The sequence below is a fragment of the Izhakiella capsodis genome (assembly GCF_900115045.1).
GTDB lineage: Bacteria > Pseudomonadota > Gammaproteobacteria > Enterobacterales > Enterobacteriaceae > Izhakiella > Izhakiella capsodis.
On the sequence record NZ_FOVC01000009.1, the window covers coordinates 57,672 to 115,342 of the forward strand.

General features: G+C 53.2%; 51 protein-coding genes (2 of these 51 cut by a window edge). 32 read left to right on the forward strand and 19 right to left on the reverse strand.

The features are described from left to right. The 9 genes from wzxE to trxA all read right to left on the reverse strand — a co-directional run. On the reverse strand, positions 1–1,149 hold the 5' portion of the coding sequence (wzxE, locus tag BM191_RS12620) for a lipid III flippase WzxE (RefSeq protein WP_092878715.1). The gene continues 102 nt to the left of window position 1, outside the view; only the first 1,149 of its 1,251 coding nucleotides appear in the window; the start codon lies at positions 1,147–1,149; its stop codon lies beyond the left edge, outside the window. After that, positions 1,149–2,279: a dTDP-4-amino-4,6-dideoxygalactose transaminase gene (rffA, locus tag BM191_RS12625; protein WP_092878717.1), complete on the reverse strand. Its 1,131-nt coding sequence runs from the start codon at positions 2,277–2,279 to the stop codon at positions 1,149–1,151. The genes wzxE and rffA overlap by 1 nt, the downstream gene beginning before the upstream one ends. Positions 2,280–2,283: 4 nt before the next feature. Beyond that, on the reverse strand, positions 2,284–2,970 hold the full coding sequence (rffC, locus tag BM191_RS12630) for a dTDP-4-amino-4,6-dideoxy-D-galactose acyltransferase (RefSeq protein ID WP_092878719.1): 687 nt from the start codon (positions 2,968–2,970) through the stop codon (positions 2,284–2,286). 18 nt (positions 2,971–2,988) lie between these two features. Beyond that, entirely contained in the window at positions 2,989–4,251 is a 1,263-nt protein-coding gene (gene wecC, locus BM191_RS12635; RefSeq protein WP_092878721.1) for a UDP-N-acetyl-D-mannosamine dehydrogenase, read from the reverse strand. Further along, on the reverse strand, positions 4,248–5,378 hold the full coding sequence (gene wecB, locus BM191_RS12640) for a non-hydrolyzing UDP-N-acetylglucosamine 2-epimerase (RefSeq protein WP_092878723.1): 1,131 nt from the start codon (positions 5,376–5,378) through the stop codon (positions 4,248–4,250). The genes wecC and wecB overlap by 4 nt, the downstream gene beginning before the upstream one ends. 14 nt (positions 5,379–5,392) lie before the next feature. Further along, the gene (gene wzzE, locus BM191_RS12645; protein WP_092878725.1) at positions 5,393–6,430 is read right to left on the reverse strand and encodes an ECA polysaccharide chain length modulation protein; all 1,038 of its coding nucleotides are present in this window, start codon (positions 6,428–6,430) and stop codon (positions 5,393–5,395) included. Between the two features lie 9 nt (positions 6,431–6,439). Next, positions 6,440–7,531: a UDP-N-acetylglucosamine--undecaprenyl-phosphate N-acetylglucosaminephosphotransferase gene (gene wecA / locus BM191_RS12650; protein ID WP_092878727.1), complete on the reverse strand. Its 1,092-nt coding sequence runs from the start codon at positions 7,529–7,531 to the stop codon at positions 6,440–6,442. Positions 7,532–7,799: 268 nt separating this feature from the next. After that, a complete protein-coding gene (rho, locus tag BM191_RS12655) occupies positions 7,800–9,059 on the reverse strand; it encodes a transcription termination factor Rho (protein WP_092878729.1) in 1,260 nt (419 codons plus the stop codon). A gap of 364 nt (positions 9,060–9,423) precedes the next feature. Next, a complete protein-coding gene (trxA, locus tag BM191_RS12660) occupies positions 9,424–9,756 on the reverse strand; it encodes a thioredoxin TrxA (protein ID WP_092878731.1) in 333 nt (110 codons plus the stop codon). A gap of 117 nt (positions 9,757–9,873) precedes the next feature. On the opposite strand from trxA, the gene rhlB reads away from it, so the two are divergent. From rhlB to BM191_RS12675, 3 genes are all read left to right on the forward strand, one after another. Continuing rightward, the gene (gene rhlB, locus BM191_RS12665) at positions 9,874–11,166 is read left to right on the forward strand and encodes an ATP-dependent RNA helicase RhlB (RefSeq protein ID WP_092878733.1); all 1,293 of its coding nucleotides are present in this window, start codon (positions 9,874–9,876) and stop codon (positions 11,164–11,166) included. 7 nt (positions 11,167–11,173) lie between these two features. Then, positions 11,174–12,661 carry a guanosine-5'-triphosphate,3'-diphosphate diphosphatase gene (gppA, locus tag BM191_RS12670; protein WP_092878735.1) on the forward strand — a complete coding sequence of 496 codons (1,488 nt, stop codon included), beginning with the start codon at positions 11,174–11,176 and terminating at the stop codon, positions 12,659–12,661. Between the two features lie 179 nt (positions 12,662–12,840). Further along, positions 12,841–13,641 (forward strand): acyltransferase family protein, encoded by an 801-nt coding sequence (locus tag BM191_RS12675; RefSeq protein WP_143088828.1) that lies wholly within the window; start codon positions 12,841–12,843, stop codon positions 13,639–13,641. A 237-nt stretch (positions 13,642–13,878) separates the two neighbouring features. Here BM191_RS12675 and cybB read toward each other — a convergent pair whose 3' ends face one another. Next, positions 13,879–14,424, reverse strand: coding sequence for a cytochrome b561 (cybB, locus tag BM191_RS12685; RefSeq protein WP_092878741.1), 546 nt, complete (start codon positions 14,422–14,424; stop codon positions 13,879–13,881). Positions 14,425–14,950: 526 nt separating this feature from the next. On the opposite strand from cybB, the gene BM191_RS17645 reads away from it, so the two are divergent. The 6 genes from BM191_RS17645 to BM191_RS12705 all read left to right on the forward strand — a co-directional run bounded on the left by BM191_RS17645 (position 14,951) and on the right by BM191_RS12705 (position 20,589). Then, positions 14,951–15,358, forward strand: coding sequence for a hypothetical protein (locus tag BM191_RS17645; protein WP_092878743.1), 408 nt, complete (start codon positions 14,951–14,953; stop codon positions 15,356–15,358). Positions 15,359–15,484: 126 nt separating this feature from the next. Continuing rightward, on the forward strand, positions 15,485–16,711 hold the full coding sequence (locus tag BM191_RS17450) for a diguanylate cyclase domain-containing protein (protein ID WP_329957246.1): 1,227 nt from the start codon (positions 15,485–15,487) through the stop codon (positions 16,709–16,711). Next, complete coding sequence (locus BM191_RS17455; protein ID WP_329957247.1) at positions 16,704–16,874, forward strand: hypothetical protein; 171 nt, start codon at positions 16,704–16,706, stop codon at positions 16,872–16,874. The genes BM191_RS17450 and BM191_RS17455 overlap by 8 nt, the downstream gene beginning before the upstream one ends. A gap of 266 nt (positions 16,875–17,140) precedes the next feature. Continuing rightward, positions 17,141–17,263 carry a hypothetical protein gene (locus tag BM191_RS17460; protein WP_329957248.1) on the forward strand — a complete coding sequence of 41 codons (123 nt, stop codon included), beginning with the start codon at positions 17,141–17,143 and terminating at the stop codon, positions 17,261–17,263. Positions 17,264–17,574: 311 nt separating this feature from the next. Continuing rightward, positions 17,575–18,861: a dicarboxylate/amino acid:cation symporter gene (locus tag BM191_RS12700; RefSeq protein WP_092878745.1), complete on the forward strand. Its 1,287-nt coding sequence runs from the start codon at positions 17,575–17,577 to the stop codon at positions 18,859–18,861. A gap of 240 nt (positions 18,862–19,101) precedes the next feature. Beyond that, a complete protein-coding gene (locus BM191_RS12705; RefSeq protein ID WP_092878747.1) occupies positions 19,102–20,589 on the forward strand; it encodes a M16 family metallopeptidase in 1,488 nt (495 codons plus the stop codon). Between the two features lie 377 nt (positions 20,590–20,966). Here the strand turns inward: BM191_RS12705 and kdgK are convergent, their stop codons facing one another. Beyond that, positions 20,967–21,896 (reverse strand): 2-dehydro-3-deoxygluconokinase, encoded by a 930-nt coding sequence (gene kdgK, locus BM191_RS12710; protein WP_092878749.1) that lies wholly within the window; start codon positions 21,894–21,896, stop codon positions 20,967–20,969. 212 nt (positions 21,897–22,108) lie between these two features. Here kdgK and BM191_RS12715 point away from each other — a divergent pair, with 212 nt between their 5' ends. Then, positions 22,109–24,172 carry an AsmA family protein gene (locus tag BM191_RS12715; RefSeq protein ID WP_092878751.1) on the forward strand — a complete coding sequence of 688 codons (2,064 nt, stop codon included), beginning with the start codon at positions 22,109–22,111 and terminating at the stop codon, positions 24,170–24,172. An 80-nt stretch (positions 24,173–24,252) separates the two neighbouring features. On the opposite strand, the gene BM191_RS12720 is transcribed toward BM191_RS12715, so the two are convergent. After that, on the reverse strand, positions 24,253–25,578 hold the full coding sequence (locus BM191_RS12720) for an MFS transporter (RefSeq protein ID WP_092878753.1): 1,326 nt from the start codon (positions 25,576–25,578) through the stop codon (positions 24,253–24,255). A gap of 875 nt (positions 25,579–26,453) precedes the next feature. On the opposite strand from BM191_RS12720, the gene mgtA reads away from it, so the two are divergent. Then, positions 26,454–29,117, forward strand: coding sequence for a magnesium-translocating P-type ATPase (mgtA, locus tag BM191_RS12725; RefSeq protein ID WP_092878838.1), 2,664 nt, complete (start codon positions 26,454–26,456; stop codon positions 29,115–29,117). A 121-nt stretch (positions 29,118–29,238) separates the two neighbouring features. On the opposite strand, the gene BM191_RS12730 is transcribed toward mgtA, so the two are convergent. Further along, the gene (locus BM191_RS12730; protein ID WP_092878755.1) at positions 29,239–29,481 is read right to left on the reverse strand and encodes a DUF1158 family protein; all 243 of its coding nucleotides are present in this window, start codon (positions 29,479–29,481) and stop codon (positions 29,239–29,241) included. A gap of 561 nt (positions 29,482–30,042) precedes the next feature. On the opposite strand from BM191_RS12730, the gene mntP reads away from it, so the two are divergent. The 7 genes from mntP (at position 30,043) to BM191_RS12765 (ending at position 36,224) form a co-directional block, all read left to right on the forward strand. Next, positions 30,043–30,618, forward strand: a complete 576-nt coding sequence (gene mntP / locus BM191_RS12735; protein ID WP_092878757.1) for a manganese efflux pump MntP — start codon at positions 30,043–30,045, stop codon at positions 30,616–30,618. A 973-nt stretch (positions 30,619–31,591) separates the two neighbouring features. Continuing rightward, positions 31,592–33,319 carry a ShlB/FhaC/HecB family hemolysin secretion/activation protein gene (locus tag BM191_RS12740; RefSeq protein WP_092878759.1) on the forward strand — a complete coding sequence of 576 codons (1,728 nt, stop codon included), beginning with the start codon at positions 31,592–31,594 and terminating at the stop codon, positions 33,317–33,319. Further along, on the forward strand, positions 33,319–33,855 hold the full coding sequence (locus tag BM191_RS12745) for a toxin-activating lysine-acyltransferase (RefSeq protein WP_092878761.1): 537 nt from the start codon (positions 33,319–33,321) through the stop codon (positions 33,853–33,855). The genes BM191_RS12740 and BM191_RS12745 overlap by 1 nt, the downstream gene beginning before the upstream one ends. A gap of 51 nt (positions 33,856–33,906) precedes the next feature. Further along, positions 33,907–34,965 carry a filamentous hemagglutinin N-terminal domain-containing protein gene (locus BM191_RS12750; RefSeq protein ID WP_092878763.1) on the forward strand — a complete coding sequence of 353 codons (1,059 nt, stop codon included), beginning with the start codon at positions 33,907–33,909 and terminating at the stop codon, positions 34,963–34,965. A gap of 33 nt (positions 34,966–34,998) precedes the next feature. Next, a complete protein-coding gene (locus BM191_RS12755; protein ID WP_143088829.1) occupies positions 34,999–35,337 on the forward strand; it encodes a DUF6862 domain-containing protein in 339 nt (112 codons plus the stop codon). 174 nt (positions 35,338–35,511) lie between these two features. Further along, positions 35,512–35,979 (forward strand): polymorphic toxin type 17 domain-containing protein, encoded by a 468-nt coding sequence (locus tag BM191_RS12760; protein ID WP_092878767.1) that lies wholly within the window; start codon positions 35,512–35,514, stop codon positions 35,977–35,979. Positions 35,980–35,996: 17 nt separating this feature from the next. Further along, a complete protein-coding gene (locus BM191_RS12765) occupies positions 35,997–36,224 on the forward strand; it encodes an Imm31 family immunity protein (RefSeq protein ID WP_092878840.1) in 228 nt (75 codons plus the stop codon). A 145-nt stretch (positions 36,225–36,369) separates the two neighbouring features. Here the strand turns inward: BM191_RS12765 and flhA are convergent, their stop codons facing one another. From flhA to hypA, 6 genes are read right to left on the reverse strand one after another with little or no spacing between them, the layout of a single operon-like run. Then, a complete protein-coding gene (gene flhA, locus BM191_RS12770; protein ID WP_092878769.1) occupies positions 36,370–38,463 on the reverse strand; it encodes a formate hydrogenlyase transcriptional activator FlhA in 2,094 nt (697 codons plus the stop codon). A gap of 31 nt (positions 38,464–38,494) precedes the next feature. Beyond that, entirely contained in the window at positions 38,495–39,505 is a 1,011-nt protein-coding gene (gene hypE / locus BM191_RS12775) for a hydrogenase expression/formation protein HypE (RefSeq protein WP_092878771.1), read from the reverse strand. Between the two features lie 5 nt (positions 39,506–39,510). Next, entirely contained in the window at positions 39,511–40,626 is a 1,116-nt protein-coding gene (gene hypD, locus BM191_RS12780; protein ID WP_092878773.1) for a hydrogenase formation protein HypD, read from the reverse strand. Then, complete coding sequence (locus tag BM191_RS12785) at positions 40,613–40,903, reverse strand: HypC/HybG/HupF family hydrogenase formation chaperone (RefSeq protein ID WP_092878775.1); 291 nt, start codon at positions 40,901–40,903, stop codon at positions 40,613–40,615. Before BM191_RS12785 ends, hypD begins: the two co-directional genes overlap by 14 nt. Continuing rightward, on the reverse strand, positions 40,894–41,766 hold the full coding sequence (gene hypB, locus BM191_RS12790; RefSeq protein WP_092878777.1) for a hydrogenase nickel incorporation protein HypB: 873 nt from the start codon (positions 41,764–41,766) through the stop codon (positions 40,894–40,896). Before hypB ends, BM191_RS12785 begins: the two co-directional genes overlap by 10 nt. A gap of 3 nt (positions 41,767–41,769) precedes the next feature. Then, the gene (gene hypA / locus BM191_RS12795) at positions 41,770–42,120 is read right to left on the reverse strand and encodes a hydrogenase maturation nickel metallochaperone HypA (RefSeq protein WP_092878779.1); all 351 of its coding nucleotides are present in this window, start codon (positions 42,118–42,120) and stop codon (positions 41,770–41,772) included. 255 nt (positions 42,121–42,375) lie between these two features. Here hypA and BM191_RS12800 point away from each other — a divergent pair, with 255 nt between their 5' ends. From BM191_RS12800 to BM191_RS12870, 14 genes are all read left to right on the forward strand, one after another. Next, a complete protein-coding gene (locus BM191_RS12800; protein WP_177203338.1) occupies positions 42,376–42,846 on the forward strand; it encodes a hypothetical protein in 471 nt (156 codons plus the stop codon). 64 nt (positions 42,847–42,910) lie between these two features. Continuing rightward, a complete protein-coding gene (locus tag BM191_RS12805) occupies positions 42,911–43,519 on the forward strand; it encodes a 4Fe-4S dicluster domain-containing protein (RefSeq protein ID WP_092878783.1) in 609 nt (202 codons plus the stop codon). Continuing rightward, the gene (gene hycC, locus BM191_RS12810) at positions 43,516–45,339 is read left to right on the forward strand and encodes a formate hydrogenlyase subunit 3 (protein ID WP_092878785.1); all 1,824 of its coding nucleotides are present in this window, start codon (positions 43,516–43,518) and stop codon (positions 45,337–45,339) included. The genes BM191_RS12805 and hycC overlap by 4 nt, the downstream gene beginning before the upstream one ends. A 1-nt stretch (position 45,340) precedes the next feature. Beyond that, the gene (locus BM191_RS12815; protein ID WP_092878787.1) at positions 45,341–46,267 is read left to right on the forward strand and encodes a respiratory chain complex I subunit 1 family protein; all 927 of its coding nucleotides are present in this window, start codon (positions 45,341–45,343) and stop codon (positions 46,265–46,267) included. A gap of 16 nt (positions 46,268–46,283) precedes the next feature. Further along, positions 46,284–47,993, forward strand: coding sequence for a hydrogenase large subunit (locus BM191_RS12820; RefSeq protein ID WP_092878789.1), 1,710 nt, complete (start codon positions 46,284–46,286; stop codon positions 47,991–47,993). A gap of 61 nt (positions 47,994–48,054) precedes the next feature. Then, positions 48,055–48,597 carry a formate hydrogenlyase complex iron-sulfur subunit gene (locus BM191_RS12825; protein WP_092878791.1) on the forward strand — a complete coding sequence of 181 codons (543 nt, stop codon included), beginning with the start codon at positions 48,055–48,057 and terminating at the stop codon, positions 48,595–48,597. Beyond that, entirely contained in the window at positions 48,597–49,364 is a 768-nt protein-coding gene (locus BM191_RS12830; protein ID WP_092878793.1) for an NADH-quinone oxidoreductase subunit B family protein, read from the forward strand. Before BM191_RS12825 ends, BM191_RS12830 begins: the two co-directional genes overlap by 1 nt. Further along, positions 49,361–49,771 (forward strand): formate hydrogenlyase maturation HycH family protein, encoded by a 411-nt coding sequence (locus tag BM191_RS12835; RefSeq protein ID WP_092878795.1) that lies wholly within the window; start codon positions 49,361–49,363, stop codon positions 49,769–49,771. The genes BM191_RS12830 and BM191_RS12835 overlap by 4 nt, the downstream gene beginning before the upstream one ends. Further along, on the forward strand, positions 49,764–50,219 hold the full coding sequence (gene hycI / locus BM191_RS12840; RefSeq protein WP_092878797.1) for a hydrogenase maturation peptidase HycI: 456 nt from the start codon (positions 49,764–49,766) through the stop codon (positions 50,217–50,219). Before BM191_RS12835 ends, hycI begins: the two co-directional genes overlap by 8 nt. A 187-nt stretch (positions 50,220–50,406) precedes the next feature. After that, complete coding sequence (gene hydN / locus BM191_RS12845; RefSeq protein ID WP_092878799.1) at positions 50,407–50,952, forward strand: electron transport protein HydN; 546 nt, start codon at positions 50,407–50,409, stop codon at positions 50,950–50,952. Between the two features lie 41 nt (positions 50,953–50,993). Next, positions 50,994–53,144, forward strand: coding sequence for a formate dehydrogenase subunit alpha (gene fdhF, locus BM191_RS12850; RefSeq protein ID WP_092878801.1), 2,151 nt, complete (start codon positions 50,994–50,996; stop codon positions 53,142–53,144). Positions 53,145–53,279: 135 nt separating this feature from the next. Next, positions 53,280–55,511, forward strand: a complete 2,232-nt coding sequence (gene hypF, locus BM191_RS12855; RefSeq protein WP_092878842.1) for a carbamoyltransferase HypF — start codon at positions 53,280–53,282, stop codon at positions 55,509–55,511. Positions 55,512–55,526: 15 nt separating this feature from the next. After that, positions 55,527–56,555 (forward strand): HoxN/HupN/NixA family nickel/cobalt transporter, encoded by a 1,029-nt coding sequence (locus BM191_RS12860; RefSeq protein ID WP_092878803.1) that lies wholly within the window; start codon positions 55,527–55,529, stop codon positions 56,553–56,555. A gap of 415 nt (positions 56,556–56,970) precedes the next feature. Further along, a protein-coding gene (locus tag BM191_RS12870) for a CAP-Gly protein (RefSeq protein ID WP_092878807.1) crosses the window boundary here: on the forward strand, positions 56,971–57,671 show its 5' portion. Its footprint extends 340 nt past the window's final position; 701 of the gene's 1,041 nt are visible here — the first part of the coding sequence; the start codon lies at positions 56,971–56,973; its stop codon lies beyond the right edge, outside the window.

Genomic DNA, 57,671 nt, shown 5'->3' on the forward strand with positions numbered 1-57,671 from the left:
CGGGATAAGCCAGTGTGAGAAACCCAGTAGCAACGCGAACTGGCTTACCTCCGTCAAAATATAAAGGCGCAAGGCGGCTTTAGCGATGACCAGATAACCAAACACATAAGCCCCCACTTTCAGCACGTCACCAGGTAGCTGCCAGATAAATAAATCGCGCATGGGCAAAAACTGAGGAGTAAACAGCAGCCAGATTGCAACATCCCGCAGCAGCCACACCAGACAAGCCACGCCGGTTACAAGCGGCAGCACGAACAATAGCGTTCGGCCGATTTCCCGACTGATTGCCGCCTTATCCTGTAAGCGGGCCAACGTCGGCAACAGCCAGACACTGAACGAGGCGGTAATAAATTGCAGCCAGGCATCGGAAATGCTGGTCACTCCCAGCCAGAGGCCCACCTGTCCCCAGCCAGCTTGGGTGGCCAGCTGGTTACGCATCACAATCCAGGCAACCGGCAGCGTCGCCGCCGTTATAACCGCCATCAGCGTATATTTACCAAGGGTAATGACCACATCAGGCTGCCAACGCGGGCGTAAATAGCGCCAGGGAAAATAGCCACGGCGGAATACCAACCAGCTGGCTGGCAGCGCCACCAGCGCTGGCACCATAGCCAAACCTACTAGCGCACCCCGGTAGCCACCCAACCAATGACAACTTAGCCAGGCAAGCACGCCAGCCACGCTGCCGATGATCAGTGTCAGCGCATTGGCTCGAGCGTCACGATAGCCCTTAAGAATCGATAGCATCAAATTTGCCCAGGCGATCCCCACTTGCAACAGCGCGACAATACGGATCACTCCGGCATAATCCTGCCTGCCAAACAGCGCCAGGCTAATCGGGGTGGCAAACAATAAAAATAGCCCCGCCAGCAGTAACGAAAAACTCAATACCATCGCCGATGCGCCGCCCGTAACCGCACATAATGTCTCCGGCTGCTGCTGGCGTTCGGCTATGAGAGCGGTAACACCGTTAAAAATGCCGGCACCGGCCAGCACGCCGAGCACAGTGATGAGCTGGCGAAAATTTCCTGCAAGGCCAACCCCCTGCGGTCCATACTCTACTGCCAGCAGTTTAATCACCACCAGACCGGCGAGAATCTTCACCAGGGTGGAACACGCTGTCCACATTGAGGCGCGAGCGAGAGACATCAGTAAAAAAAGCTCAACAGCGAGTTGATCACCGTCTGCTGATTATTGTCTGACAAATTATAAAAAAGCGGTAAGCGCAGCAAACGCTCGCTTTCACGCGTAGTCACTTCATCTTCACCATGAAAGCGGCCAAACCGCTGTCCGGCAGGAGAGGTGTGCAGTGGGATATAGTGAAAGACCGCCAGAATTTCTGCGTCTTTCAGCCAATCAATCAGCGCGCTACGCTCCTCGGCGTCTCGCAGGCGGATAGCAAACATATGTGCATTATGTTGACATCCTTCTGGTTGAACCGGCAATACCAGGCGACCGCGCTCAACTAGTGGCGTTAACGCATGATAGTAGCGCAGCCAGAGACGCAGCCGCTGCTGATTGATCCGATCGGCGATTTCCAGTTGCGCCCAAAGATAGGCCGCCTGCAGGTCTGACATCAGATAGCTTGATCCCAGGTCGCGCCAGGTATATTTATCCACCTGGCCGCGAAAAAACTGGCTGCGGTTTGTGCCTTTCTCGCGGATAATTTCGGCGCGCTCAATGAGCAAGCGATCGTTAATCAACGTTGCGCCACCTTCTCCCCCCGCCGTGTAATTCTTGGTTTCATGAAAGCTAAAGCAGCCGATATGTCCGATAGAGCCGAGTGGCTTCCCCTTCCAGGTGGACATCACCGCCTGCGCCGCATCTTCAACCACTTTCAGGCCGTATTTGTCAGCCAGCGCCATGATGGCATCCATATCACAGCTCACACCGGCGTAATGCACGGCCACAATAGCTTTGGTTCTGCTGGTGATTGCCGCTTCAATTTTATTTTCATCAAGATTTAGCGTATCCTGGCGCACATCGACAAAGACGACAGTTGCGCCGCGTAGGACAAAAGCATTTGCCGTCGATACGAAGGTAAAGCTGGGCATGATAACCTCATCACCCGACTTTAAATCCAGCAGAATAGCAGCCATTTCCAGCGATGCGGTACAGGAAGGCGTCAGCAGAACCTTAGGGCAGCCAAAACGATGCTCCAGCCATTGCTGGCAGCGACGAGTAAAATCGCCATCACCGCAGAGTTTGCCGCTCGACATCGCCGACTGCATATATTCGCTTTCATTGCCCACAACCGCAGGGGCGTTAAATGGAATCATAATGTTACCTGTATAGCCACCAGGCGGCGCTTTCCGGTACGCCACCACAGCGCGTATAAAGCCGCATCGCCGCCAAATTGCTGATTTGTGTTGCCACACGTAGCGTCGTCAGTCGCTGCGCCCTGGCCCAGTCAAGTGCCGCGCTAACCAGTCGTTTACCTGTTCCCTGCCCCGGCGTAAGCGCGGCCAGTAATCCTACCCGGGCGCTACCGTCATCCAGCCGACGCAGTGAAACAAATCCGGCAATTTCACCCGTCTCGTTCAGCGCCAGCAGGCATTGATGGTCATAGATGCCTCTAACGGCATTCTCAATCCAGCGCGCATAAAACCTTCCGCTATCTTCTGGTTTAAACCAGGGCTGGCGAAAACGGCTCTGTACAAACAGCTGTCCTGCAACGGCGCTCAGCGCAGGGATATTTTCACTACGCGCAATTTTTATGCCGTCAGGCCGGATGGCACAATCAGAGGAAAAGGCAAAATCCATTTCCCCCTCAACCAGTCGAAAACCGACATCACCCAGTGCATCCAGCTCTGCACTGCGCTCGGCAGAGACCTTCGCCTGTATCAGTTGGTAATCGTCCATCGGCAGCGCGGCCAGTGCAATATCTCCCTCCAACAACAAACGACCGCAGTGAAGGCCAAAAAATTCGCTTTCCCAGTTTAGCGGTTCAATACGAGCGGTAACGTGCATTGCATTTCCCATGCCGGCTTAACGCCAGATGCCCTTGGTGTCGATCAGACGTCGACTGGCGAGTGTCCCGACGTCCAGCCCACAGAACTCAGCATGGTCGACCAGCATAACCAGAATATCGGCGTTATCTATCGCCTGCTGGACGGTAACCAGCTCAGCACGCTCCTTTAACCCTGACGGCAGAGTGGCAATATTGGGTTCAACCACCATCATGGCGCCCTGATGCCAGCAAGCAATTTGCTCGGCTATAGTCATCGCCGGGCTTTCGCGCAAATCGTCAATATCGGGTTTAAAGGCCAGGCCAAAGCAGGCGATGGTTACCTCACTGGGCCGCTGATTGGTTTCAGTCAGGCAATCTGCCAACATTTTTTTAACCTGTTCAATGACCCAGGCAGGCTTACTGTTATTCACCTCACGAGCGGTGCGAATCAAACGCGCCTGCTGAGGGTTTTGGGCAACGATAAACCAGGGATCAATAGCTATACAATGGCCCCCCACACCCGGCCCTGGCTGTAAGATATTGACGCGCGGATGGCGGTTTGCCAGTTTGATGAGCTCCCATACGTTGATTTGCTGCTCGGCGCAAATCAGTGACAGCTCGTTGGCAAAAGCGATATTCACATCGCGAAAGCTATTTTCCGTAAGTTTGCACATCTCCGCCGTGCGTGCATTAGTGACGACGCATTCGCCTTCAATGATCAGATTATAAAGTTCGCAGGCACGCCGCGAGCAGGACGGCGTCATCCCGCCGATTACCCGATCGTTTTTGATAAGTTCTACCATCACCTTACCCGGAAGCACGCGTTCAGGGCAGTAAGCAATCATCACATCAGCCGCTTCACCCGCCTGCTGTGGAAAGCGCAGGTCAGGGCGGGCCTGTGCCAGCCAGTCGGCCATCTGCTCAGTCGTACCGACCGGTGAGGTCGACTCCAGCACCACCAGATCACCGGCCTTTAATACAGGAGCAATAGCGTTTGCCGCCGCCTTTACCGCACTGAGATCAGGCTGGTACCCGTCACGAAATGGGGTAGGTACAGCAATCATAAATGCATCAGCGGCAACCGGCTGTCCGACAGCCCTAAGTTTTCCGGCAGACACCGCATGCTGTACGATATTTTCGAGATCCGGCTCTACAATATGGACTGCACCGCGGTTAATAGTTTCAATAGTGTGCGGGTTGATATCAACGCCAACCACAGATATACCCCGAGCGGCATAAACAGCAGCGGTGGGCAATCCTATATAGCCCAATCCAATAACAGACAGGGTATTAAAATTCATACATGGACCCGACTTCCTTTCAAAAATTGAACGATACGTGGGCAAGCCCTGCCATCACCATATGGATTGTGCGCCCGGCTCATAGTCTGCCAGGCCTCTTCATCACTTAACAGCCGCGACGCTTCAGCCACGATCTTAGCGCTGTCAGTACCGACCAGACGGACAGTGCCGGCCTCCACGGCCTCGGGCCGCTCGGTATTTTCCCGCATGACCAAAACTGGTTTTCCTAATGAAGGCGCTTCTTCCTGGACGCCACCAGAGTCAGTCAGAATAAGTCTGGCGCGGTCCATCAACCAGACAAAAGGCAGATATTCCTGTGGTTCAATGAGGGTGATGTTATTAATACCGCGTAAAATACGGTTTACTGGCTCACTGACATTGGGATTCAGGTGAACCGGATAAACAATCTGGCAATCAGAGTGCAAGCGGGCGAGATCCTTCATAGCATGGCAAATTCGCTCAAACCCTCTACCAAAGCTCTCCCGGCGATGACCAGTTACCAACACCATTTTACGGTCGGCTTTAAGGAAGGGATAGCGGCTGGCTATCGTTTGGCTATGCTGTGAATTGCGCAAAATACCATCACGCACCCAGAACAGGGCATCGATGACTGTATTACCGGTGACCGCAATGTGTGACGGAGAAACGTTTTCCCGCAGCAAATTTTGCCGGGCATTCTCCGTGGGGGCAAAGTGCCATGAAGCCAAACGTCCGGTTAGTAGGCGGTTTCCCTCTTCGGGCCAGGGTGAAAGCCTATTTCCCGTACGTAACCCGGCTTCGACATGCCCAACCGGTATCTGATGATAAAATGCGGCAAGACTCGCCGCGAAAGTAGTTGTGGTATCACCATGAACCAGAACAATATCCGGCTGAAAGTCCGTAAGCACATCTCTCATACCATCAAGGATACGACGGGTTATATCCGTTAAGTCTTGTCCGGGACGCATGACATTCAGATCATAATCCGGTATCAGAGAAAATAAGCTGAGTACCTGATCCAGCATCTCACGGTGCTGTGCAGATACACACAGACGTGACTCGATATCAGCATCCTTCGCCAGCTGATGCACTAACGGCGCCATTTTTATCGCTTCTGGGCGAGTACCGAACACTGTTAGTACTTTCACAACATGTCCTTGGTTTATATGCAGATTTTACGCCTGCGAGCCAATGCCACACCCGCGCCTATCAAAGCGCCGACAACACCCCACATCGCGATTAAATAATTTCGCCTCGGGCTATCGCGGTTAACCGGATCTTCTGGCGTACGCAGATAACGCCAACAGCTGAAAGTTTTATCCAGTTGTGGGCCTGCGTTCAGCGTTGCCAGCAGTGCCTGATTTTGATCGTAACTTAACCCATAGCGAGGGCCGATAGCCTGTAGATTTTCCATTCTCGACTGCAGTAACGGGACGCCGAGCAAAAACATCTCTGAGTCCGGAACCTGATCCGGTAGAGTGGTGGTTTGCATAAGCTGTAGGTCTTGCTTACGGGCAATCGCCAGCGCCTGCCCGACGTTATAAAGCTCGCGCTCATATATCGCTTTGGCTACGGCCTGTTGTCGCTGAACTTCACTTTGCAATTGCATACGTCGCGCCTGCCAGGCTCCGTTCAACGTCCTGCGCAGATTATCCGTGGCACGCTGATTAGCAAAAGCAATATAGCTGCGCAGCAGCTGATTCGCCGCGCGGCTACTATCGGCCATCAAGCGGACGCTGTCTGCTATCCCCTTCGCCGGATCGGCAGGCTGATATTGAATATTGCTGATTAAGCGGTCAAGTATTTGACCATCATCGTTTGCATTGCCGGTTTTCTGCTGCTGATAGTAGCGGCTTTGTAACCAAAAATCGCGCCGGGTATCCCAGGAGGATAACTGCAAAATAAACTCTTTATACACATCGTCCACAATATTTTGTGGTGGTGAACTCCCGTCCTTATCTCGCCGGTTTGCCATATCGTTAATGAATTGCTGCTGGACATAATAATTTCCCAGCAATGTCATTCCCGGTCGATCGGTGACGGCAGTCGCGCTCCAGATCTGCCGGGCCAACAGTGAATATATCAGCGCAGCCAATGCCAGTATCAGAGCACCGCCGATAATCCAGCCTTTCCCGCGCCAGAGCGCACAGCAAAGTGCCCGCAAATCCAGAACGTTCTCTTCGGTTTCAACCTGTCGCATTACCTATCCTCATCGGCTTATCGGTAGCTGACGGCGCAAGCGCCTTTTTATTCGTTTAATTACGCGGGCCACTCGCCACGCACGCTTAATACAATAGCCATAAAAAATAAATACCAGCAGGAACAGCAGCAACATAAACCACTCTGGCACAAACCACAGACTTTCTCCCAGCACGCCAATGCCAGCCAGTAAAGCTGCCGCGAGGGTTATCAACACAAAAGCCTGGCGTGAACTAAAACCGGCCCGCATGATCAGATGATGGATATGCAGTCGATCGGCGGAGAAAGGACTCATACCTTTGCTAAGACGGCGATACATAATCGCCACCATATCCATAAGTGGGATCGCGATCAGCCAAAGGGCCGTGACCGGGGTTATTGGATGATTTTCGCCTTGGGTGGTTTCGAGCAATATCCAGATAATAGTGAATCCGATCAGCGTGCTGCCTGCATCGCCCATGAAAACTTTATATCGCTGCCCCATCATACCGAGGTTTAATAAAATATAGGGGATAATCGCGGCAATCATGCCGAGGCACCACATTGCCAGACTGTACTGTCCGCTGTGCAGCAAAATGATACCGAGCGCAAGAAAAGTAACACATGACAGACCACCAAGCAGGCCGTCAATACCATCGATCATATTAAACGCGTTAATACAGGCCCAGACAGCGAACAAAGTAAGCACATAGCCAAAAGGACCGACGATCATCTCCCATGGCCCGAAGATAAACCCCAGGCTAAGCAGATAAAGCTTACCTACAAACATCATCACCAGCGCGATAATAGCCTGTACAAACGCACGAATTTTTACGCTGATATCAAAGCGATCGTCCAGCGCTCCAACCAGCACCAACACGCCCGCGCAGCACAGATAAAGAGTTGCATTAGGGATATAAAGATTGTTAATGACAAAAGTGAAGCAGGTTCCGGCAAAGACAGAGATCCCACCGACCAGCGGGACTACCCCCTGATGGCGTTTACGGTAGTTTGGTTTATCGACCAGGCCAATTATCTTAGCGACTTTACGAGCGAAAAAAATAAATACCAATGTAGAAATAAAAACAACGGCAAGCTCGGTACTCATATTGAGTAAATTCACATTAACCTGCTCTCTGCTAAGAATCTTGCGCCATGATTATAGACAACGACTATATCGAAGGCATTCATCCAATTCTGGTTTCCATGACTCCATACCGGTAAAACAATAGAGAACCGGTTTATTTTCAGTAGGTATCCTATAGTCCATTAAACAAAAACGCCACGTTTGTACGTGGCGTTTTCCGAATTTCTTACAATAGCGGTCGGGGTGTAGGCATCCTGGCTGTTATGCCCCCACCCCATGTCATTGTCGCTTACAGGCAGAACGATTACGAGCGCTTCATCATGTCGAAAAATTCATCGTTGGTTTTGGTCATCGCCAACTTGTTGATGAGGAACTCCATCGCGTCGATTTCTCCCATCGGGTGGATAATCTTACGCAGGATCCACATCTTTTGAAGCTCTTCTTGTGTAGTAAGCAGCTCTTCTTTACGTGTTCCAGAACGATTATAATCAATTGCCGGGAATACACGTTTTTCAGCGATTTTACGTGAAAGGTGTAACTCCATGTTACCTGTCCCTTTAAACTCCTCGTAAATCACCTCATCCATCTTAGATCCGGTATCAATTAACGCTGTGGCGATAATCGTCAGGCTACCACCCTCTTCGACGTTACGGGCTGCGCCAAAGAAGCGCTTAGGACGATGCAGAGCGTTGGCATCAACACCACCAGTTAGTACCTTTCCGGATGCGGGAACAACGGTGTTATAAGCGCGTGCCAGGCGAGTAATTGAGTCAAGCAAGATAATCACGTCTTTCTTGTGCTCAACCAGACGTTTCGCCTTTTCAATAACCATTTCGGCGACCTGAACGTGACGAGAGGCTGGCTCATCAAAGGTCGATGCGACAACTTCACCTTTGACCAAGCGCTGCATCTCGGTCACTTCTTCCGGACGTTCATCAATGAGCAGAACCATCAGCACGCAGTCAGGATGGTTATAAGCGATACTCTGCGCGATGTTCTGTAACAGAATGGTTTTACCCGCTTTGGGGGGGGCAACGATCAGTCCGCGCTGACCACGGCCGATAGGTGATGCCAAATCCAGCACACGGGCGGTAAGATCTTCGGTTGAGCCGTTGCCACGTTCCATACGCAGTCGAGAATTAGCATGCAGTGGCGTTAAGTTTTCAAACAATATCTTACTGCGTGCGTTTTCCGGCTTATCGTAGTTAACCTCATTAACCTTCAACAGCGCAAAGTAACGCTCTCCCTCTTTCGGCGGGCGTATTTTTCCGGCAATGGTGTCACCTGTTCGAAGGTTAAAGCGGCGAATTTGGCTGGGGGAAACGTAGATATCATCAGGACCGGCGAGGTAGGAGCTGTCCGCAGAGCGGAGAAAACCAAATCCATCCTGCAATATCTCCAAAACGCCATCGCCAAAAATATCTTCGCCACTTTTCGCATGTTGCTTGAGAATGGCGAAGATGATGTCTTGCTTGCGCATGCGAGCCAGGTTTTCCAGCCCCATGTTCTCGCCGAGAGTAATCAGATCAGAAACCGGCGTATTTTTTAATTCGGTAAGATTCATAATGGTGGGTTCTTAAACTCGGGGTAAATCTCGAACTAATTATCGTGGATGTTATGGCAATAGGATCCATGCCTGTCTAATGACATGCTTTTTTTCCGGTCTGCCCTAAGATCTAATGCGCAGCATGTCGATCTGGTATGAGAAGACGGTGGAAAGCTTGCCGAAATCGATGGTACAAACCGTCAGGTTGCTGACGCGAAGTAAGCGAAAGGCCTGATAAAGCGTTCAACAAGAGATAATGCTTAGATTCAAACTACAGGTAAGCTCAGAATGCAGTGGAGGTAACATAGCATGCAAAAATTATGGCGTCCAGCAACTGTGAAAAAAAGCCACAATGCCGACGCCAGAATAATTCACAGGGTCTTTAGCTGAGGTTCGCGTCCAGGAACTCCTTCAGCTGACCTTTAGAAAGTGCACCAACTTTGGTCGCCGCCACTTCACCGTTTTTGAATAACAGCAGCGTAGGGATACCGCGAATGCCATATTTAGGCGCAGTTCCCGGGTTCTCATCGATATTCAACTTAGTAATGATCAATTTGTCCTGGTACTCTTCTGCAATCTCATCGAGAATGGGTGCAATCATTTTGCACGGGCCACACCATTCGGCCCAGAAATCTACCAGCGTGGGACGTTCAGCATTCAGAACGTCAGTATCAAAGCTGCTGTCAGTCAGATGAACGATTTTATCGCTGCTCATGTCTTACTCCACAAGATTAAACCTGGCTGGTTGGCGTAACATCTGCCAAATTAGGATAACTTTATTTCAACGGATACGCTTTCGTAAAGCAATAGTAAGCTGATATTCTAACACACTATGAGCAAAACACATTTAACAGAACAGAAGTTTTCCGACTTCGCCCTGAACCCGAAGGTGATTGAAGCCCTTGAAAATAAAGGCTTTCATAACTGCACACCTATTCAGGCTCTCGCACTTCCCCTTGCGCTAGTCGGGCGGGACGTTGCGGGTCAGGCGCAAACAGGAACGGGCAAAACGATGGCGTTTCTGACGTCAACGTTTCATCATCTTCTCTCCTCGCCAGCCGCTGAAGGTCGTCAGACCAATCAACCGCGAGCTTTAATTATGGCCCCAACGCGGGAACTGGCGGTACAAATTCATGCTGATGCCGAACCGCTGGCAAGGACTTCAGGATTAAAACTTGGTTTAGCTTACGGCGGCGATGGCTATGATAAGCAGCTCAAGGTACTGGAAAGCGGCGTTGACATTTTAATCGGCACTACCGGCCGTTTAATCGATTATGCAAAGCAAAATTACATCGACCTTGGCGCTATTCAGGTCGTGGTACTTGATGAAGCTGACCGCATGTTCGACCTCGGCTTTATCAAAGATATTCGCTGGCTATTCCGTCGCATGCCCTCAGCAGCTCAGCGCCTGAATATGCTGTTTTCCGCTACCCTTTCTTTCCGCGTGCGTGAACTGGCGTTTGAACATATGAATAACGCCGAATACGTTGAAGTAGAACCAGAGCAGAAAACTGGTCATCGAATAAAAGAAGAGCTTTTCTATCCTTCAAATGAAGAGAAAATGCGCTTGTTACAAACCCTGTTGGAAGAGGAATGGCCAGATCGGGCTATTATATTCGCCAACACCAAGCATCGCTGTGAAGATATCTGGGGTCACCTGGCTGCCGATGGTCATCGCGTTGGTTTGCTGACTGGTGACGTCGCACAGAAAAAACGTTTGCGCATCCTCGATGATTTCACTAAAGGCGATGTCGATATTCTGGTGGCAACCGATGTTGCAGCACGCGGCCTGCACATTCCTGCGGTAACGCATGTTTTCAACTACGACCTGCCAGATGATTGTGAAGACTACGTACACCGCATAGGACGTACTGGTCGTGCAGGTGCCAGCGGCCATTCGATTAGCCTTGCCTGCGAGGAATATGCACTCAACCTACCGGCCATCGAAGAGTATATTGGTCACAGCATTCCCGTCAGTCGTTACAACAGCGATTCGCTGATGGTGGATTTGCCACCAGCAAAACGATTGAGCCGAAGCCGCCCTGGTGGCACCGGGTCGCGACGCAGCGGTGGTAACAATCGCCGTAGTGGCGCGCCGCGTAATAATCGCAAACGCTCAGGTTAACGGTTCCATGCTCAGCAACTCATCTCTTTATGCAGCGATTGATCTGGGCTCAAACAGCTTTCACATGTTGGTGGTGCGGGAAGTCTCCGGCACCATCCAGACAATCGCGCGCATTAAGAGAAAGGTGCGCCTCGCTGCCGGACTTAACCACAGCAGTTATCAACTCTCTGATGAAGCAATGAACCGTGGATGGCAATGCCTGCATCTGTTTTCAGAGCAGTTGCAAGATATTCCTCCCCAGCAAATTCGCGTGGTCGCAACCGCGACATTACGTATTGCCACCAATGGAGAAATCTTCCTTAAAAAAGCGCAACAGATTCTTGGCTGTGCCGTGAGCGTGATTAGCGGCGAGGAAGAAGCCCGGCTTATTTATCACGGGGTAGCCCATACAACCGGCGGATCGGATAAACGTCTGGTTGTCGATATCGGTGGCGGCAGCACTGAACTGATTACCGGATCGGGTGCTCAGACAACCTCGTTATTCAGCCTCTCAATGGGCTGTGTAACCTGGCTGGAACGCTTTTTTTCTGACCGGTGCCTGGGGCAACACAATTTTGAGCAGGCTGAGCAGGCAGCCCGGGCAATGTTACGTCCGGTTGCTGATACACTACGCCAACAAGGCTGGGAAACCTGCGTCGGCGCCTCGGGAACCGTACAGGCATTGCAGGAAATAATGGTAACACAGGGTATGGATGAACTTATCACCTTGAGCAAGCTGCAACAGCTCAAGCAGCGTGCCATTCAGTGCGATAAGCTGGAAGAGCTGGAGATCGAGGGACTGACGCTGGAGCGTGCGCTGGTCTTTCCCAGTGGCCTGTCAATTCTGATTGCCATTTTCAAAGAGCTGCAAATTAATGCTATGACTCTGGCGGGCGGTGCACTGCGCGAGGGCTTAGTCTATGGCATGATGCACTTACCGGTCGATCGTGACGTCAGACTACGCACCCTGCACAGCGTGCAGCGGCGGTTTAATATAGACGTGGCTCAGGCGGAACGCGTTCGACAGCTAGCGCTCGATTTTATGCAACAAGTCAGTCAAAGCTGGGAGCTGGATGAGCGCTGTAGGCTGTTACTGGAAAGCGCCTGCCTTGCTCATGAAATTGGCTTGAGTGTTGATTTTAAACAGGCCCCCCAGCACGCCGCCTATCTCATACGCCATCTCGATCTTCCTGGCTTCACCCCCGCCCAAAAAAATCTTTTAGCTACCCTGCTGCAAAACCAGAGCGGTAATATCGATCTCGCGCAACTCAGCCAACAAAATGCCATTCCGCTGCAACTGGCGGAGCGGCTTTGTCGTCTGTTACGCCTGGCCTTAATCTTTGCCAGTCGCCGCCGCGCTGACGCTCTGCCAGATGTCCGCCTGCAGGCAGATAACGATGTACTACAACTGAGCCTCCCGGTCGGCTGGCTGGAAACCCACCCACTGCGCAAAGCGCTTTTGGATCAGGAAAGTCATTACCAGTCTTATGTGCACTGGCCACTCATCATCGCCTGAAGCGTAAACGTCCACCAGGCGTATCCGCCGGTACTTCGGTAAAATCTGATTTGCGCCTGAGTGCGCATAATTTACTTTTTTTGATGCTGCTTGCTCCCTGTAGTCGTAGCGATTATTAGGGGGTAATTAATGGCCATGACTCGGGAACAACGGCTTTCATTAAGGGGATGGTTATTCTGATGATGCTGTTTCACCCTCCCTTTGCTTTCCCGGACCGCATCGATCCCAGCATCATTTTTATCCCCCTTAGCCAACAAATACATTTTGAATCAAACATCGCCCATTACTGCAAAATTTGTGTGCCTGTCTTCCTGTTTCTGTCCGGCTACAGTTTTACACTCAGCCAGCGCAAAGGGCCGAAAGATCTGAGCAAAAAGGCCAGGCCTGGCTGGTCGCGCTGGTGTTTGTACCTGGCGGCAAGTTTTTTTAATCATGACGGGCGTTATACCCTGAGCCTGCAATCGCTTCTGCTAAATCTAACCGGACTGGACACAAGCTGGAATCTGGAGTGGTGGTTTCTCTTTTTGTACGTGGCCTACCTGTTTTCTTATCCGTTGATACTGAAAGTTCCGCCGCTGCCGCTGCAGACAATCTCGCTGGTTGCCACATTTATGGGTACCCGCTTGTACTGGCACAATTTCAAGGCCTGGTATATCAAGGACGTTATCGCTTTCCTAATCTGGATATTACCGTTGACCAGCGGCCTGATGTTGGGCCGGCATGGTATGCAGATTCATACCTGGCTGGAGCGACACGGCATCACTCACCGGCTGCTGACACCACTGTGCGTTGCCGGGGTTTTTGTTATTGGCTACAGCCTCACCAAATACTTTTTTGTCTCGCTTTGTCTGATCGTACCGCTGCTGGCCCATTGTCTGATTCAGCTGCACAACGTTGTGCCACAGGCCCTGCGAAAAATAGCTTACTCACTTGGAGAGCGTTATGGATTCATGTGGTTAACCCACTCATTATTGTTATGACTTTATTCAAGGGCTGGTGTATTCCCCACACTATACGCTGGCAATTTATGCACTGCTGATCGCTCTGAGCTGTATTACCAGCGTGCTGCTGAGCGGTCTTTTCGAGGGTATAAAAAGGTTCGTCAGTTCCGCCCCCCCCCCCGTTCGGAAGCGGCCTGACTCGCTGGATTTTTCGCCAGAAAACCACGAAAATTAAACGCAATCTACAAATACTGAGCCAGCGAATAATTGGCCGGTTTACTCAGAGTGGTTACGCCGGGCGGGCATCATGCGCCGCAAGGTGTTGTCTTTTATGAAATAGTGATGAAGCAGTGCCGCTGCCGCGTGCAAACCGATCAGCCAGTAGCCAGCAGATGCCAGCGTTTCGTGCCAGTCAATGAGATCGCCGGCGATATCACCATCGCCAGGAACGGCGGTCGGCATCGCAATACCAAACAATGCCCAGTGGGTACCGCGTAGATAACGCGAAATTAATCCAAGCACCGGCAGAGCGATGAATATCAGATAGATCAGCCAGTGCATCAGCTTAGCCAGCCAGACCTGCCAGGCTGGCGGAGGTGGGATAATCGCCGGCGAAGGATGTTTCAGGCGCAGCAATATTCGGCATGACATTAGCATCAGCACCGCTGCACCGCAGCCAAAGTGGGTGCTAATCATTGCCGCACGCAAAGTTGTACCGCGATCAGCATAGCCACGAAGTTCAATAGTGGCATAGGCAATAGCAATAAGTATAAAAACCAGCCAGTGCAACGTAATTTGTGACGGCGCAAACTTGCTTTTCATACACGACCTTTAAAAGATAAAGAAGAAATAACCCGCAGTATTATGTTATCCGGCACCAGACAATATTCTCGTTAGCGCATACCGCCTGGCTAGTTATCCCGTCTCCCTGCTCGCTGACAGGGAAAGCCACCAGCCCGCTTCAGATTGAAACTGCCCTGAGCATTAATCGAAAAGGATGTTCAGGCAGCGGCAATGCTTTAAAAAATCGCGCGGTTAATCACCAAGCGTACCTTGCCCGATTTCTGCTTTGCCTAAGCAAACATCGCTTTAACTTGCGCTGATTCTGCCACATAGCCCTGAAAAATTATCGTTCTACGCCATAGTCGTGATTTTTTGCTTGGCGTTAATCACTTATGCCCGCCTGATTACTTGCATAGCTTACCAGTACGTCGACGTTCACCTCAGCCATTTCGATAGAGATTGCGGCACCTCTTCCACGCAAAACACCGGTAACTATTACAACTTACTCATCGGAAGCTTACGGGATTCATCCAGGTATATCTGGCCCGCCACAAAGAACCAAAACGTGGCCCGTTCGGCAAAGATATTTCGCAGTCAGCTACATTTCCAGCATTACCGGTCTGGCGATGCCACACATATTTTATTATGGAAAATTCAGCGGATGGTTTCACTGCTTTATCCGCAACAGGCGGCTATAACTTTATGGTTGCGGTATTCAATTAACTGGGCCAGCACCTGCATGACACCGAACTTTCCCCATCGGAAGGGGCAATTAGGACATGGCGCCGGGGGGAACGTGTTTAAAGGTTTCAACATAGCAATGAAAGATATATCTGAAGAATTTGCGCATTCCGTTTCATCCGATAAAAAGAAGTTTAAAAGCGTCAAAAATATACACTCACGAATCTTACCCGGCAATTTTTTTGAAGTCAGTCACATTTTCATGCTATCTGGCGTCTGGCATTGGGGATAGAGTGATCAAAATATCTCAAAAGGGCGTGACGAGCAGGTCAGGTCACTGCCCGACCAAATTCATATATACTCAGTGCAAACTCATTGGCACTTTAGCCTGACAAGCAATGGCGATTCGGAGGCTGGATTGCGCGTTACCCGCTCCCTGACGATTAAACAAATGGCAATGGTTTCAACGGTCACGCTGATCATCGTAAGCCTGTTTATTTTGCTCCAACTTTTCCACTTTGTGCAGCAGCGCAGGCTTGACTACGCCCAGCAGATGGAAAGTGTGGCCCTTACTATTCGTCAGCCATTGTCTGAAGCTGTACTGAAAGCGGATATCCCCTTGGTTGAGCGTCTTTTGGCGACGCTTAAACTCTCAGGCGTGATCGCTCGCGCCGATATTGTTCTTCCTGACAATATTCACGCACTGCACAATGAATTTATATTAGAAAAACCGGTGCCAGCGCTGGTATCCCACCTGTTTGAGTTACCCGTGAGCATCAGAATTCCGCTCTATTCCCCTGAGCGGGCGATGCGAGGACCGCTGGCACTCCTGGTGTTGCAGGCTGATTCAGCACGGATATACCAGTTTATTCGGGTCACTGTCGCCACGATGCTGATTGCCTATCTGCTACTGGCGCTGATGCTGACCGTGGCGATCAGCTGGTGCATAAACCGGCTCGTGATAAGACCAGTGCGCCACCTTGCACTTGCGCTTAAAACGCTGGCACCAGAGGATCTGATTGCTCACCAGCTGCCTCTACTCGTCGGACACCGTGATGATGAGCTTGGCCAGCTGATCATGGCTTACAATCATAATCAGCAAACGCTGGGCAGCATTTATAATGAAATGTATTGCAAGGCGTCAGGCTTCGCTCTGCCAAGCTTACCGAATGAAGCACTTTTTCTGGCACTGATCGAGCAACACTCAAAATCGGTAGAAAATGCCGCCCCCCTCGCCGTCATCGTGCTCAGGGTAGAAACATTGCAGGAAACTCATACTCTCGTTACCGACGATCAGCGCAATATACTGCTAATAACGCTGGTTAATCGCATTCGCGACTGCATTGACGCGTCCTGCGTGCTGGCTCAGATCAACCACAGTGATTTTGCTTTGCTGATCACGCGTGACAGTCATATTTTTCGCACCATGCGACTTGCCCGTAAAATGACACGGAAGCTGACTCAGCCGGTGACCCTCGGACAATTTCAATTACACCCGGAAACCAGTATGGGTATTTCTCTGCATGAAAAAGAGACGCCGCATGCCAAAGAGCTGCTGAACCGTGCATCATCAGCGATGATGTCTGCCCATTATCATGGCAAGAATCAGATAAATGTTTTTCGGACAGGTAATGGCGATGGGTAAGCAGCCTGGCCTGACTCAGGTCCGTGACGTTATGCAAGGGAGGGAACAAGAAAGCTGTGTGCTATTTTTGCATCCGCAGGTAGACATGAATAGCGACAGACTGGCATGTTGGGTGCTAAAGAAATCATGCCGGCTGCTGGCTGACTGGCAAAATGCGGTATAGACCTGTCATTAAGCATCAATCTGTCAGCCAAGCAACTGTGAGAGGAGACAATGGGCAGCTATCTGCAGGACCTGCTCAGTCAATAAGATATAAAATCCGGTAGTCTGATGCTGGAGCTTACGGGGGCCGCTCAGTTCGGTGAGCCTGACCAGATGCTATGCACTCCCTGAAACGGGAATGACACTGGCGCTGAATGATTTGACATAGGGCATATTAACCTCCATTGGCTGCATCATTTAGAAAACTTACCGGCCAGTAAGCTAGAAATGGATCGGCGTCTTGTCGCAGGGCTACCGGAAGAGGACGCCGTTGTACGCATGGTGGCCACTATCGCCGAAATAGTCGCATTGACGTCGTGGCAGACGGTGTCAAACGCAGAGGCAGCGTGACGGATTACTTGTACGCGGCATCACTACCGGCCAGGGTTCCTTTTATTCGGAATCGCGACCAATCAACAGCTTCACGGAACGTTTTTTTACCCACGCAGACCAGCGAATTACTGCGCTGACTCCAGTTACATAACTTTCAAAGCACCGGAAAAATCTGAAGCTGAAGTGATTCAGCTCTTAAAAAGACATGTCGGGACGTTCAGGAATAAGCCTGAGTGTATCAATAATGTTACATAAATGTTACTTTCGCACTGTCTTACACAATTATTACAGCGGCTGTATCGCTCTCTACTTTTACTGGACATCAGCTTATGAAAACCTCCTTGTTAAAAAGTCTCTACTTTCAGGTTCTCATGGCTATCGCCATTGGGGTACTACTGGGCCATTTCTACCCCGATCTGGGCACGCAGATGAAACCGCTCGGCGATGCCTTCGTGAAGCTAATTAAAATGATCATCGCCCCGGTTATCTTTTGTACCGTGGTAACCGGTATCGCAGGAATGGAAAGTATGAAAGCCGTGGGCCGTACCGGTGCGGTAGCCCTGCTCTATTTTGAAATTGTCAGTACCGTCGCATTGATCATTGGTTTGATTATCGTCAATCTGCTACAACCCGGCATAGGCATGAACGTAGACCCCGCGTCGCTTGATGCCCATGCGGTAGCAACCTACGCTGCGCAAGCTAAACAACAGGGCATCATACCCTTTCTGTTAGATGTTATTCCGGCCAGCGTAGTCGGCTCCTTTGCCAGTGGTAATATTTTGCAGGTACTGCTGTTCGCTATCTTGTTTGGCTTCGCCCTGCACCGCCTCGGTAAAAAAGGGGCGTTAATTTTCAACGTTATTGAAAACTTCTCCCAGGTGATCTTTGGCATCATTAATATGATCATGCGTCTGGCACCGCTGGGCGCTTTCGGTGCGATGGCTTTTACCATCGGTAAATATGGCGTCGGCTCGCTGGTGCAGCTTGGTCAACTGATCCTTTGCTTCTACCTCACCTGCATTCTGTTTGTGGTGCTGGTGCTGGGCGCGATCGCCAGGATGACGGGCTTCAATATCTTTAAGTTCATCCGTTATATCAAAGAAGAGCTACTGATTGTGCTGGGAACATCCTCATCTGAATCAGTGCTGCCACGCATGCTGGACAAGATGGAAAAGCTGGGTTGTAAGAAATCAGTAGTTGGTCTGGTAATTCCCACCGGTTACTCTTTTAACCTCGACGGCACCTCTATCTATCTGACTATGGCAGCGGTATTTATTGCCCAGGCCACGAACAGCCATATGGATATCTGGCATCAGATTACGCTGCTGATCGTCTTATTACTCTCCTCTAAAGGTGCCGCTGGCGTTACCGGAAGCGGCTTTATTGTGCTGGCTGCCACTCTCTCTGCGGTAGGGCATCTGCCGGTTGCCGGTCTGGCGCTAATTCTGGGCATCGACCGCTTTATGTCAGAAGCTCGCGCACTCACTAATCTTGTCGGCAACGGCGTCGCCACCATTGTGGTGGCTAAATGGGTCGATCAACTGGATGAGCGCCAGTTAAACGCGGCCTTGTCTGCAGGCAGTGAAAACAGCAAATTCAGCGAACCGCAAAGTTAACTCCGTATTCATATGTTAAAATTCGCTTTAATGCTCGCTGCTACTTACTCCTCCAGCGAGCATTTGCATTATAATTCCATTTATTCTCTAAACATCGCGTGACACTGACGCAGTTGCATGGTCAAACAGATCTGCTGATAAAAAAATCAATGGCTATATCAAATTAGTAACAACCTGTATTCTGATCGGAAAGCGCCAGCTTTTGTTTCTTTTTTTGATTGAGATTGAGTAGGGGTTCACATGCAGGGTTCAAGGATCTGTCTTTTGGTAGGCGGTATCGTTTTGGCAGCATCCACCAGTATTGCGCAAGCAGACACACTCCAACCTGACCCTGCCTGGCAGCAGGGAAAACTGAATAACGGTTTTCACTGGCAAATACTGTCTACACCTCAGCGTCCCAGTGATCGTATTGAGCTACGTTTGATAGTGAATACCGGATCGCTGGTAGAAAATATCCGGCAGACCGGTTATACCCATCTACTGTCGCGTATGGCGCTAACCCATAATGCCGCCCTTGACCCTATCCAGCAGCGCGAGCTTTGGCAGCAGGGTATGAACCCTAATCAGGCTCTCGCTCCGGCGATTACTTCCTATGAATTTACGCAATACAACCTCAGCCTGCCAAACAATCGTCCGGATTTGCTTAAAGACGCGTTGAGCTGGCTTGCCGCTACGGCGGGTAAAATGGATATCAGCGAAGAGGTCGTCAACAGCGCACTCGGGGCCGATGATCCCATCGCCACCTGGCCGGCGAATCCTATGAGTCCCTGGTGGCGCTATCGTACGAAAGGCTCGGCGCTGTTAGGGCACGATCCCGCCGCTCACGTGACGATGCCGGTCGATATCGATCAGCTAAAGCATTTCTATCAGCAATGGTATACACCGGATGCAATGACGCTGTTTGTGGTGGGAAACGTTGAAGGACGCAGCCTTTCTGAGCAGATTGGCAAATACTTTTCCTCGCTGACCGGCAGACGGCAGACGCCAGCCCCGATACCGACCCTGCCACCGCTATCGCTCCAGCCGGTTAATCTGGTGAATAACAGTCTGAGCCAGGATCGCCTGGCGCTCATCTGGGATTCGGCCTGGCTGCCAATTCAGGGCGAGCAAAGTATGCGGCATTACTGGCTGAGTGATCTGGCGCGCGAGGCGTTATTCTGGCACGTTCAGCGCGTGCTGAGTGAAAACAAAACTCAAGGTGTACAAATTGGTTTTGACTGCCGCGTACTTTATCAGCGCGCTCAGTGCGCCATTAATATGGATTCTGATGCCGCCACGCTAAATAAAAACCTTGAGTTGATCGCCCGTGAACTGGCTAATGTTCGTGATAACGGTTTGCCACAAAGCGAATTTGATGCGCTGATAGCGCAGAAAAACGCCGAGCTTAACAAGCTATTTGCTACCTACGCCCGAATCGACACCAGTGTACTTATGGGTCAGCGTCTGCGCTCGCAGCAAAATGCTGTGGTGGATATTGCGCCAGAGCAGTATCAAAAGCTACGGCGCCGCTTCCTCTCAGACCTGAAGCTGCCAATGATGAACCAGGAGTTACGCCAACAACTTTCGCAGGAACTCACGCTGATGTTGATGCAACCTCAGGGCGAACCTGAAGCGAATATGCGCGAGCTACAGAGCAACTGGACGAAAATTATGGCACCGGCGGCCAGTACCATTGGCAGCGAGGACGGCAAAACTGAGGTTTTGGCTAACCCTCAATCTACCCAGTAACCCTTGCTGTCAATGGCGGCACTAGCGGGGCAAAGCACGGAGACTCTGCGGTTTACCCTGACCGCCTTGCTGCACAACGTGCCGGGTCGACTCGTTGCATGAACCCAGCTATACCGTACTTAGCATCCAAGCCTGAACCATTCACCACAATCATCCGTCACGGAAGTTAAGATAAATTATCGTAGAAATCTGCGGGATAGCCGCCGCTATCACGTTCAGGGAGCTACCATCGTAGCAGCGGAAGAAACGTAGAAGATGATAACAGACCAGCGGCTCGGGCTACAAAATCATCACGTGTTTAACATAGGCCACGCAGAAGCTGTGCGTACACTGCGTCTGTCCGCCTCTCCTTGAGCAATAACCCTGAGAGATCCAGGTTATGCCTGGGGCATTGCTCCCCGGGGAATAATGGCTCCCCGATGCTGGATAACGCTGCTGGCAAGTCGATGCCCCATCTGCGCCGCGCGCTGCGCCTTCTCACCGCAAAGGCGTGCGGCCAGATAACCGGCGCTGAACGAATCACCGGCAGCCGTAGTATCAATAATCTGTGCTTTGGCAACCTTGTTAGCGGGCACCTCCAGAACAGGCTCGCCCGCAAGCGAAACCAGACAAGCCTCAGCACCGCGCTTAATGATCACCTCATTGACACCCGCACGGTGTGTACGCTCAATTACCGCTTGCACTCCTTCCTCTCCCCAAAGCGCCGTTTCATCCTCCAGCGTGAGGAAGGCCAAATCGCTATGCTGCAACATTAACTGATAGGCCTGCCGAGCGGCTTCCGTGCCTGACCAAAGGCGTGGACGATAGTTATTGTCGAAAATCACCCGTCCACCGCGCTTACGGCAGGCTGACAATAAAGCAAACAGTTTTATCTGGCTGGTTTCACTCAGGATCGCCAGGCTAATGCCACTAAGGTAAAGATAGTCAAATTGCTTTAGCTGACGGCAAATTTCATCAGCGGCGTCACTTTCCAGCCAGAAACGCGCCGCCGCCTCGCTACGCCAGTAATAAAAGGTTCTCTCACCCTGAGCGTCAGTTTCAATCACGTACACTCCTGGTAGCCGGTCAGGCATGCGCTGGATCAAATTGGTTTCAACACCTTCCTGCTTCCAGGCGTCGAGCATTTCTGTGCTGAAGCTGTCGGTACCCAATCCGGTCACATAGGAAACCGCTAATGCACCCACCGGCGCCAGGCGCGCGATATATACGGCAGTATTAAGCGTATCTCCACCAAAACCACGGCTCATATCGCGACCGTGCTGCTTCAGCTCGATCATACATTCGCCAATAACCGCTATCTTTTTCATGCGCCTTCTCAGTTGAAGTGATACAGACCTTCGAGTTTCCCGCCAGCAACGCGATCAGTCAATAAAATAAAACGATGTTTTAATTTTATTACACCGGCATTTTTACCCAATCGATGGCTTTTGACCCGTTAAATCCCTCTGCCAACACACATCACCTGATCGCTTTGGCTCACCTCGTCTATTCTTAGAAAGGAATGGGTCAGGAGACGGACATGTCACGTACAGGAAAAATACTAAGTTGGGTTGCCGGGATCATTATTGCCCTGCTGGTTCTCATCATTGTGGTGATTACCACTTTCGACTGGAACCGCCTCAAACCGACCATCAATAAAAAGGTGACTACGGAGCTGAATCGCCCCTTTGTTATTCGTGGCGATCTGGGCGTTAACTGGGAGCGCCATCGAGATGAGCCGGGCTGGCGCAGTTGGTTGCCCTGGCCGCATATCCATGCCCAGGATATCATGCTGGGCAATCCTCCGGGCATGGCGCAAATGGATATGGTACATCTGCAACGGGTGGATGCTTCCATTTCACCGCTGGCGCTGCTCAGTAAACAGATTTATCTGCCGTGGATCAAACTCCAGCGACCCGATGTCAGCCTGGTGCAGACGTCTGAAGGTAAGAATAACTGGACCTTCGATCTTGCCAACAGCAAAAATTCCCAGGCTGACGCTCAGCCCTCCAGCTGGTCATTTCAACTCGATAATATTATTTTTGACCGCAGCACCCTCCACTATCAGGATGCGATTAACAAAGCCAATGTACGGGTAAGTGTTAATCCATTGGGTAAACCGGTGCCTTACGCGCAGGTTACCGGCGGCAAAGACAGCGCTGCCCAGCACGGTGCCTCCGATTTCATCTTTGGCTGGCATGCCGACGGCACCTACAACAACCAGCCTCTGAGCGGCGCAGGGAAAATCGGCGGCATGCTGTCGCTGCGCAGTAAAACCACCCCTTTTCCGCTTCAGGCCGACGTGCGCAACGGGACGACCCGCATAAGGCTGGAAGGAACCTTACAGGACCCGCTGAACCTCGGCGGACTGGATATCCGCCTGCGTTTTTCCGGCGATACTCTGGCAAACCTTTATGGCCTGACCGGCGTGTTATTGCCGGACACACCGCCTTACGAAACCGATGGTCACTTGATAGCCCGCTTCAAAAGAGCAGGGGGGCCGCAGTTTCGCTATGAAAAATTCAACGGCCATATTGGCGACAGCGATATTCACGGCACGCTGACCTATACCCAGGGCAAACCCCGTCCGTCGCTGTCGGGAGAGCTTAGTTCTAAGCAGCTACGAATGGCCGATCTCGGCCCATTAATCGGTGTGAATTCAGGTAAAGACAGCCGTAAAACCGAACAGGCGAAAGCCGCTCGCGGTGATGCCACAACGCAGCCAGCCAATCGGGTTTTGCCGCACGATAAGTTTGATACAAAAAGCTGGGGCATGATGGATGCAAACGTTAAATTCAGCGGCCAGCGCATAGAGCACAGCAACAAACTGCCGCTTAGTAAGCTTTATACCCATTTGATCCTCAAGAACGGTGATTTACGCCTTGATCCGTTACGCTTTGGCATTGCCGGTGGTAATCTCAACGCCAGTATTCATCTGGAAGGCAACAAATCACCGATGCAGGGGCGTGCCGATCTGCACGCGCGTAATTTAAAATTACGCCAGCTGGCACCGGGCGTACAGGCAATGCAACACAGCCTCGGCCAGCTTAACGGTGATGCAACCCTCAGCGGTCGCGGTAATTCAGTGGCCGATCTGCTGGCAACCAGCAACGGCGAGCTGAAGGTGCTGATGAACAGCGGAATTATCAGTCGCAATCTGATGGAGATTGCGGGCCTTAATCTTGGCAACTATCTGGTTGGTAAGCTTTTTGGCGACGATGAAGTCAAAATTAACTGCGCAGCCACGGATCTGACGCTGAAAAATGGCCTTGCCACACCGCGCTTGTTTGTTTTTGACACTGAAAATGCGGTTATCAACGTCACCGGCAGCACCAACTTTGCCAATGAGCGTCTGGATCTGACTATCGATCCCAAAAGTAAGGGCGTACGCATCGTCACCCTACGCTCCCCGCTCTATGTCCGCGGTACCTTTAAAAATCCCGATGCGGGTGTGAAGCCCGGACCGCTTATCGCTCGCGGAGCGGCGGCGGTGGCTCTGGGTGCGGTAGTTGCACCGGCAGCGGCGCTGCTGGCATTGGTTTCGCCGAGCGAGAACGAAAACAACCAATGCACGCAGGTGCTGCAGCAGATGAAAGCACATTAATAATCGTGCCCACCTCCACTGGCAAAAACCCCGTCGCTGAGCAGTCGGCTACGGGGTTTTATCTTGTCTGATTAACACCCTTAATCGTAAAGCGATTCGTTTCGTGTTTCTTTACAGGAGAGTACCGCAATCAGTGTCAGCAACGCCATTGCTGCCAGATAAAGCCCCACGGCGTACAAGCCGTAAGTGTGAGTCAGCCAGGCAGCGATATAGGGTGCCACCGATGCCCCAAGAATCGATGACAAATTGTACGAGAAGGACGCCCCTGTGTAACGCACCGATGTGGGAAATAGCTCAGGTAACAGCGCGCCCATTGGCCCGAATGTTAACCCCATGATGCTCAAACCCAGCAGCAGAAACCCCATCACCAGCAGCTGGTTTCCTGAACCCAGCATCGTAGGAAACAAAAACGCGAAGGCGATGATCAGCAAAGTAATGATGGTCATCGTGCGACGGCGACCAAAGCGATCGGCAAGCAAACCGGCCACCGGCACCATCACGCCAAAACCAATCACCGCCACCATCAGCATCCACAAAAAGGTATTACGTGGAAAGCCCAGACCACCAGGGAGCGGCGCCGTTCCATAACTCATTGAATAAACGGTCATGATGTAGAACAGCGTATAGGTCGCCAGCATGATAAACGTACCGAGAATAGTTGCTTTCACATGCTTTGTCAGCAAGGTGCCAATCGGCACGCGCTCCTGCTTATTCTCTTTTTTCACTCTGGCAAATACCGGCGATTCATGTAGGGAAACGCGCACGTAGAGGCCGATGATCACCAGCACCGCAGAGAGAATAAAGGGGACGCGCCAGCCCCAAGACATAAACTGCTGCTCGCTGAGCAGCCAAGAAAGCAGCAGGAAGGTTCCGTTCGCAAAAAAGAAGCCAATGGGCGCCCCCAGCTGCGGGAATGAGCCGTAAAGCGCGCGTTTTTTCGCCGGAGCGTTTTCCGTCGCCAGCAGCGCCGCGCCCCCCCATTCACCATCAAGCCCCAACCCCTGGCCAAAACGCGCCAGTGCCAGCAGCAACGGCGCGAACACGCCAATGGTTTCATAGCCTGGCAGCAGGCCAATCAGTACGGTAGAAATCCCCATCGTCAGCAGCGATGCCACCAACGTAACCTTTCGTCCGGCACGATCACCAAAGTGACCAAACAGTGCCGAACCGATCGGCCGGGCGATGAAGGCAATGGCAAAGGTTGCCAGCGACTGTAACGTGGCGACGGTCTCATCGCCCTGCGGGAAAAAGATATGTGGAAAAACGATGACCGCTGCCGTGGCGTAGATATAGAAATCGAAAAACTCGATAGCCGTACCCACCAACGAGGCGATGACCACTTTACTGCGGGAATTTGTTGGTTGCTGATGGTCAACATTGAAGGGTTCTGCGATGGAAGCTGGCATAGTTATTTCTTATTTGTAAATAAAGTCACAGAATATTACGCATCCGATCTCGGGCATTCAATGGCTAACAGCCCACCAGATGCGGCCTCCCACAGTGAAAAGAAGATAATATCAAGTTCGCCGCTCTGGCTGGCGAATGGCAGGGACAAAAGTACTCTTTTCAGCGTTAATCACTGAAACACGCTCTAAAAAAGTGGGCAGCCAGTGTTCATGCGCCTGTTTAGCTTATTAATAATCAGAGTGCGTGATTTAACGCTGATTTTCTGGCCGATACTGCCTGGATCAAGGCGTAACCAAAGTTGCTCAAAGAGTTTCTGTGGCCCGTTTATAATCTGTTTATGAAACATCGGTAGTTTATAGAAAAATAATCAAAATTTATTACGTTAAAAAACAATGATTTAATCATTAAATTGGCGGTTAACAAATAAAATAAGCAATGATTTACAAGTGATATCAACAGGACTATAGTTTCGGCAAATTTTCAGTGGAGATCCCTTTTTGGACAGTAAACCTGACGGTTACGTCTTACAAAAGGCAGGCTGACACCTCTTTCGTGCGCCTGCCGTTAGCAACACGGCGGGCAATGCACTCTCGTTTTGAGCGATTCATTCCCGAATGATTAACCGGTACCGCCGGATTATGCGTATTTTCCCGTTTAACAGCGGCTATGCGCGTATGCCTGCCTTTGCCAAATTTCTGTGAAGAAAAAATGAAAGAACCTCCTACCAGAAGGCGGATGAGGATGGCTTAAGCCGCGTAACGGGAATGTTCAGCATTCTGAATTCCCTGCATAAAACGCGATTGCCTTACCCACCCCAGCTTTGCGACAGGCGTCAGCCTGATGAATTGATCGTAATTATGTGATGGGCGACAAAATGAAAAACCCAAATAAAACTTTCGCACAACTGTTTGCCGTCAGCCAGCAGGCTCAGCAAACACAGACAGGTACTTTTAACCAACTGCGCTGCTGTCAAAAGGGGCTGACACGTGACGAAGCGCTTAACCGTCTGGATGAATATGGTCCGAATCAGGTTGCCAGCGAGAAAGCGCCCCATGCCCTGATCCAGCTGGCCAATGCTTTTAAAAACCCGTTTATTGCCGTACTGACCCTGCTGGCGGCTATCAGCTTTGTAATCGATTTCTGGTTGCCTCATATCCACGGAGAGCCGGCCAGCCTGAGCAGCGTAATCATCATGATGACGATGGTTATCCTCAGCGCGCTGCTGCGTTTTATTCAGGAATACCGCACGAATAAAGCGGCGGCAGCGCTAAAATCGTTGGTTCGCACTACGGCCACGGTAGTTCGTCGCGGAACCCCTGACAGCGAAGCGATGAAAATGGACGTCCCTCTGGAGGAAGTGGTACCTGGCGATATCGTCTGGCTCTCTGCTGGCGATATGGTTCCGGGCGATGTTCGCCTGCTGGAAAGTCGCGATCTGTTTATCAGCCAAGCGACGCTGAGCGGTGAGGCGCTACCCCTGGAAAAGTTCGCCACACCCGACGCACTGCCAACCCCCTGTGATGAGCACACCCTTCTTGGGCTACCCGGCTTTTGCCTGATGGGTACCAGCGTTGCCAGCGGTACCGCAACGGGTGTGGTGGTCGCCACCGGTGCCGATACCTGGTATGGCAATCTCGCTAACTCGCTGCTGGGCGATCGGCCGCAGACCGCCTTTGATCGCGGCGTCAACAGTGTCAGCAAACTACTCATCCGCTTTATGCTGGTGATGGTGCCTATCGTATTGTTAATCAATGGTTTTACTCGCAGTGACTGGGGTGAGACCCTGATGTTCGCGCTGGCCGTTGCCGTTGGCCTGACGCCGGAAATGCTGCCGATGATAGTCAGTGCCAATCTGGCAAAAGGCGCCATCGCGATGGCACGGCGTAAAGTGGTGGTAAAGCACTTGAATGCCATTCAGAACTTTGGTGCGATGGACGTCCTCTGCACCGATAAAACCGGAACGCTGACGCAGGACAACATCATTCTTGCCCATCACCTGGATATCTTTGGCAAAACAAATGATAACGTTTTGCAACTGGCGTGGCTCAATAGTCGCCACCAGAGCGGCGTCAAAAATCTGATTGATCTCGCCATCCTGCGCTTCAGCCAGGGTAAAACAGAACTATCAGGCCTGTGCCGCTACCGTAAAGTCGATGAGCTTCCCTTCGACTTCGAACGTCGCCGTCTGTCGATCCTTGTCGCCGACGAGCAGGAAAAACAGCGTCTGATTTGCAAAGGTGCGGTTGAGGAAATGCTGGCCGTAGCCAGCCATATACGCGAAGGTCAGCGGACACTGCCGCTGGACGCCGCAGCCATTAGCCTCATCCAGCAGCAGGTTCAGGAATGGAGCAACCGGGGTTATCGTGTCATATTGGTTGCCGAGCGCGACCTGACCGATCGGCCACTCAGCACACCGCTGACCAAAGAGGATGAACACGATCTGGTGATAGCAGGGCTGCTAACCTTTCTTGATCCGCCTAAAGACAGCGCCGCCAGCGCCCTCAGAGCACTGCACGAACAGGGTGTAGTGGTAAAAGTGTTAACCGGCGATAGCGCTGCGGTTTCCAGCAAAATCTGCCGTGATGTCGGACTGGACCCCGGCGAAGCACTGTGCGGCAGTGAAATAGACCCTATGAGCGATTACACGCTGGCCTGCGAAGTGGAACAGCGTAACCTGTTTTGTCGCCTGACCCCACAGCAGAAATCCCGCGTATTACAGGCGCTGCAACGTAACGATCACACCGTTGGATTTCTGGGTGACGGCATTAACGACGCACCGGCATTACGCTGTGCAGATATCGGTATCTCCGTGGACAGCGCGACTGATATCGCCAAAGAGTCCGCCGATATCATTTTGCTGGAAAAAAGCCTGATGGTACTGGAGGAAGGTGTTCTCAAAGGGCGCGAAACCTTCGGTAACATCATCAAATATCTTAACCTGACCGCCAGCTCCAATTTTGGCAACGTGTTCTCGGTCCTCGTCGCCAGCGCATTCCTGCCCTTTTTACCCATGCTGGCCATTCAGCTACTGATACAAAACCTGCTTTACGACATCTCACAACTGTCGCTACCCTGGGACAAAATGGACCGCTCATTTTTGCGCCGTCCACGTAAATGGGATGCGCGTAACATCCGCCGTTTCATGCTGTTTATGGGGCCGACCTCATCGATTTTTGATATCACCACCTGGCTGGTCCTATGGTACGTCTTTGCCGCTAACTCACCGGTCCATCAGGCGCTGTTTCAGTCCGGCTGGTTCATTGAAGGGCTGCTATCGCAAACCCTGGTGGTACATATGCTGCGCACCCGGCGCATTCCATTTATTCAAAGCCGCGCCGCATGGCCGGTGATGTTAATGACCGGGCTGATTATGCTGGCAGGTATCATCATCCCCTTTACATCTCTCGGCCATGCGTCAGGCATGGTAGCGCTGCCTGTGAGCTATTTTCCCTGGCTGCTTGCAATTCTTGCCGGTTACTGCGTGGTCGCACAGGGCGCAAAAATGCTTTACATCCGTCTGTTTGGTCAGTGGTTTTAAGGGGGGAACAATGCCGAACTTTAATATCTATGCCCTGATCGTTTTATTTATGATTGGGCTGATTATCCTCAGCTGCGGTATGAAGATGATTTTGTGATCGCGAGGCACCCGCAAGGGTGCCTCAGACTTTGAGAAACCGGCGCCACAGGAAGCGAATAAGATAGAATTCCGCGGCTCCAAGCAGCAGGAACCACAGGCAGAACACCAGCGTATAAAGTTGGTTAATATCGCTGAGATGAAACCGGGTAACCAGTTGATGCGTCAGTTGCAGACCAAACTGCGGCGCGGGCAACAAAAGCGCTGAAAGCATCCCCAGCAGTAGCGTCGACATTGGCATCAGAAACAATTCAAAAGGCGTTTTCATAACGTTCACTAAATGGGCACAGGTAGGCCCATTCTCCGGCAATTTTTTCGACGAAACAATCTCAGCACGCTAGCGCAGGCTACATCTCACCGCGCTGACTGAAATCCCGGAAGGCTAATTTGTGGCAATAATTGCGATGTTGTGGTTTGAAAAAGTTGGCTGACACAAGCTACCCACCCTGACCCACGTTTTTTTTTGCTTAAAGCAATACAGAAACGGACCAAAAAGCGAATACTCGTAGCTGACTTCTGATTATTCCCACAGATAAATTTTTTATGCATTTTTTCGGCAAAACCATCATGCAGAAAAATATGGCACAAGCTATACCACCGCTAACCGGGTCATTCTTTTACAGTTTTTATCCGAAGCTATTATCCAGAATGAGCAAGTTTTAAATAGTATAGCCAGTGCTATACTTAAAACCATGATTTTATTGTCTTTTTTTTTAAAATTTTACGTGTTAGTATCCACCCCGCTTAGCCCGAATCCGCTTTTTTTGCTGGATAGAACTTATTTTTATGCGCTGGAGATGATTGGCCTGCGCTGGCTGGTATAAATCCCATGAACCTCTATGCAACTATTATTCTGGCCCTTGGCATGTCGATGGACGCCTTTGCTGCCGCACTTGGAAAAGGCGCGACTCTGCATCGACCAGGCTGGAAAGAAGCCGTTCGCACCGGTCTGATTTTCGGTGTTATCGAAGCGCTGACTCCGCTTATCGGCTGGAGCATCGGTATCATTGCCAGCCAGTATGTAATGGCCTGGGATCACTGGGTGGCCTTTATCCTGCTATTTTTCCTTGGCAGCCGCATGGTGCTGGAAGGGCTACGTAAGAGAAATGCCGATGATCCGCTGCAAATACCCCAGCGCCACGGTTTCTTCGTGCTGGCGACAACCGCGCTGGCAACCAGCCTGGACGCACTGGCCGTTGGTGTAGGCCTGGCGCTTCTTCAAGTTAACATCATTACCACCGCGTTAGCTATCGGTGCAGCAACCACCATTATGGCGGCAACCGGCATTCTGCTCGGCCGATTTCTCGGCCCGGTCATGGGCAAAGGGGCAGAAATAATCGGTGGACTGGTGTTAATCTGCATCGGTGGTTCGATCCTGCTCGAACATCTTAATTTGCCAGGGTGAACAGGATAGCCGCAAAAAGGGGGCTGATACCAAAGGCGTGAGAATGATCACTAATCGGTTAGCCCACAGTGATTCTATCGCGCGTATTCTGCAAAAATTGAAAAAATAACGTGGCGCGCCTCTCCGCCTGTACCCACGTACTGTCAATCATTAACCAGTAGGTTGGCACTAACCGAAACAGACATCATTAATTCTTGTCTTTAATTATTTAAAGAAGAAAAATAAGTTAACGCAACCGCTCCCTTTTGACTCCATGCATTAAAACGAGCGATCAAACTCACCTGAACGCTATTGTTGTGACCCACAATTGGATGATCAAACGGCCCGTGGCTTCTTTTCTCATTTATCCTGTTTTTACACTGATTCATTCACAGAAAGACAAACTCCCCCTTCTTCCGACGAGTATTGATTGCCCGCTGCCCGATAGCTAACTGTTACCGACCAGACATAATCAGAGGACATTAGCGGGCCACGCAACAGCAAATGAGACGTCTCAGTTGCAGAGCACCGAAAGCCTGGTGCAGCAGACAAGGCCGGATCAACGATATAGCGGGGCATCATCCGAGTTTTTTAGACCTTCATTTATAGTCGCCGAAAAAAATACAATGAATTTATAGCCTATATAAATTCCATTGTGTTTTCCATGTGAAATGCCGGGCTCTCCATTCATCACTGCGGCAAATCTACGTTAAAAAGAAAAACCTGGAATAAAACCCACTTTCACCCACGACAGAAGGTTTCTTACTCGTTATGAAAACTTCATGTTAATTTATTTAACGAATTTACTTTTAAAAAAGTAAATCATCGCTCGACTATCAACGTCTAAAACGTAATAACGCCTCACACCTTCCCTATTTGTTTATATCCTGACATATTTACTTAACACTAAAAATATTTTATGTTTTCTCGGGAAAAAATAAGAAACGTTTTTTACTGTCAGGATAGCAGTGAAGATCACAAAGGAATGTATTTCATGTTTTGCTTGCCTTTCAGAAACGGGTCGATTGATTTACTTTTTCCCCTCCGCGTCCCACTGGCGTTTGCCGCACCGCTTCACCCATCGGCTTCATCGATGAGCCACTCTCTGACGCAACCTCAGGCAAAGCTGGACAACCCACTCATTCATCAACTAGAACAGCAGAAGGCCCTGGAGCGGCAGCTTAAGCCTGAAACCCCGGACATACGGCTATCGGCCCCCTCCAGCAGCTTCTCAGGTCTGATTTTCCCTGCTGAAAAGCCCTGTTTCAGACTTGATCGGGTCGAGCTGGAGGGTGCCGGCGCGATGCCGCACTGGCTCCCTTTGCAACGACTGGCGAACCAGGCAGTGGGCCAGTGCCTCGGTGTTCAGGGCATTAATTTATTGATGCGTCAGTTACAAAACCGCCTGATCGATCATGGCTACGTCACTTCGTGCGTGCTGGCACCGGCGCAAAACCTCAAAAGTGGCACCCTGCATCTGCGCATTCTTCCCGATATCATTCGCCACGTTCGCACCATGCCTGATAGCGGCAACTGGCTCACACTCTATAGCGCGTTTCCGCCCTATGCCGGTAATCTGCTGGATCTGCGTGATATCGAACAGGGGCTGGAAAATCTACAGCGACTACCCAGCGTGCAAGCGGAAATGGAAATTGTGCCGGGCGACACACCGGGCGAAAGTGATATCCAGTTGCGCTGGAAGCAAGCAAAAATCTGGCGCGTCGTCGCCTCAGTCGATGACTCCGGCACCAAAGACACCGGCCGCTATCAGGGCGCACTGCCGCTGTTTTTGGAAAATCCCTTCTCACTTAGCGATCTGTTCTATTTGTCCGGTAGTCACGACATTAACCTCAAGGGCGATAAAGGAACCCATAATCTTACAGCACATTATTCGGTGCCTTTTGGCTACTGGATGGTCGGCGTAACGGCCAGTGATTACCATTACCGTCAAACGGTCGCCGGGTTAAATAACGACTATCAGTATCGCGGTATGAGCCGTAATCTGGACTTTCAAGTCAGCCGCGTACTGCACCGTAGCGGCAGCCAGAAAACCAGTATCAGCGTTGACCTCATCGCCCGCGAATCACGTAACGCTATTGTTGATACTGAAATCGATAATCAACGCCGGCGCATTACCCGCTGGCGTGCAGGACTCCAGCATCGTCACTACATTGGCAGCACCACACTGGATGCCGGCATCAGCTATCAACGAGGCACCCGCTGGTTAGGCGCACTGGATGCGCCGGAAGAAGCCTTCGGCGACGCGACCGCTCTGAGCACAATTATCCCGTACAGCCTACAGTTAGACCTGCCCTTTCAGCTGGCGAATCAACGCTTCCGCTACAACGCCCAATACCTGCGCCAGACCAGCAATACCCCGCTGACACCGCAGGATCAATTCGCCATCGGCAACCGCTGGACGGTACGCGGCTTTGATGGTGAACGCTCGCTGAGCGCCAGCCGCGGCTGGTTCGTGCGCAACGATGTTGCCTGGCAAACGCCACTCCCACAGCAGGAGCTGTATCTCGGCGTCGATTATGGTGAAGCGGGTGGAAAAGATGCCGACCTGATCGGCCATCATCTGGCGGGCAGCACGCTGGGCCTGCGTGGCGCAGTTTCCAGCATCCGCTATGATCTCTTCGTTGGCGTGCCGCTGTCTAAGCCTGCTGGCTATCGTACCAGCCCGGTCACACTCGGCTTTACGCTGAGCTGGAGCTACTGATGCGCTGGCAAAACTATCTGATTAGCGCACCGTTTCTGCTGGGTAATGCGCCTGGCGAAGCAGAAATATTGGGTGCCGCCGTATGGTTATGGATGCATTCCCCCATGCACAGGGACACGCCATTAAGTGCGCTACCAAATCTGCTTTTGCCGATTATCAAATCAGAGCAATACGTTCTGGCCAGCCGCGATAACCAACCCGTTTTTTTTTGTAGCTGGGCATGGATGGATGAGATCTCTGAGCGGCGCTATCTGGCGGAGCCGACCATTATGACCCGTCAGTCTGACTGGACCAGCGGTGATCGCCTGTGGATTCGGGACTGGATTGCGCCTTTTGGCGATACCGCTCGCATGCGTCGGCTGATACAGACCGAGATATTTCCCTATCACTGTATACGCTCGCTCTATCATCGCGGTGCGCTCAAAGGTCAACGCGTGATGGACTTCAGAGGAAGCCAGCTGAGCCGGAAGCAGGCACGGATTTGGCGCCAACGGCATCCAGTCGCCAGCACGCAGTCGGCAGAACAAGGACGTTGATATGAATAAAACCGCTATCGGATCAATTTCAACCAGGCGCGCGGACTGCTGATGGTGGTCGCGGAAATCGCCAAGGCCTGCCACTGCGTCGTTGCATCGGTCACGCCCGGACAGATGCTTAAAACCCTCACCGCCACCCTCACCCCGATCGGTCTTGCGCTACTGCTGGCAGCCAGTGCCGTGGGCCTGGCTCAGGCTGGCGTGGTAGCAAACAGCGCCGCACCGGGGAATCAGCAGCCAACGATTATCAGCAATGTTAACGGCACACCCCAGGTTAATATTCAGGCACCCAGCGCAACGGGCGTTTCCCATAATCGCTACAGCCAGTTTGACGTTGAACAGCACGGCCTGATACTCAATAACGCTCACCAAAATGTACAGACTCAGCTCGACGGCAGGGTGGCAAAAAAACCCTGGCTTGCCGGGGCCGAAGCGCGGGTCATTGTTAATGAAGTTAACTCTCGCGATCCGAGCCAGCTGAATGGTTTTATCGAAGTGGCTGGCCGCGAAGCAGAGGTGGTGATCGCCAACCCGGCAGGGATCACCTGTAACGGCTGCGGCTTTATTAATGCCAACCGCGCAACCCTTGCCACCGGCCAGCCGCAGATGCAAAACGGCCAGCTGACGAGATACGTTATTGATCGCGGTGAAATCGCCATCAACGGTACGGGCATGGACAGCTCGGCCCAGGACTATACCGATATTATTGCCCGCACGGTAAAGGTCAACGTCCGTCTGTCCGCCCAAAATCTGCGTATCACTACCGGGCGTAATCGGGTGAACGTGGCTCACCAGAAAATCAGCAGCCAGCAGGACGATAATCCACTCACGCCACAGCTGGCGCTGGATGTCCCCAGCCTTGGCGGCATGTATGCCGGCAAAATCAGGCTGATTGGCACCGAACGCGACGTCGGCGTTTCAGCGGGTAATATCACACTCTCTGCCGACGGCAGCAATGCCAACAGCGGCGCGATCTATGCCAGCGATCAGCTGGCGATTCAATCGCACAATCCGTTGAGCTACAGCAGGTCATTAGCCGCAGGCGGAAATCTGAACGCCTCAGCCGCGAGTATTACCAGCACCTCCGACAGCAGTTTGACCGCAGGCTAGACGCCAAAAGACACGCCGTTGAGCGGTGGCAGCTTGACCCTGACCAGCGCCGGGCAACTGACTGCAGGCGGGAGAAATCAGGCTGGCGGTGCTATCACGTTTAGCGGCAAGGGCGTTGATCTGGCGAACAGCATCACCGGGGCGCAAAATATCAGCGTTGACGTTGAGAATAACTGGCTGAGCGTTCAGGAAGCGGACAGAAAAGCGGTACTGGCGCGTAAAGAGAAATCCGGCGCTATTACCGCCGACGAAAAGCATGAGCCGGCGACCATCAGCCAGACAGACAAGTCCCGCGACCTGGCGATAAAAGCGGTCTGTACCGACGGTAATAAAGGTGGTTCCGTCTGCGGAGCGCTGATTGGTCCGGCTTAGGAAGCGCTAAATAAGTACAGTGAAAACGTCACTTACTCTTTGCTGTATAAAGACCTGCATCCTCAGGATGCGAAAAATCTGGAAAGCGAGTTGCAGTGACTGGATGCGGGCAGTATCAGCCGGGATCAGACGATAACGGCAATAGCGGAACAATCCGGGCAGAGCTGGGACAAAATGGCTGAACAATATGATTCAGCCATGCAGGCGCAGGCAATCGCCGTAGCACTGGCAGGCATGAAGGGCATTCAGATTAAACAGCCCACAACTGTCAGCAAATCCTCGGCGGATAAGAGTCTTAGTTACGTTGATGAACCACCATTTAATCCAGGGGGCACAGCAGGAGGTGCTCAGTCCTGGTCCACTGAAGGGCGTATCAAGTACGTAGAGCTTTCTACTCAAGGGAAAATACGTTTTGTCCCAGACAGCAATTACTCTCCTTGCAACCCATTGCCAAGGGGGCCAAACAACGGTTACCTCGATAAATTTGGTAACGAATGGGTAAAAGGTTCATCTCGCACCGCCGGGCAGGCCTTTGAATGGGATGTGCAATTATCACCTAAAAGTAAAGCCCAACCTGGTTGGGCAACCAGAGATGGTTCTCACTTAAATATCTCTCTGGATGGAGGAATTACACATAAATAACCATGAGACTCGTATTTATGGAAAATAGAATTGGTTTCTATCAAGAGGTAAAAATATCTCCTGACTGCAAAGAAAAAAATAAGAAGTATGCAGATAAAAGAGGTGGTGTCATGGGGATAAGCGAAGAAGATGGGATCATTTATGGATACTCAATAAAACTTTACGACGAGGAATATCTTTTATCCTTTGATAAAGATGAAGTTATCCCAACGGGTAAGCAGCTCATACAAGACGATTTTTACTGATTAACCAAAGCGAATGACCAAAAATTCGATCTCAATGGCTTTAATATTGGCGTCGGCTATAAATTCTAATTTAAAGCTGACATGGAATCTGGACAAAACCGGATGCTATGGCATCCGGTTTTTTATCGCCTACAGTTCACTGAGTTCAGAACAGTGCTTTTTTATCAATGCCAAACCGTTTCATTCGCGATAATAGGGTGGTACGTTTCAGCCCAAGCCGGGCGGCTGCACCTTTAGGCCCGGCAATCACCCCATTACTCTCTTTAAGCACCCGGACAATACGCTGATATTCATCCTCGCCGCTATCAGCATCTTCATCTTCTTTTCCCCCGATAGCACATGTACTCAGTGAGGGATAGGGTGACAAATCAGCATGCGACAGCTGCAATACGTTGCTGCGCGTCAGCAATACGGCTCGTTCAATGACATTTTCCAGCTCCCGCACATTGCCGGGCCACTCCATTTTGCTCAGCAGCTTCAGGGTCTGCGCCGGAATGCTGTCGACATTACGCCCCAGCCGACGGGAAATATTAAACGTAAACGCTTTCACCAACAGCGGGATGTCCTGCGGCCGTTCACGCAGCGGTGGAATGCGGATAGGAAAAACATTCAAACGGTAATAGAGATCGCTTCTGAATTCCCGATCGGACACCATTTGTTTCAGATCGCGATTGGTCGCGGCGATCAGGCGTGCATTGGTGCGGATCACCTTATTGCTGCCGAGGCGCTCAAACTCCTGATCCTGCAACACGCGTAGCAGTTTGGGTTGTAATTCCAACGGCATGTCGCCCACCTCATCAAGAAACAGCGTGCCGCGATCTGCCAGCTCAAAGCGACCAATGCGCTGGGCACTGGCTCCGGTAAAGGCACCGCGTTCATGGCCGAAGAGATCGCTTTCCAGCAGACCCGCCGGCACGGCCGCGCAGTTAAGTTTGACCATGCGTCGCTCGTTGCGTCCGCTGAGCTTGTGTATTGCACGGGCGATGAGCTCTTTACCGGTGCCCGTTTCACCGAGGATCAGCACCGTACTATCGCTCTGCGCGACCATTTCCACCTGCTTCATTACCGTCATCATCGGCTCGCTGCGTCCAATGATTTCGCCAAAGTTGCCAGCAATATTATTTATCTGTTCGGTCAGCGCCAGATTTTCATCCAGCAAGCGCTCTTTTAGCCGGCGAATTTCCTGGTAAGCCAGCGCATTATCAACAGCGATCGCCAGTCGCTCTGCAACCTGACGTAGCAACTTGATATTAGACGCGCCGGTAAAGAGCGGTGAAACAGGATGTGAAAGTTTCAGCACCCCCAGCACCCTGTCGCTGAAGATTAACGGAAACAAGCACAGCGTCTGATCCACGCCACGCCACATCTCAAACAGCATGCGTTCATAGGGAGCTAGTTTATCCTTGCGATTGAGGATAAGAAAAAGGGATTCTTTGGATTTGATGACCTTTTCCGACAGCGTTCCCTTTTCGTCCACCTCAACCTGATCGTGTAACGGCGCGCTGTCGTCAATATAATGCGTTGAATAAAGGTTCAGCTTGCCTGGACTGCCGCTGCGCAACGCCAGGCTGATAGAGCTGAAACCGAAGTTCCGATGGATTTCACGCGCAACCTCGGCGATCAACTCTTCGAGGTCCAGCTTAGACAGCACGGCATTGGTGATCGCCACCAGCAGACGAAAATCGTTGCGCTCCCGGTAAAGCTCGGCATAAACGTCATCGCTCGCCCGGTGTGAAAGAATATGTTCCACGCCAAGAGTGATAACCAGCGCCAACGTTTGTAGTCCGGCAAGGTCTGACTCCGACCAGCGTCGCTCGGCATTCAGCAAAAACTCGCAGCCACCAATGATTCTGCCCTGAGAAACCAGCGGCAGCAGGCAATAGTGTCGGAATGGGGGATAGGCATTCAGCTGGCTAAACCTGGGCCAGTGCTCCCGGAACATCTCTTCTGGGTAGTAGAGCACGTCGGAATTTGACAGCGTAAGGTGTAGTGGGCCGCTAGCCAGCAGTGCATCATCGCAATGAAAAATAGCCTGCTGCTGATTATCCACGCTGTACAGACTGGCGCTCTGGTACTCTGCTTTCCATAGCAACAAGTTAACGTTATCGGCAAAGCCATGTTGCCTGACATACTCGCTAATCGCCTGCACCAGGGCGCTAAAATCAGGTTGTTGCAAAAGCGTGCGGGTTATTTCAAAAAAGCCCTGCTCGTTACCAGAACGATTCGGTGTATACGACATGCTTCCTGCCCAGAAAATTAAATTTTATTGACTAACAGATCCGTGGCATCGGTTCATTATAGGGTAATTCGAGGCTGCGCCGTATGCCATAAAGTCCGGTGAGTCGAACGCCCGGGCGCTCTACAACCTCGCCAATTAATGCGGCATCCCGGCCAAGCGGATGCTGTTGTAATACGGTGATGAGTTGCTCAGCGGCATCACGCGCCGCCACAATAATTAATTTGCCTTCATTCGCAAAATTTAACGCATCCAGACCAAGCAGCTCGCAAATACCCCGTACAGACGGTTTTACCGGCAGCGCATTTTCATTAAGTTCAATACCATAGCCGCTGGCGGCAGTAAACTCATGGACAACAGCATTGACACCACCACGCGTGGCATCGCGCAACGCTTTAACGCCAGGCTGATAGCGCAACAACTGAATTAATGTCGTCAGTACGGCGCAGTCGCTGACTAACGCACCCTCCATTCCCAGATCTTCACGCAGATTGAGTAAGGTAGCGCCGTGATCGCCCAGTGTACCCGTGGTCAATATGACATCCCCTTGCTGAATCCGACGTAAACCCCAGTCAATATGTTGTGGAATAGCGCCAAGCCCCGAAGTATTGATGAATATTTTGTCCGCCGCACCGCGTGGAACCACTTTAGTATCACCGGTTACAATGCTGATACCTTCGGCGGAAGCGGTACGCGCCATGCTGGAGACAATACGCTCCAACAGCGATAATTCCAGCCCCTCTTCCAGAATAAAACCGCAGGAGAGCCAACGGGGGATCGCGCCGCTCACGGCAATATCATTGGCAGTGCCGCACACGGCCAACTTGCCAATGTCGCCACCGGGGAAGAACAGCGGATCGATAACATAACTGTCGGTGGAAAAGGCCAGACGGTCACCCTGCAGCGTCAGCTGGTCTAGCGGAATACGCGCCTGATCTTCCATCTCCAGTAACAGTGGGTTAGCGAACTCTCGCATAAATAAGTCGGCAATGAGCTGCTGCATCGCTGACCCGCCGCTCCCCTGGGCAAGGGTTATCTTTTTCATGATGGTTAACTCTCCTGCGAACGATACTGGTACCAGGCGCTACAGGCGCCCTCAGAGGACACCATCAGTGCGCCAAAGGCACTTTGTGGTGTGCAACGACGGCCGAACAAGGGGCATTGGACTGGTTTGCAGCGTCCAGTCAACACCTCACCGCATCGTGCTTGCGGATCGTCACAGACGCGCCCTGGCGCCAGACAAAAGTGTTGTTCGGCGTCAAACTGCTGATAAGCCGGACTGAGGCACACACCGGAATCACCAATAACGCCCAGCCCGCGCCATTCAGCGGCTCCCTCGATAGTAAACACCGCGTTCATCACCTTTAGCGCATCCGGATTGCCTGCATCGGCAACCACGCGACCATACTGATTTTCGACCCGGCTGATACCCGCTATCTTCTGCTCAATGAGCATCATGAGGCCTTGCAGTAGATCAACCGGTTCGAATCCAGCAACCACCAATGGTCGCCGGTAGTCCCGGGCAATAAAGGCGTAATCCTCTGTACCAATCACCATGCTGACGTGGCCGGGTGCCAGTAGCGCGTCGATGCTATTGTCAGGCTGGCTTAGCAGGCTTTTTAGCGCGGGAATGAGGGTAATGTGCTGACAAAAGAAGAAGAAATTATCGACCCGCTGGGCCTTTGCCCGCATCAGCGTGACGGCCATCGCTGGCATGGTCGTTTCGAAACCAATGCCAAGCAGCACCACCTGGCAATCGGGATGGTGCTGTGCCAGCTTCAGCGCATCCAGCGGTGAGTAAATAATACGGATATCTGCCCCACGCGCGCGGGCATCAAGCAGAGAGCCGGATGCGCCCGGAACCCGCATCGCGTCGCCAAAAGTGCAAAAAATAACTCCCGGTTTGCAGGCAATCTCAATACAGCTGTCTATGCGCCCCATCGGCAGTACGCATACCGGGCAGCCTGGCCCGTGGATGAACTCAATGTTTGCTGGCAGCAGCCGATCGAGTCCGAATTTGAAAATCGCATGCGTATGGCCACCACAAACCTCCATCACGCGCAGCGGCCGGCGTTCATCGTAAGTCAGCAACGCGCTGCGGCTATGCAGCCCGTCCACCAGCCGCATCACTTCGTTCACATCGCGGTACTCGTCAACGAAGCGCATCAGGCCGCTCCTCGCCGTACAGCAACGCGTCAACATCAGGCTCTACCTCCCGCATGCTGTTGAGGGCAGCAAGGGTATCCAGCGCCTGCTGCTCATCAATCACACTCATGGCAAATCCTACGTGAATCAACACCCACTGGCCGAGACGACTGCCACCGGATGCATCACGACAGCCAACCAGCGTCAGATCGACATCGCGCGTTACGCCACAGACTTCGGCTCTGGCACTGGTTTCGCAGATAATTTGACAGATCCTACCTGGAACGCCTATGCACATCGTTGCGCCTCCAGCCAGCTCAGCCAGTCAGCCATGCCTTCACCACTGATCGCGGAGAGCAAAATAATCTCAATCTCAGGGTTTACCTCGCGGGCATAGGCCAGACATTGATCTACGTCGAAACGTAAAAAGGGCAGCAGGTCAATTTTGTTCAGTATCATCAGCGAGGCCGCAGCGAACATATGCGGGTATTTCAAGGGTTTATCCTCACCTTCAGTGACTGACAGCAGCGCCACCTTATGGCGCTCGCCGAGATCGAATCCCGCCGGACACACCAGGTTGCCGACGTTTTCGATAAACATAATGCCGCCTTCGGCCAGTGGCAGGCGCTGCATGGCATCGGCGATCATCTGAGCGTCAAGATGACAGCCCTTGCCGGTATTAACCTGGATCGCTGGCGTGCCGGTGGCCCGAATGCGTCGGGCGTCATTTGCTGTCTGCTGATCGCCCTCAATGACTGCGCAAGGCACGCGATCCTGCAACCGCATCAGCGTTTCAGTCAGCAGCGTCGTTTTGCCTGACCCGGGGCTGGAAACCAGATTTAACGCCAGCTGCCCGGCAGCGGAAAAGCGCGCCCGATTACGCGCGGCCAGACGGTTATTTTTTTCCAGTACGTCCAGTTCAATTTCCACCATCTTTCTCTGGCTAAGCCCGGGTGCGTGCGTTCCCGCCTCACCCTGACCATAATCCAGACTTTTCTCCAGCGCTTTATTGCCGGTTAAGCGGTATCTCATGACGTGACTGAGACGCGGTGGACGAGTGACTCCGGGCGCAAAAGGCACGCCACCCTGCGTTGAATGACCCTGTTGATCATCGCCTTCGATATAGTGGTTGCCGTGAGCGCAACCGCAGGTGGTACACATAATCTACTCCTGTTCAATTTCCAGCCGCATGATATGCAGTCCGTCATCCGCGACGATGTTCAGATCATCACTGCCGCAGCGGGGGCAGCGTCTTACGCGCAAGGAGCAAAGCTGAACATAATCCTGACAGTTGCGACACCAGCATTCGCTCTGCTGTTCTTCAATATGCAGCGCGCAGCCCTCAGCAACGGTGTTACGGCAGACCAGTTCAAAGCAGAAAGTCAGCGCGCTCGTTTCCACGCAAGAGAAAGCGCCGACGCGCAGCCATACGCCCGTGACCCGCCGGGTTTTATGCCGCAACGCCTGTTGCTCAATCAGCTCCAGCGCCCGCTGGCAAAGGGTAATTTCATGCATCACGCGCCTCCGGGTTGTTATTAATCAGGAATATGCAAGAACAATGCCATCTGACAAAGCGGCGCGCTCAGAGGCGATTTTGCATTTTGGGACCAGCAGGCGGCAACGTCCGGCCACCAGCGTCAAAGATGACGATATGACATGTCATCATCACTCCCGGCAGCAATCTTTATCAAAAAATAAACATATAAATCAATAATATAAAAAATGGCATGGAATGTGCTTGAGGGGAGTGATTTCATTTACGGACAGCTAATGATGATACTCTCTGAACTCGGCGAAAAAGCGGCCCTCATTGCCAGACGCCGCCGCGAATTGAATATGCTCTGGCATCAATACAGCAACACCCTGGTTCAGGCCATTACCCAAACCAAGACGCCTCTCCATCTCAGCATTAACTGCAGCACCGATAACAGTGTGAGTTTCCGACTTTTTTCTCAATTTCTCATCGCCGTAAGACCCGATGCTAACTTCAACGATCACCGGTTGTACTACAGCCTTGAAACGCATGAAAACCCGTCTGTAACCCGGCTTGGCGAAGCCCGTTTGGGCGATGATGGCCTGCTCAACGGCGCAATTAATATTGGTCAAAAGGAGGCGGTTTTAGGCCATTTCCTGCATCAGGTCCGGCCGGTTTACGACCTGCTGTATCAGGCGGTTGAGCGTGGAGAACCGCTTCAAATTACCGCCTTTGAGCAGATGTTTCATCAATCTGGGTCCGCCTGAAAGTGTCGAAAGTGACACGTCAGGTAGAGTTTCGTCAAAAATGACCGCCACCCGAGGATAGCCGGTGAACCTTTTTGTCATTGCTGATTCCGCTCGTTGTATTGGCTGCCACACCTGCGAAGCGGCCTGCTCTGAGCAGCATCGCCAGCAGGGATTACAAACCCAGCCCCGTCTGAGCGTAACCTTAAACCATCAATATTCCGCGCCCCAGCTATGCCACCAGTGCGAAGACGCGCCCTGTGCGCAGGTTTGCCCGGTCAATGCCATTAACCGCAGTAACGGCGCGATCCAACTCAACGAAAGCCTGTGCGTCAGCTGCAAACTTTGCGGTATCGCCTGCCCTTTCGGGGCGATTACCTATTCCGGTAGCCAGCCGCAGGGCATAACACCCGGCTGTCATACACCGCTGGCCGCCGCTGCTCCCCCACCACCAGCCAGCATCAGTCCGTTCCTTGACTGGTCGCCTGGCGTGCGCGCGGTTGCGGTGAAATGTGATCTGTGCCACTTCGATGAGCAGGGGCCGGCCTGTGTGCGCACCTGTCCAACTGGCGCTCTTAAGCTGATTGATAATCAGGACGTTGAACGCGCCAGCCAGCGCAAACGCCAGCTTGCAGTGACTGCGTTTCCCGACGATCTATCGCTATTGACCGCGCTGAGCGGAGAGAAAAAATGAACGTCATAACATTAATAAACGGCGCATTGCTGCTGCTGGTTCTCAGCGGTCTGCTGGCCGGGGCGCTGGCAAGATTTAAAACGTTAAGCGGGCTGGTTGCCAGCCTGGGAGGCACGTTGGGCTGCCTGTTGCTGATCCTGGTAGCCGTCTGCTCTCTGGCCGGTAATGCGCCGTCACTGGTGCCGTTTCTGGGGGGCTGGCTGCTGCAATTATCCGCAATCAATGCCTTCTGGTTGCTCATCGTTGGGATACCGGGCCTCTTTGTCTGCCTGTTTAACCTCGACTGGCTACGTCATCACCAGACGCGCCCGGAAGGGTTACTGATAAATCTGCTGCTGGCAGCGGCGGCACTGGCAGTCACGGCGGCAAATCTGGCCTTTCTGGTTCTGATGGCGGAGGTGATGGCTTTATGTGCGCTGTTTCTCACCGGTTGCCAGCAGTCAGGAAAACTGTGGTTTGCCCTCGGACGATTGGGAAGTCTGTTGCTGGTACTCATGTGTATTTTACTCTGGCGAACCTATGGCACGCTGGATATGGTCAGCCTGCACCTGCTGATGGAAAACATGCCGATGGGCAGCGGCGTACGGTTGCTAGGCCTGCTGGGCTTCGGCCTGCTGGCCGGCATCATTCCCCTGCACGGCTGGGTGCCGCAGGCCCACGCCAATGCCTCTGCACCCGCCGCAGCACTGTTTTCGGCGGTGGTGATGAAAGTTGGCCTGTACGGCATTCTGAGTCTCTCTTTACTGGATACCGCCACGCCGCTCTGGTGGGCATTGACGATTATGCTGCTCGGCATGCTGACCGCCTTCATCGGCGGGCTTTACGCGCTGCTGGAGCATAACATTCATCGTCTGCTGGCTTACCACACCCTGGAGAACATCGGCATTATTCTGCTGGGGATGGGTGCCGGTCTGGCAGGCTACGCCCTGCATTCACCGCTGCTGGTCGCACTTGGCATGGTGGGCTGCCTGTTTCATCTGTTTAACCACGGCCTTTTCAAAACCACGCTGTATCTCGGTGCGGGTACGCTCTGGCTGAGTACCGGCCTGCTGGATATTGAAAAACTGGGTGGCATCGGCAAACGTATGCCACTTATCTCTCTGGCCATGTTGACGGGTCTGATGGCGATGGCCGCGCTGCCACCGCTCAACGGTTTTGCCAGTGAATGGATTATTTACCAGTCCTTCTTCCATCTTGGCGAGCAACCGCTGATGATTGCTCGCCTGCTTGGCCCGCTGCTGGCGACCGGCCTGGCGATCACCGGCGCACTGGCAGTAATGTGCATGGCCAAGGTTTACGGCGTGACCTTTCTCGGTGCGCCGCGTTCGCCAGCGGCACAGCAGGCCCGCCCGACGTCGCCGTTGGCTTCCGCTGTAGTGGTGATCCTGGCACTGTGCTGCACTCTTTGTGGTATCAGCGCCCCCTGGCTGCTGCCCTACTTTGCGCCGCTGGTTACCCTCCCACCTGTAATCAACCATACCTTCGTTTTTCAGCCGGTGATTGCCCTGGTGCTGATAAGCGCCTTGCTGCTGCCGTTCATTTGTATGCTGCTGTTAAAAGGCGGGCGCTTACCGCTGCGTCAGCGCGGGAGCGCCTGGGCGTGCGGCTATCAACATGAACCGACGATGGTGATCACGGCGCATGGTTTCGCCCGACCGGTGAAAGCGGCGTTCGCGCCGCTGATAAACCTACGCCAACAGCTTAACCCGGTGCGCTGGCTGCCCTGCTGGCAGGCAGAAGCGCTGCCGGATCTTTTTCGCCGCCTTGCTACGATTGAGCTGGCCGTGCTGCTGGTTGTTCTGATTACACGGAGTCTCTGATATGAACTGGCTGATTTTTCCCGCGTTACAGGGACTGGGGATGTTTCTGCTGGCACCGCTGTTTTCCGGTATCAGCCGCGTGGCGCGTGCGCGTCTGCATAATCGCCGCGGTCCGGGCGTCCTGCAGGATTATCGCGATCTGATCAAGCTGCTGGGTCGTCAGAGCGTCGCACCCGCAGCGTCCGGCTGGGTGTTCCGCCTGATGCCGCTGATATTCGTCGCCGTCATGCTGACGATCGCCGCTTCGCTACCGCTGGTCAGCATCGCCACACCGCTGCCAGCCTGCGGCGATCTCATCACCCTGATTTACCTGTTTGCCATTGCCCGCTTTTTTTTCGTCATCGGTGGCCTGGATAGCGGCAGCCCATTTACCGGCGTCGGCGCAAGTCGTGAAGCTATGCTTGGGGTGCTGGTGGAGCCGGTTTTGCTGCTCAGCCTGTGGGTGGTCGCCCAGCTGGCCGGTTCCACCTTCATCACTCAGATCGCTCTGCACGTCTGGTACTGGCCGCCCGCGCAAAGCCTGACGCTGCTGCTGGCGCTCTGTGCCTGCGCTTTCGCCAGCTTTGTCGAAATGGGCAAACTGCCGTTCGACCTTGCTGAAGCGGAGCAGGAGCTGCAGGAAGGGCCGCTGTCAGAATACAGTGGTGCTGGCTTTGCCATCATGAAATGGGGCATCAGCCTCAAACAGATAACGGTACTGCAACTGTTTCTCGGCGTGTTTTTCCCCTGGGGCGAAATGACGGTTTTCTCTGCGGCGGGGTTTGGGCTGGCGCTGATCCTCGCACTGGCCAAGCTGCTGGTCGGGGTGCTGCTGATAGCCCTGGTTGAGAACAGCATGGCACGACTGCGCTTTACCGCTGTTTCCCGCATCACCTGGGCCGGTTTCGGCCTGGCCTTTTTAGCCTTCGTCTCCTTGCTGGCGGCGTGATTTAGAGAACCCATTCATGTCTGAAGAAAAAAAAGGACAACACTATCTTGCGGCACTTCACCAGGCGTTGCCCGGTACGGTGCTGGAGCACGCCTGGCAAACCGATGACCAGCTGACCATCACGGTAAAAACCGACGCGCTGCCAGAGGTGGTTGAATACCTTTACTACCAGCAGGGCGGCTGGCTGTCGGTGCTGTTTGGTAACGACGAACGCAAACTTTGCGGCCGCTATGCCGTCTACTACGTGTTGTCGATGGAAAAGGGCACGCGCTGCTGGATCACCGTGCGGGCTGAAGTGGCCCCCGACAACCCGGAATATCCTTCCGTCACACCGCGCGTACCGGCTGCGGTATGGGGTGAGCGTGAGGTGCGCGATATGTACGGCCTTATTCCGGTCGGGTTACCGGATGAACGCCGCCTGGTGCTGCCGGACGACTGGCCAGACGGCCTCTACCCGCTGCGTAAAGACAGCATGGATTATCGCCAACGCCCGGCGCCGACCACCGACGCTGAAACCTATGAATTTATTAATGAGCTGGGTAGTGAAAAAAATAACGTGCTGCCCATCGGACCGCTGCACGTTACCTCAGACGAACCGGGCCATTTCCGCTTATTCGTTGACGGTGAAAATATTATCGATGCCGACTATCGCCTGTTTTACGTGCATCGGGGTATGGAAAAGCTGGCAGAAACCCGGATGGGTTATCACGAAGTGACTTTTCTGTCGGATCGGGTGTGTGGCATCTGCGGCTTCGCGCACAGCACGGCCTATGCCACCTCGGTCGAAAATGCTATGGGCATTAACGTCCCGCCGCGCGCCCATGCCATCCGCTCCATTTTGCTGGAGGTCGAACGCCTGCACTCCCACCTACTTAACCTGGGGCTGGCGTGTCATTTTATCGGCTTTGACTCGGGTTTTATGCAGTTTTTCCGCGTGCGTGAAACCTCAATGAAGATGGCCGAAATCCTGACCGGCGCGCGTAAAACCTACGGGCTTAATCTCATCGGTGGAATCCGGCGCGATATGCTGAAAGAGGATATGATTGCCACCCGCCTGCTGGCACAGCAAATGCGCCTTGAGGTCCAGTCACTGGTGGATATTCTGCTCAGCACGCCCAATCTTGAGCAGCGCACCGTGGGTATCGGTCGCCTTGACCCCCAGATCGCCCGCGATTTCAGTAACGTCGGCCCCATGGTTCGCGCCAGCGGCCACACACGCGATGCCCGTGCCGATCATCCCTTTGCCGGTTATGGCTTGCTACCAATGGAAGTCCACAGCGAGCAAGGCTGTGACGTTATCTCGCGCCTTAAGGTCCGGATCAATGAGGTATTTACCGCCCTTAACATGATTGATTTCGGTCTCGATAATTTGCCGGGAGGCCCCTTGCTGGTGGAGGGCTTCACCTACATTCCAAACCGCTTTGCGCTGGGCTTTACCGAAGCACCGCGCGGCGATGATATTCACTGGAGCATGACCGGCGATAACCAAAAGCTGTGGCGCTGGCGCTGTCGGGCTGCAACCTATGCTAACTGGCCAACCTTACGTTACATGCTACGCGGCAACACGGTCTCGGATGCGCCGATTATCATCGGTAGCCTCGATCCCTGCTACTCCTGTACCGATCGCATGACAGTCATCGACGTGCGGAAAAAGAAAAGCCGGGTCGTGCCGTACAAAGAGATCGAGCGCTACAGCATCGAAGGCAAAAATTCGCCGCTGAAATAATCGTTACCGCCGTTGCCCGCCACAACAGGCCGGGCAACGGCGGCCGCTAACCGGAGCTGGTATGTTTAATTTTCTAAAAAAATCGCTCAAAACCGGCGTTGTTACCGAGCAGTATCCGCTGGCGCCGCTGGCAGTCGATAAAAACCTGCGCGGCAAGCCGCAGCATAATTCGCAGCAGTGTATCGGCTGCGCCGCCTGCGTTAACGCCTGCCCGTCTAATGCCTTAACGGTAGAAACCGATACCGCCAATAACCAGCTGCTATGGCAGCTTAATCTCGGTCGCTGCATTTTCTGTGGTCGCTGTGAAGAGGTTTGCCCGACGACGGCAATACGCCTGTCGACAGAGTTCGAACTGGCAGTATGGCAAAAAGCCGATCTTTTGCAGCAGGCGCGCTTTTCCCTGTGTCAGTGCCGGGTGTGCCATAAGCCCTGGGCGGTGCAAAAGGAGATCGATTACGTGATTGCGCTACTGCAGCAAAACGGCGACGAACATGCCGAGGCACGGCGTGAAAGTGTTGAAACCTGCCCGGCATGTAAGCGCCAGCAGGGCTTGCTGCCCGCAACGCAGGATGCCCTCAGTCGGACCATGCAGGAGACCAGCTGATGTCTGATTTTTTTACACCGCGTGACCCACAGGGAATGCCGCAGCCGGTGACACTGGATGAGTCCATCGCCAGGCTAAAAACCTCACTGCTGAAAAATATCAAGCGCTCAGCCTACGTTTACCGCGTCGACTGTGGCGGCTGTAACGGGTGCGAAATCGAAATATTCGCCGCGCTGACCCCCATTTTCGATGCCGAACGCTTTGGCATTAAGGTGGTGCCGTCTCCGCGCCATGCCGATATTCTGCTGTTTACCGGCGCGGTAACCCGCTCGATGCGTGTACCGGCGCTGCGCGCCTGGGAGTCGGCCCCCGACCCGAAAATTTGTATTTCTTACGGTGCCTGCGGCAACTCCGGGGGTATTTTTCACGATCTCTACTGCGTCTGGGGCGGCACCGATAAAATTGTGCCGGTGGATGTCTATATCCCCGGTTGTCCACCGACGCCAGCAGCAACGCTGTACGGCTTTGCGATGGCGCTGGGCCTGCTGGAACAAAAAATTCATGCCCGGCAGCCTGGTGAGCAGGACAGTCAGCCGGCGGAATTGCTGCATGCGGGAATGGTACAGCCGCTGCGGGTGCGCATTGACCGCGCCGCACGCCGCCTGGCAGGCTATCGCTACGGGCGACAGATTGCCGACAGTTTCATGGAGCATCTTTCACAGGGCGAAGAGGCGATAACCCGCTGGCTGGCAAGCGAAAATGATCCACGTCTGACGGAGATTGTCGATCAGCTTAATCTGCTGGTCATGCAGGAGCGCAGACCATGACAGGGCAAGTGGTATTCAGCCAGCTGAGGCGCAAGTTTATCGATGAAAGTCAGCAGACCTCAGCACAGGCACAGCAGGTTATCTACTACGGGCTGGCCATCGGTCATCACCTCGGCGTTATTGACTGCCTGAGCGCCGCGCTGACTTGCCCTCTACAGGATTATCAGGAGTGGATTGCCACGCTTGAGGAGAACGGCGAAGCACAGCGTAAGATGGCGGGCGTAACGCGCTATGGTGAGATCGTGATCGATAGCCAGCACATCACGATGCTCGCGAGCGCCTTTAACGCCGCGCTGCCGCAGCAATCGTCGCCGCAACAGGGCTGGAGTCGCAGCCTGTTGGAGATGCTGCACAACATCCATCGCGAACCGGCCATCTATCTGTTGGTAAGGCGGCAAGATGACTGACGTTTTGCTTTGCGTGGGTAACAGCATGATGGGGGATGACGGCGCCGGACCGCTTCTGGCCGATATGTGCCGTCAGGCTGCGCGCGGCGACTGGGTGGTGATTGACGGCGGTAGCGCGCCTGAAAATGATATCGTCGCCATACGCGAGTTGCAGCCTGAGCGATTACTGATCGTCGATGCGACCGATATGGGATTGAATCCCGGTGATATACGGCTTATCGATCCGCAAGATATTGCCGAACAGTATCTGATGACCACCCACAATATGCCGCTTAACTATCTGATAGATCAGCTTTGTGAAGATGTGAGCGACGTGCTGTTCCTGGGTATCCAGCCGGATATTGTGGGATTTTGCTACCCGATGACGGCCGCGATTAAACACGCTGTCGAAACCGTCTATCTCAGCCTCGATGACCGGGATGCACCCGGCCGGTTCCCCGCCCTGTGATCCCGCCCAGTACAGCCTGAAATTATCCGATTGAACCTCACGCCGCAGCATCGACATCTGACATCGACATTAGTGTCGATGTCAACATCGAACAGCCCTGAAGAACAATAATTAATATATAAAACAATAGGATAAAAACTGGCACGATTTATGAATGATCCCTCTGTCGCTACAGCCGGAGAAGTCAATGAACCGTTTCATTATTGCCGATGCCAGCAAATGCATCGGGTGCCGTACCTGTGAAGTTGCCTGCGTCGTATCCCACCAGCAGGTTGAAGATTGCGCATCCCTGACGCCGCAAAATTTTCTGCCGCGGATCCATGTGGTTAAAGGCGTTAACGTTTCGATCGCGACGACCTGCCGCCAGTGCGAAGACGCCCCGTGCGCTAACGTCTGCCCTAACGGCGCGATTACACGTCACCGCGATCATATCTCGGTTGAACAGCAGCGCTGCATTGGCTGCAAAACCTGCGTGGTTGCCTGCCCTTATGGTGCGATGGAAGTGGTGCTACGCCCGGTAGTGCGTAATGCCGGTTCCGGGCTGAATGTGCTCACAGATAAAGCGGAAGCCAATAAGTGCGACCTTTGTCAGGATCAGGCGGACGGCCCTGCCTGTATCCGGGTCTGCCCGACCAACGCCATTGCCTGCGTTGACCGCGAAAAGCTGGAACAGCTCAGTCAGGAAAGACGCCGACGCGCGGCGCTGGACGGCGCTTCAATGCTGGCATTCTGACCAGTCCACGCCCCTTTACTTGTTAATAACGGATTTGTCTGATGAAAAAGATCACCAGTGTTTGTCCCTACTGCGGCGCAGGCTGCAAATTAAAGCTTGTTGTCGAAAACAACAAAATCATTCGGGCGGAGGCGGCTGATGGCATCACCAATCAGAACCAGCTATGCCTGAAAGGCTATTACGGCTGGGATTTTCTGAACGATACAAAACTGCTGACACCGCGCCTGACCCAGCCGATGATCCGCTACCAGAAGGGCGGGAAGTTTCAGCCCGTCAGCTGGGATGAAGCGATTAGCTACACCGCGCAACGACTGAGCGACATTAAGCAAAAGTATGGCCCGCGCGCCATCATGACCACCGGGTCATCACGCGGCACCGGCAATGAAACCAATTATGTCATGCAGAAGTTCGCCCGCGCCGTGCTGAATACCAATAATGTCGACTGCTGCGCCCGCGTTTGCCACGGTCCAAGCGTGGCCGGTTTGCAGGTTACACTCGGTAGCGGCGCGATGAGCAATTCAATTAACGATATCGAAAACTCAAAGTGTTTACTGATCATTGGCTATAACTGTGCCGATTCGCATCCAATCGTCGCACGGCGCGTAATCAAAGCAAAAGAAAATGGTGCGCGAATTATCGTCTGCGATCCCCGCCGCATCGAAACCGCCCGCATTGCCGATCAACACCTGCAAATCCATAACGGCTGCAATATGGCACTGGTCAACGCCTTTATCCACGTGCTGCTGGAAGAAGATCTCTACGATAAAGATTACGTCGCACGCCACACCGAAGGTTTTGAAGAAATGCGCGAGACGGTGAAAGACTATGCGCCAGAGAAAGTCGAGCTGATCGTCGGCGTCAGCGCCCGGCAGATTCGCCAGGCCATGCGCACTTACGCCGCTGCACCGTCCGCCACCATTATGTGGGGGATGGGTGTCACGCAATTTGGCCAGGCGGTGGACGTGGTCAAGGGCCTTTCGAGCCTGGCGTTACTGACTGGCAACCTGGGGCGTGAACACGTAGGCGTCGGCCCGGTTCGTGGACAAAATAACGTGCAGGGTGCCTGCGATATGGGCGTTATCCCTAATCAGTTTCCCGGCTATCAGAACGTCGTCGATGCGCAAATCCGCGAAAAATTCGCCCGCGCCTGGGGCATTGATCCGGCGTCGATGGATGACCAGCCCGGCGTGCGTATTACTGAGGTGCCACATCTGGCGCTGGAAGGTAAAATCAAAGCCTATTACATCATGGGCGAAGATCCGCTACAGACCGAGGCGGATCTTGGCCTGGTACGCGAAGGCTTTGACGCACTCGATTTTGTCGTCGTGCAGGACATTTTTATGACCAAAACCGCCGAGGCCGCAGACGTGTTGCTGCCAGCGACCTCATGGGGTGAGCACGGCGGTGTATTCACCTGCGCCGATCGTGGCTTTCAGCGTTTCGAGAAGGCCATCGAACCGCAATATAACGTTAAGCGTGACTGGGAAATTATCAGCCTGATCGCCAGCGCGATGGGCTATCCCATGCAGTATGAAAATAACCAGCAAATCTGGGACGAGATGCGCGAACTCTGCCCGCAGTTCTACGGCGCCACCTACGAAAAAATGGGGGAGATGGGGCACGTTCAATGGCCGTGTCCGACCATTGAGCATCCGGGTACGCCTTACCTCTATCAGGATAATCAGTTCGATACCCCCAGCGGTAAAGGCCAGCTGTTTGCCGCTGCCTGGCGTAAACCTGCCGAGCTGCCGGATGATGAATATCCGTTGGTGCTCTGTACGGTTCGCGAAGTGGGCCATTACTCCTGCCGCTCAATGACCGGCAACTGCGCTGCACTGCAATCGCTGGCCGATGAGCCAGGTTTTGTGCAAATTAATCCGCAGGACGCCGCTAAGGCCGGTATCACGGATCGTCAGCTGGTATGGGTCAGCTCGCGGCGCGGCAAGGTGATTAGCCGCGCTGATGTCAGCGAGCGTATTAACCTGGGCGCGGTGTATATGACTTACCAATGGTGGATCGGCGCTTGCAACGAGTTAACGCAGGATAATCTCGATCCGATCTCGAAAACGCCAGAGACCAAGTATTGCGCCGTCAATATCAGTCAAATTGAGGATCAACAATGGGCTGAAAACTATGCGCAGACCACTTACAGCGCGATGAAATCACGTCTGCGCGAAGCGGTTTCATCCTGATCACAAGAGTAAATCTTCAGCCGTACCGGCGTGTCTGCCGACCAGCGCTATCCGGCAAGTGGAAGCGTTGGCCGGTCTTCAGAGCCACTCTTTTTTCTCTGCGTTTGTCGTGCGATTACGCATCGTTTTGTCAATATGACCCAATGTAACGGCACAATATTACAGGTTCGCGGCAACGTTCAGGGCGTAGGCTTTCGTCCCTGGGTGTGGCGGCTGGCACAGGAGCTGGCATTGACAGGCGACGTCAGCAACGATGGCGCGGGCGTCACCATACGCCTTGCCGGCGACGCCCGCGCATTTATTCACCGCCTCCGTCGGGAATGCCCGCCGCTGGCGCGTATCGATGACGTCACCATCACGGCCTGGCACTGGTCACGGCGACCCGCGGATTTCACTATCCGAGCCAGCACCGCAGGCTCAATCTGTACCGGGGTGGTGCCTGACGCCGCCACTTGCCCGGCCTGTCTGCATGAGATGCAGGACCCGGCACAGCGCCGTTACCGTTATCCTTTCATTAATTGTACCCATTGCGGCCCGCGCTTTAGCATTATTCGGGCGATGCCCTACGATCGCGCGGTGACCAGCATGGCTGATTTTACCCTTTGTCCGGCCTGTGCGGCAGAATATCACTCGCCCGACGATCGCCGCTTTCACGCTCAACCGCTGGCCTGCCCTGAATGCGGGCCTCAGCTGAGCTGGCAGGCGCCGGGACAGCCTTCACAAGAAAAAGAAGCGGCGTTACAGGCCGCGATCGCCATGCTTAAAAGCGGCAAGATCGTTGCCATCAAAGGTCTGGGGGGGTTTCACCTCGCCTGCGATGCGCAAAATGAGGCCGCCGTACAACGCTTACGCTTGCGTAAGCAGCGGCCGGATAAGCCACTGGCCGTGATGTTACCCCCTGCCATCGCTGACCAGTTATCCGCACCGGTGAAGGCGCGGCTCAATGAGGCAGCGGCACCGATCGTGGTGGTCAATAAGCGCGACTTACCGCTGTGTGCTGCCATCGCGCCAGGGCTGAATGATGCAGGCATTATGCTGGCGGCTAATCCATTACAACACCTGTTGATGGCGGGCGTTGCGGGGCCGCTGGTGATGACATCCGGTAATCGTAACGGCCTGCCCCCTGCGCTGAACAATGCTCAGGCGCTCAAGGATCTTGCCGGTATTGCCGACGGCTGGCTGCTACATAATCGTGACATCATCCAGCGGCTGGACGACTCCGTTGTCTATGCCAGCGGCGAGACCCTGCGTCGCGCCAGAGGGCTGGCACCGGACGCGCTGGCGTTGCCGCCCGGATTTAAACCCGTCCCGCCGCTGCTCTGCCTCGGGGCCGATACCAATAACACGATCTGCCTGACGCATGGCGACCAGGCCGTTCTCAGCCAGCACTTGGGCACTCTCGATAGCGAACCCGTACAGCGTCAATGGCATCAGACGCTGACCAGCCTGCAACACGTCTGGCAGTTGCGACCCCAGCTGATCGTCACCGATGCTCACCCTGGCTATTACGCCACCCGGCAGGAATTACACCCTGACATCCCCAGGAAGAAAGTGCTCCACCACCATGCCCATGCCGCTGCCTGCCTGGCAGAACACCGCTGGCCACTCGGCGGCGGCGAAGTGATCGCCCTGGTGCTGGATGGCATCGGCTGGGGAGCGGATGGCGCACTGTGGGGGGGCGAATGCCTGCGCGTTGACTATCAGCACTGCGCGCGCCTTGGCGGCCTGCCGCCCGTCGCGCTGCCCGGCGGCGATTTGGCGGCCCGTGAGCCGTGGCGTAACCTGCTGGCGCAATGGCAGACCTTCGTCCCTGACTGGCAGAAGCACCCGCAGGCTGAAAAGCTGGAGGTATTTCCCTGGCGACCGATGGCCCGCGCCATTGCGCGCGGAGTTAATTGCCCCGTGGCGTCTTCCGCGGGAAGATTATTTGACGCCGTCGCCGCTGACATCGGCTGTACCCCGTTACGGCAAAGCTATCAGGGACAGGCTGCCTGTCGTCTCGAAGCGCTGGCATTACGCGCCGGGTCGCTTGATCATCCACTCACGCTACCCTTTATTGACGGCACCCTGGACATGGCGACGTTCTGGCACCAGTGGCTTAACTGGCAGGCACCTGTCGCAGCGCGCGCCTGGGCATTTCACGATGCGCTGGCGCACGGCCTGGCGCAGATGGCGTCTTATTACGCCCGCCGCGACAACATCGCCACCATCGCCTGCGCGGGTGGCGTGCTGAACAATCGTCTGCTGCGTGAGCGTCTGCGTGTGTGGCTGGCAGATTATCACTTACTCCTGCCGCACGCCCTGCCCGCCGGTGATGGTGCCATTGCTTATGGTCAGGCGGTCATTGCCGCCGCCACGTTTTGTTAATCAAGGAAAATAATCATGTTACACCTGCCGGGCATTAAGCACTCACCGGGCGCGTTGCTGATGCTGGCATTGATAACGCTCAATCTGCTTGCCTGGGGACTGGCGTTTTATCTGTTTCATCAGACACCTGCCCTGATGGCCGCCAGCCTGCTCGCGTGGAGCTACGGCCTGCGTCATGCGGTAGATGCCGACCATATTGCGGCGATCGATAATGTCACGCGCAAAATGATGCAGCAGGGTCAGCGCCCCTGTGGTATCGGTGCCTGGTTTTCTCTTGGGCATTCGACTATCGTGCTGCTGGCCTCCATGGCTATTGCAGCAGCGGCCAGCGCTTTCGGTCAAAAAATAGCGTGGCTTCACCAGGTCGGAAGTACCATCGGCACCGCGATCTCCGCCTTTTTCCTGCTGATGATGGCGTTGGTTAATCTGGTGATCCTGCGTGACCTGTGGCATCGCTTCGCCACACTCAAACGCGGTGAATCGGGTCCGGATGATGAACAGACCACCGCCGTCGGCGGTATTGCAACCTGGCTGTATCGCCCGGCGTTCCGTCTGGTAAGCCGGAGCTGGCATATGTATCTGGTTGGCTTGTTGTTTGGTCTGGGATTTGATACCGCCACGGAGATCGGCGTTCTGGGTTTGTCAGCCGTTGGCGCGGCCAGGGGGATGTCAGCCTGGTCGATCATGGCTTTCCCGCTCCTTTTTGCCAGCGCTATGGCGCTGGTTGATAGTCTGGATAACCTGATTATGCTCGGCGCTTACGGCTGGGCATTTAACAAACCCCAACGTAAGCTCTATTACAATATGACCATCACCGCGACTTCCGTTGCAGTCGCGCTGGGCATCGGCGGGCTGGAAGCGCTGGGGCTGATGGCGGATAAATTTGCGCGAAAAGGCGTGTTCTGGCAATGGGTTGGCCGTCTGAATGACAGTCTGTCCAACGCCGGATTTGTCATTGTTGGGCTGTTCATCCTCTGCTGGCTGGTATCACTACTCAACTACTACCTGCGTCGCTATGATGCTCTGCTAAGTGGTAAGCACTAATTAAACCAGCTTTGACGCTCAGCGTAAACTCAAGGGAGTTTCTGCCCTGAACCCTGGTCGCCAGCAGCTCGGACTTTCGGCGAATGACGTCGCGTTCAGACGACACTGTCACTACGGATGAGCAGCCGTATTTAATCAAAAAATCGCTGATGTTGAACGCTATCAATCGTTGCGGCTGTCGCTAAGCGCCTGTATCCCTTTTTTTCATTTATTCTGGCCTGACATCCAACGTCTTCAGGCGTTTTATCAATGCCGTTTGTCGACGTTAATGCGTTATCCGACTTAAAAATCACATCCTCATCACACGACAAAACCTTTTTTGGCTGGCTCACTATCGGACTGCCATTATTTTACTAAGATTAATCTGGACACGGACTAATCCCGTGTTTTTATCAAAATATTAATGGAGATAGCGATGGAACTTGTAAAAGAAACGGAACTAACCAGGCGCGTATCCTGGGGCAGCATCATCGCCGGTGTTATAACGGCAATGGCGGTATCCCTGTTACTGACCACGCTGGGCACCAGCCTTGGGCTGTCAATGCTTTCACCTCAGTCCGAAGACATGATCAATGGCGCAGATACGGCGGTTATGATTTGGTCAGTTATCTCAATCGTATTGAGCCTGGCCTGCGGTGGATTTGTGGCGGGCAGGCTGGCTGGTGTAGATGGAACTATTCATGGCTTCCTGTCATGGGCCACCTCCCTGTTGGTTGCCTCGGTACTGGGCTTCGCCGCCGCTGGCAGCGTTCTGCATATGGCTGGAAGCGTAGTAGGCGCAACAGCTTCTGCCGCAGGTTCCGCCGTGAGTGGACTGGGCAGTGCAGCAGGTAAAGCCACAAGCGCAACGGCAGATATCGGCCAGAATATCGCTGACAGGCTTGGACTTAATACGCAACTCACTGCTTCGCAGACAGACAGTCAGGTTCTGAATGCCTTACGCAAAAGTAACATTAAGGAACTTCAGCCTGAGTACCTGCAATCACAATTGCAAGCGGCAGGGAGCGACGTTGCAACTGCAGTTAAAGACCTGGCGGTAAACCCCGGCAACAGCGATGCCATTTTCAATGATCTGAGCAATAAATTGACCTCGCGGGGTGAAACGATCGGCAAGGG

Excerpts from the sequence above, each read along its gene's own strand:
- rhlB (WP_092878733.1), top strand. The coding sequence starts at position 9,874 with ATGAGCAAAACACATTTAACAGAACAGAAGTTTTCCGACTTCGCCCTG.
- rho (WP_092878729.1), bottom strand. The coding sequence starts at position 9,059 with ATGAATCTTACCGAATTAAAAAATACGCCGGTTTCTGATCTGATTACT.
- BM191_RS12835 (WP_092878795.1), top strand. The coding sequence starts at position 49,361 with ATGACAGGGCAAGTGGTATTCAGCCAGCTGAGGCGCAAGTTTATCGAT.
- hydN (WP_092878799.1), top strand. The coding sequence starts at position 50,407 with ATGAACCGTTTCATTATTGCCGATGCCAGCAAATGCATCGGGTGCCGT.
- trxA (WP_092878731.1), bottom strand. The coding sequence starts at position 9,756 with ATGAGCAGCGATAAAATCGTTCATCTGACTGACAGCAGCTTTGATACT.
- BM191_RS12800 (WP_177203338.1), top strand. The coding sequence starts at position 42,376 with ATGATGATACTCTCTGAACTCGGCGAAAAAGCGGCCCTCATTGCCAGA.
- hypD (WP_092878773.1), bottom strand. The coding sequence starts at position 40,626 with ATGCGCTTCGTTGACGAGTACCGCGATGTGAACGAAGTGATGCGGCTG.
- BM191_RS12720 (WP_092878753.1), bottom strand. The coding sequence starts at position 25,578 with ATGCCAGCTTCCATCGCAGAACCCTTCAATGTTGACCATCAGCAACCA.
- hycC (WP_092878785.1), top strand. The coding sequence starts at position 43,516 with ATGAACGTCATAACATTAATAAACGGCGCATTGCTGCTGCTGGTTCTC.
- BM191_RS12765 (WP_092878840.1), top strand. The coding sequence starts at position 35,997 with ATGGAAAATAGAATTGGTTTCTATCAAGAGGTAAAAATATCTCCTGAC.
- kdgK (WP_092878749.1), bottom strand. The coding sequence starts at position 21,896 with ATGAAAAAGATAGCGGTTATTGGCGAATGTATGATCGAGCTGAAGCAG.
- gppA (WP_092878735.1), top strand. The coding sequence starts at position 11,174 with ATGCTCAGCAACTCATCTCTTTATGCAGCGATTGATCTGGGCTCAAAC.
- hypE (WP_092878771.1), bottom strand. The coding sequence starts at position 39,505 with ATGAAAAAGATAACCCTTGCCCAGGGGAGCGGCGGGTCAGCGATGCAG.
- mntP (WP_092878757.1), top strand. The coding sequence starts at position 30,043 with ATGAACCTCTATGCAACTATTATTCTGGCCCTTGGCATGTCGATGGAC.
- hypA (WP_092878779.1), bottom strand. The coding sequence starts at position 42,120 with ATGCATGAAATTACCCTTTGCCAGCGGGCGCTGGAGCTGATTGAGCAA.
- mgtA (WP_092878838.1), top strand. The coding sequence starts at position 26,454 with ATGAAAAACCCAAATAAAACTTTCGCACAACTGTTTGCCGTCAGCCAG.
- BM191_RS12860 (WP_092878803.1), top strand. The coding sequence starts at position 55,527 with ATGTTACACCTGCCGGGCATTAAGCACTCACCGGGCGCGTTGCTGATG.
- rffC (WP_092878719.1), bottom strand. The coding sequence starts at position 2,970 with ATGCACGTTACCGCTCGTATTGAACCGCTAAACTGGGAAAGCGAATTT.
- BM191_RS12830 (WP_092878793.1), top strand. The coding sequence starts at position 48,597 with ATGTCTGATTTTTTTACACCGCGTGACCCACAGGGAATGCCGCAGCCG.
- BM191_RS12715 (WP_092878751.1), top strand. The coding sequence starts at position 22,109 with ATGTCACGTACAGGAAAAATACTAAGTTGGGTTGCCGGGATCATTATT.
- BM191_RS12820 (WP_092878789.1), top strand. The coding sequence starts at position 46,284 with ATGTCTGAAGAAAAAAAAGGACAACACTATCTTGCGGCACTTCACCAG.
- wecC (WP_092878721.1), bottom strand. The coding sequence starts at position 4,251 with ATGAATTTTAATACCCTGTCTGTTATTGGATTGGGCTATATAGGATTG.
- BM191_RS12705 (WP_092878747.1), top strand. The coding sequence starts at position 19,102 with ATGCAGGGTTCAAGGATCTGTCTTTTGGTAGGCGGTATCGTTTTGGCA.
- BM191_RS12740 (WP_092878759.1), top strand. The coding sequence starts at position 31,592 with ATGTTTTGCTTGCCTTTCAGAAACGGGTCGATTGATTTACTTTTTCCC.
- BM191_RS12700 (WP_092878745.1), top strand. The coding sequence starts at position 17,575 with ATGAAAACCTCCTTGTTAAAAAGTCTCTACTTTCAGGTTCTCATGGCT.
- BM191_RS17455 (WP_329957247.1), top strand. The coding sequence starts at position 16,704 with ATGGGTAAGCAGCCTGGCCTGACTCAGGTCCGTGACGTTATGCAAGGG.
- hycI (WP_092878797.1), top strand. The coding sequence starts at position 49,764 with ATGACTGACGTTTTGCTTTGCGTGGGTAACAGCATGATGGGGGATGAC.
- hypF (WP_092878842.1), top strand. The coding sequence starts at position 53,280 with ATGACCCAATGTAACGGCACAATATTACAGGTTCGCGGCAACGTTCAG.
- BM191_RS12675 (WP_143088828.1), top strand. The coding sequence starts at position 12,841 with ATGATGCTGTTTCACCCTCCCTTTGCTTTCCCGGACCGCATCGATCCC.
- rffA (WP_092878717.1), bottom strand. The coding sequence starts at position 2,279 with ATGATTCCATTTAACGCCCCTGCGGTTGTGGGCAATGAAAGCGAATAT.
- BM191_RS12750 (WP_092878763.1), top strand. The coding sequence starts at position 33,907 with ATGGTGGTCGCGGAAATCGCCAAGGCCTGCCACTGCGTCGTTGCATCG.
- BM191_RS12745 (WP_092878761.1), top strand. The coding sequence starts at position 33,319 with ATGCGCTGGCAAAACTATCTGATTAGCGCACCGTTTCTGCTGGGTAAT.
- BM191_RS12760 (WP_092878767.1), top strand. The coding sequence starts at position 35,512 with ATGGCTGAACAATATGATTCAGCCATGCAGGCGCAGGCAATCGCCGTA.
- BM191_RS12825 (WP_092878791.1), top strand. The coding sequence starts at position 48,055 with ATGTTTAATTTTCTAAAAAAATCGCTCAAAACCGGCGTTGTTACCGAG.
- fdhF (WP_092878801.1), top strand. The coding sequence starts at position 50,994 with ATGAAAAAGATCACCAGTGTTTGTCCCTACTGCGGCGCAGGCTGCAAA.
- BM191_RS12785 (WP_092878775.1), bottom strand. The coding sequence starts at position 40,903 with ATGTGCATAGGCGTTCCAGGTAGGATCTGTCAAATTATCTGCGAAACC.
- flhA (WP_092878769.1), bottom strand. The coding sequence starts at position 38,463 with ATGTCGTATACACCGAATCGTTCTGGTAACGAGCAGGGCTTTTTTGAA.
- BM191_RS12730 (WP_092878755.1), bottom strand. The coding sequence starts at position 29,481 with ATGAAAACGCCTTTTGAATTGTTTCTGATGCCAATGTCGACGCTACTG.
- hypB (WP_092878777.1), bottom strand. The coding sequence starts at position 41,766 with ATGTGTACCACCTGCGGTTGCGCTCACGGCAACCACTATATCGAAGGC.
- cybB (WP_092878741.1), bottom strand. The coding sequence starts at position 14,424 with ATGAAAAGCAAGTTTGCGCCGTCACAAATTACGTTGCACTGGCTGGTT.
- wzzE (WP_092878725.1), bottom strand. The coding sequence starts at position 6,430 with ATGCGACAGGTTGAAACCGAAGAGAACGTTCTGGATTTGCGGGCACTT.
- BM191_RS12815 (WP_092878787.1), top strand. The coding sequence starts at position 45,341 with ATGAACTGGCTGATTTTTCCCGCGTTACAGGGACTGGGGATGTTTCTG.
- BM191_RS17460 (WP_329957248.1), top strand. The coding sequence starts at position 17,141 with ATGGATCGGCGTCTTGTCGCAGGGCTACCGGAAGAGGACGCCGTTGTA.